The sequence below is a fragment of the Pseudomonas marginalis genome (assembly GCF_001645105.1).
In the GTDB taxonomy this organism is placed as follows: domain Bacteria; phylum Pseudomonadota; class Gammaproteobacteria; order Pseudomonadales; family Pseudomonadaceae; genus Aquipseudomonas; species Aquipseudomonas petroselini.
Window position 1 is genome coordinate 76,760 of record NZ_LKEG01000041.1, and the last position, 57,671, is coordinate 134,430.

The window sequence follows — 57,671 nt, forward strand, 5'->3', positions numbered from 1 at the left end:
GGTCTGATCCAACAGCTTGGTCGTCTGCCAGGCCGCCACGGGAGCAAGCTCCCTCGCCACAGGTCCGACGCAATACCCAGAATTGTGTAGCAGTCACCTGATGAATCGACTGACACACCGCTATCGGGAGCAAACCCCCTCCCACAAGGGTTATGGGTTGTATTCGGGATCAGGTACAGTCTACTGACACCTCGTCAGCTGTGAGTCTCTATGCCCTTCCTGGCCCGCACCCACCCCCGCCTCTCCGCCGCCGCCGTGCTCGGCCTTGCCGTGGGCCTCCTGGCGCCGGCCGACACCCTCGTCAGCAAAATCCTCATCGGCTGGAACGCCGGGGTCTGGACTTATCTGGTGCTGATGCTGTGGCTGACCCGCCGCGCCAAGGCCGAGGACGTGAAGCGCATCGCCGAGGTCGAAGATGAAAACGCCGGGCTGGTGCTGTTCACGGTGTGCATCGCGGCCATTGCCAGCCTGGCGACCATCACCTTCGAACTGGTCGGCAGCAAAGACCTGGCCACCTCCGAACGCCTGCTGCACTACGGCTTTACCGGGCTGACGGTGATCGGTTCATGGCTGCTGATCGGGGTGATTTTCAGCGTGCATTACGCCCGCCTGTATTACACCTGGGGCGGCAAGGAGCCGGCGCTGCGCTTCGCCGAAGGGCTGCTGACCCCCAACTATTGGGACTTCCTGTACTTCTCCTTCACCATTAGCGTGGCGGTGCAGACCTCGGATATAGGCGTGGCCACCCGGGGCATGCGCAAGGTGGTGCTGGGGCAATCGTTGATCGGGTTTCTGTTCAACACGGCGATCCTGGGGTTCTCGATCAATATCGCCGCCGGGCTGTTCGGTTGATGCTGCACAAACCTTCTAGACGCCCACCCGGCGCTGGGCGCTAATAACCTCACGTATTCCGCTTCGGTGAGTGATGACCGCGCACAATTGGATCGACCTGTCCCAGGACGCCGACACCGGCATCGAGACCCTGCGCGCGCATTTCGAAGGCCATGCGTATGACCCGCATTGGCACGACAGCTACCTGATCGGCGTCACCGAACAAGGCGTGCAGCAATTCAATTGCCGCCGCACCCGCCATCACAGCGTGCCCGGCCAGGTGTTCCTGGTGGAACCCGGCGAACTGCATGACGGCGATGCGCCCACCGCTGGCGGCTTCACCTACCACATGCTCTACCTCGACCCACAATGGCTGGCGCGGGAAGTAAGCGCAGTGTTCGAAGAAGCACCGCAGGGCAGCCAGCTGAGTTTCACCAGCACCTTGACCAGCGACCCGCGCCTGGCGCTGGCCACCAGCCAGGCCTTCCGGACCCTGCACAGCGGCGAACTGCGCATCGTGCGCCAGCGCGCCATGGACCAATTGCTGGAACGCCTCACCGGCCAACTCTACTGGCGCACCCGCTACCGCGAAGACCCACGTCTGCCGCTGGTGGCGCACAAGGCCCGGGAATACCTGCATGCCCATCTGCAGGTTGACGTGGGCATGGACGAACTGGCCCTGGCCTGCGGCGTCGACCGCTTCCGCCTGAGTCGCGCGTTCAAGAGCGCGTTTGGCCTGCCGCCCCATGCGTATCTGGTGCAACTGCGCCTGGCCCGCGCCCGGCACTTGCTGGCCAGGGGTGAGCAACCGGCCGATGTCGCGATTGCATTGGGTTTTGCCGACCAAAGCCACCTCGGCCGCTGGTTCGTGCGCGCCTACGGCTTGACGCCTGCCGCGTACCGCAAGCGCTGCTCAAATCTTCCAGACAGGTCACACGCCGGCTTGTGAAGATCGACGCCATCGATTGATCTTCTGGAGTCTCCCGCCATGCTGCCGTTTATGTTGTTTGCCTTTGTTGCGTCAATTACCCCTGGGCCTACCAATATCCTGGTACTGAGCAACAGCGCGCGCTATGGCTTCAAAGCCGCCCTGCCGATCATTCTGGGAGCCTGCCTGGGTGCTGCCGGGATTGTGCTGTTGGTTGGCTCGGGTGTCGGCCACTCACTGGCGCATTTGCCCAGGGTTCAAACCGCCATGCAATGGACCGGCGTGGCCTGGTTGAGCTACCTCGCCTGGCAGATTTACCGCGCGCCGCCCCAGGCCTTGCAAGCGCATTCAACCCAAAGACAGCTGGGCATGACCGGTGCCGCCAGCCTGCAACTGATCAATCCCAAGGCCTGGATGATGGCGCTTGCGGTGGTCAGTGTATTTGCGGGTAACGGTGCCGAGCGCCAGAGCCAGGTGCTGAGCCTGTCCCTGGTGTTTTTCCTGATATCGCTGCCATGTCTCGGGGCCTGGGCTGTGCTGGGTGCGGGGTCGGGCAGGTTCCTGCGTTCGCCGCGTGCGATGCAACGTTTCAACCGGTGCATGGCCCTGCTTCTGCTGGGCTCGACCTGGCTGAGTGTGCGGGTCTGAACGCAAAAAAAGGGGGAAGCCGAAGCGTCCCCCCGCTCAAATGAACGAGTGCCTTAGAAGTCGTAACGTACGCCGAAGTTGACACCCCATGGCTGGTCAATCTTCTTGCCCTGGCTGGTTTCGACGTCAGCATGCAACTTGACGCTCTCCGATACCGACATCGCCAAACCGGCTGCCAGCTCAATACGCGAACCCGACAGGTCGTTGTTGAAGCTCTGGTCGTTGATGAACACTTTGTTGCTTTGATCGAACTCATGGGCCACGGCGGTACGCAAGTAAGGCTGCAACACACCGCCGCTTTCCAGCTGGATGTTCTTGCCGGCGGTCACGCCAAGCTTGCCCACCACGGAGCTGGAGCGGTCACCCTTGGCCTGCAGGCCGTTGGTCAATTCGTAGCTCTGCGCCTGGGTGATGGTCGCCGACAACTGCCCGTACGGTTCAACGAAGAAATCGTTGTCCAGCTTGATATGGCGACCGAACTCAGCCGAGGCGCCCACGGCATTTTGCGCGTAGTTGCCTTTGGCTTTCTTGCCGTCGCTCATGGTCACGTCGTTTTCAGTGTGCAAGCGGTTGAGCTTGGCCACACCGTCGAAGTACAGCCCGCTTTCGGCGTCGAGCCAGGTGGCATAACCGCCCATGTAGTAACTGTTGACCTCACCGGTGCTGCCACGGGTCAGGCTGAGGTCCGAGGTACTGGTACCGGCCATGACACCAGCGATCCATTGCCCGTCGCCGCTCGACAACGGCGCATCGGCACCGATGGTGAAACCCTTCTGGCGCTGCGTGTAGCCCGCACCGTTCTTGTTCGCCGCCACGTCGAACTTGTTGCCGTAGCTGCGCATCCACATCCCGTTGCCCGCGCCCTCACTGAAGCGCAATTCGCCCATACGCGTACGCAGGATGCTCATCTCGCCGTACAGCACGGTTGGCGCGCTGTTGAACAGGGCCAGCACCGAGTGGGCACTGGTGCTGGTGCCCTTACGGTTGGGATCGAGGAACCAATCGGTGCCATCCTTCTGCAAGCCGTAGGCGTAAGCCCCGACATCTACCGTACCGCTGGCCAGGCTGAACTGCGCATCACCACCTTCGGTGTGGACCACTTTGATCGGCTCGCCGTCGGCCAGGTTCGAACCGCTGGCGGCCAGCATCAGGCTATGGTTGCCTTCAGCCTTGCCGTCCACATTGAGGAAGTCGGTCTGATGGGTCAGAAAGTCAGTATTCATGATGAACGTGCCGTTGCCTTCCAGGCTCTTCACGTCCAACCGGTAGAACTCATCCGGCCCGCCGAAATGCACGGCGCCGCCGCCCATCTTCAGAGCCGTGACGTTACTGTCGCCCACCAGTACCCAGTGGGATGCATCGTTCACACTCAGCTCGGCGACGTTTTTCAACTGGCCGGTCAGCCAGGCGCCATTGTTGAGCTGAGCTTTGGCAGTGCTGCCCTCTTCGACCACGATGTCACCGAACAGCTCGCTGCGGTCGACATTCAGGTTGGCGGTAGAGCCGTCGGTCACCTCCAGGAGGTTGCCGTTGCTACCGAAAAGGCTTGAGCCGTTTCGAACCTGGATGTCGGCGTTGATGCCGTCGCGGGTGACAATCGCGGCACCGTCTTTGCTCTGAACACTGGAGTTGTCCAGCACAAGGCCGCTCTCCATGAAGCCGGAGCTGCCATCGATGCCCATTTGCACACCGTACTTACCCCCCACGATCTGGCTGTTGGTGGCATTGGCCTGACCGCTGTACAGCGCCAGCCCCAAACCAGCGGCCCCTGTTGCTTCTACCTTTGAATCGATCAAGTCCAGCACGCTATAAGCGGTGACAGCAGCGCCACGTTGACTGCCAGTGATCGTGCTGCCCAAGACTTTGACAGTGGAACCTGCTGTGCTGCTGTCATTTCGACCCGCCACCAGACCGGTACCACTGTTGTGGACAATATTACTGTTGGTGATCAACACGTTGCTGTCCAGAGCACGCAGCGCAGTAGACGACGTGCTTCGAGCGATGATCTCGCTACCGTCGATACGGATATCGGAATAGTACGCCGTGATGTCCTGAGTAGAACTGCCCGGCTCAACCACCAGGGTGGCGGACTCAGCACGAATTTCCTTGGTGGTTGCACCTTTGACGGTGAGCCCGGAGCCGGGCTGTAACTCAAACCGGTCCGGGGTAAAGCCTGGCACCACGAAATCATCAGGTTTGGTGACAGGACGCGCATCAGCAGCTTGCGCCACCAGCATGAGCAACGTGACAGCGTTGACCTTCAACGCAAGACTTAAAGGAGATGGTTTGAAATTGAATACAGACGACATTTGACGTACCTCTGGGTGGCGTTCCTTTACGGAAAAATCTGACCGGTTCCAAAGTGCGTAGGAGCCTGTCAATCGAGGGGTGCCAAGGTATCCAGAGTGATTACCGTCATATGTAGGAAGAATCCTAAGTAGCCGAAGTAAAGACTGGCATCTATGCTCCAAACATTTGCCCTGCCTCAGGCAAAGTGATGCATTTTTTAGACAAAAAAATGCCCAAGAGCGGGGTCACCGCTCTTGGGCATCAGCCCTCAGACGCAACTATGGGCCGGGTACGGCAGCTCCATCACAGAAGGTTCCGTTAGAACCTGCTGAACCCGTTCTGTGGCCACGTACAAGGTGGGTCGCGTCATTTGAAGACAAAGGACCACCGGCCAGCGGAATGCTGTAGTGAAGTTTTGCCGAACCGGCAAGTCTCGTTGAAAACGTCGGCTGAATGGTTTTAAAGATCGTTGCGTAGGGCCCAAGATCTACGGTGAATCCCTGATTGATTTCAGACTGTGTCTGAATGGTCTTGGTAACCGTACCGACGGCAGCGGCTACTGGAAGAGTAGCCGCATCATCACTATAACCCTGCCAATCCAGCGTCACTACCATGCCTATCGCAAACTGAGTGCTCGGCGGAATATTTACCAGAAGATTAACCGGCGCAGTGCCTGACGGTAGGAAGCTGTTGCAATTGATGACACCAACCGGTGTGGTTCTTTGAACAACGGGTGCATCCAACTGCACAAAGTTCGCCGTTACATCCACTGTTGTAGGGTCTGCTTGTTGAATATTAGTAGTGCCTGCCGACCCGATGGTGTACCACGCCAGTTTGGTACCGTTTTTACCCGCAACGATGGCAGCCCATGGAATGTCCAGATCAATTATTTGATTGGCTGCACCATTGGTTACGAGCCTCTCAGGCGGAACAAACAGCCCGTCATAAAAGAGTCTGATCGTAAAAGGAAAGGCGTCGGGTGTAGGTGGTTTGTCCCAAAGCGTAATACGCGCAATCGCATCACGGGGGGCATGTTCGGGTCTCAACTCATTGTCAGGCCCCTCACCGCCCAATAGTAATCTCCCTTTAACAAGCACTCTGTTCAAGTCTGGGTTGATCAGACCCGGTCCGGTTGGATCAGGTCCTACCACATAAAGATCCAGGTCGGTCACAGCCGTCAGCACTGAAGGGTAATTGACCGAACGACGCTTGACCGCATAAGAAACCGTCAGCGCAAGCAAGCCTTTCGTGGCGCCGTAGAGGGCTACCAACGTTGCATAATCAACCGGAACAGGTATCGGGAATGTCGCACTCGATACGGGAAAGTCAGGCAAGGTTCGCGAGCCGATACTGGTCGTGAGCGTGACACTGAGCATATCGTCTGAGCGCAGCACGTTGTCGTATTGAGGGATGCGTGCGACCAACCCATTGAGTGCCGCCACATCCGCCCGGTTGGTCAACCCATCACCGGGAACGGCCAAATCGATGGTGGGCGCTTTAAGGTTGGACGGATTGGGAAACAGGCTCACATCGAAGTTGAAGGCGCCGGACTGCCGCGATTGATTACCCGATGCATCGACGATGACATAGCGCAAACTCTTCAGCCCGTCAGGATGGCCTTGGACAACCGACAACGGCAGAGGAAAGGAACGGTCTGCGGGAATGGGCCAAAAGGGATCCGGATTACCAACGACGGGTAGGTAGGCTTCATCCGAGTTGGCATAATAGAACAGTGCCCGATCGCCTGGGGCTTGGCCTTGGTTCGCATAGGGGGGAATGGTGAATATGGCCGATTCGTTGGGCTTGCCTTGGAAGTAATCAGAACCGACGGAGTCAGGCAGGTCAGCGGGAGGAATGGGGGCAGGGATGGTGCCGACGAAATCCTCGTAGGGTGCGTCGAGATCGACAATCAACAACTGAAAGTCAGACAGCCCACCGTTGCCAACTAGAGATTCAACTTCGTATTCAATCCTGTGAATACCTGGACCACGACGTGCACGCGCAATATTCACGGGATGCCCTGTTGCCGGAACTGAAAACACAAACTCTTGGCTGAAAGGCTCTTCGGGCTTATTTTCATCATTAGCCCACAACCAGACCTTTACGTTGTCAGGTTTAAGGGGATCGGTACTGGCGTCTCCCCATGGGGGAATGGTAAATTCCAACGTCTCTTTCAGCGCAGCTGCTCGTGTAATCAAGCCAGGAAAACCAGGCACCTGCCCCTCTAGCGTGCCATCGTCCAGTGCCAATGTTCCAGGGTTGGCCAGACGCGAATTTTTGAAGTTCTGAATGGCATCCAAAGTCTTTTTGTTCATGTTTTTCTCCAACTTCTTCACGTGGGTCGTTAATTTCAGGGTGCACACAAGCGTGCGAAGTAACATCGCAAAAACCGCTTTTTCAATGATTTAAACCTAGTTACTACATCTGTTCAGCCAACGCTGAATACTTACTTACGCGAAACGAGTGTTGCCTCACCTTCATTCGAACACGTAATAACATCACCCGCCTTGCAGTAACCTCCTACCGGGTAGTTCAGATCAACTCGAATATATTTACTCAGCGATTCACCTATGAGCACACCACCACGCCTGACCTGATACCAGGCTCGCGCCGAGCCGTAGTTTCGCATCGGCACAATTTTATCTTCATAGGGCTTGACCGTGACATTCAACCCATTTGCCAGATCATTGTAATTATTGAAGCTTTGACTTTCAGCGTATCTCGAACTTTCAATAACCGGTGGTGCCCAGTTATTACTTGAATAACCTTCCCAGAAGAACCTTACAACATCATTAAGCTCAAATTGATGACCGGGTCCTATAGACCACTCAACACCATAAAACACCTCAGGCTTAGAGCAACAGCTCAAATAAGCAGCCGCCCCTACCAATGTATGTTTCAGCACAGGCGCTGGGAAAGAAATCAGCGTACCTGTATTAACATTCACAAACGTGTTATCCGATTGCTGATCATTCACCCCATTACTGGTGGTGTAATACACCGGTAATGCCGGATTGATGACCCCCTCCATCACGGCCCAGGGAATCACAGTGGAAAACACCAACTGCCCTTCCACATCGCCTGGCTGGACGGTGTAGGTCGCAACCGGCCCAACGCCGTTCCAGAAGAACCGCAGGAGCTGGCCCGTCAGCGGGTTTTCGTAAAGCCGCACGCGGGCGCGGGCCCCTGCCGGATTGTCATCATGGTTGACGACGTTCGGGGTGTTTGAAACAAGCCCCCTCACCTCCGCCACCGGCAGATCCAGATTGAGCAATGCCGGCGCATTGGCGTGGTCCTGCCCGGCGATGGTCAGATTGACATTGACAGGTATTGCGAAGGACGGGAAAGGCGGCAGGCTGCCGCGGATAATCTCGTAGCGCACTGGCACGGTTTCCGCCGCCAACGGGTCGGTCAACGGCCCACGTAGCACCGCCCAATCAATCGGCACGTCAGTGGGGAAGCCAAAGACTTCCTGGGTCGGCGTGGCACGGCCCTTCCAGTACACGCGAACCTGATCCCCTGGCGCCCAGTCGCTGTAGCTATTAACCCTGACAAAGATGCCGGCCCTGGCATCTTCACGATTGATTAATGAATCAAAGTAACGTTCAGGCGGGAAGATTTCTGGTAAAGGTCGTGGCCCCGGCAATGGGATCAGCGCCAGCTGGAATGGCAAACCGGCACTGAGGTCACTGAAGTTGCCGGCCCTGTCAAAAATCCGATGAAAAATATAAGCAGGGCCATTGGACAGCGCGCGAAACTTATCTGCCGACAGATAGGCGATCAACGGGTCGCTACTCGACGCCAACTCATAAGTTCCATCCTCACCGGCAACCGGCGGGTTGGGCAAGTTGGACAGGTAAAAATGAATGACATCGCCGTCATTTCGGCCCGTATAAGGCGGAACGTGAAACGCGACCGGGTCGTTGTTCTGCAGATAGGCCTCACCCACTGCTGGTGAGGGAGGAACCACAAACTCAAGGTGATCCGCAGGGTTCAATAACTGCGGCTCATCCATGTCGACAGTCAGTGTTCTCTTAGGGTCCAGTACGGTGATCCCACCGAATGAATCCGTGACGGAGTAATACAATTCAACAGGACCCGATTGGGCTCGCAGTACGACCAATGGAATAAACATCACATGTTCAAGTGGCAGCGCGGGTGGCGGCGCGTTGACCGTCTTCGAATCCTGGTAAACCACGCTGCCCCCCCTGGCCCAATAAATGGTCAGGATATGAGGGGTATCCAGCGGTTCAGGCGGCGGTCCCCACTGGGGAATCCGAACGTCCAGTGGCGCGAGCATCCGCGCGGCCGGTATCAACCCGGTGGGGTCCAAGGGGTCGACGCCTGGAATGTCCATCGGATCGAGTGCCAGCACGCCGTTGGGGTTCGGTGTGTAAGCCCCAGCGCTGATGCCTGTATCGGAATTGGCCGGCATGACAACGTCCTCAACATTGCTACGAAAAAAGAACCAGCAATCGAGAAAAGGCTGGTCAACGGTTGAGGAAATTAAATACTCAATCACTTGCGCCCGATACTGTCAGAACTCACAGGTAGCATCGGCCGCTGGTCGGATTTCAATCGATGAGGCGGGAGACGTTCACGGTTTTTTCTTGACGACTTATTTCGTATGGTGTTTCCTGAAACCGGTTTCAGGCTGCTCCAGCATTCGTCTATTCCAATAAGAAAGGCCCGCCCTCGTGACCACTTTTTCCGCTGCCCAACGCAGCCGCGTGACCATGCTTGACGTCGCCGAACGCGCCGGTGTTTCCAAGGCCAGCGTGTCACGCTTTATCGGCGACGACCGCGCCCTGCTCTCGGATGCCATTGCCCTGCGCATCGAGCAGGCCATCGAACAACTCGGCTACCGCCCCAACCAGATGGCCCGTGGCCTCAAACGTGGGCGCACCCGCCTGATCGGCATGCTGGTGGCCGATATCCGCAACCCCTATTCCATTGCCGTGATGCACGGTGTCGAAACCGCTTGCCGTCAGCACGGCTACAGCCTGGTGGTGTGCAACACCGACCGTGATGACGAGCAGGAGCGCCAGCACCTGGCGGCACTGCGTTCGTACAACATCGAAGGGTTGATCGTAAACACCCTCGGTCATCACCTCGACCAATTGCTGGAACTGCAACGCGAGATGCCCCTGGTGCTGGTGGACCGCAAGGTCGAGCCGCTGCACAGCGACTTGGTGGGTCTGGATAACCCGGCGGCGGTGCGCATGGCCGTGGAGCACCTGGAGCAACAGGGTTATCGCGATGTGTTACTGGTGAGCGAAGCCACCGATGGCACCAGCTCGCGGCTGGAGCGTGTGGAAAGTTTCAAGGCCGAGATTGCCCGCCGTCCGACATTGACCGGTGCGGTGCTGGAACTGGGTGGCGAACTGGAAAATCGTCTGGAGACCTTCCTCGCGAACGCCGGCCCCAAAGCCTTGTTCTGCGCCAACGGCGTGGCGGCGCTGGCCTGCACCCGAGCGCTCAAGCACCTGGGCTGCAACCTGTTCGAGGACGTCGGCCTGATCGCCCTGGATGACCTTGATTGGTACCCGTTGGTAGGCAATGGCATCACCGCCCTCGCCCAGCCGACCGAGGCCATCGGCGCCACCGCGTTCGACTGTTTGCTCAAGCGCTTGCGCGGTGACACTGAGCCGACCCGCACCTTGGATTTCTTGCCACGACTCATCATCCGAGGCTCAACCCAACCCCCGGCTCCCATCTGTTGATTTTTCGCACAAAAATGAAACCGGTTTCAGAGGTAAACAACAATGCATAAGTACCCCGTCTCCATCAGCCTTTCCAGCTACGGCGCCGACCTTGTCCGCCAGCAGGGCCAATTGAGTTTTGTCGCGCTGCTGACGGCCGCAGGCGCCCAACGTATCGAATGGCGTGAAGAATTGCTGAGCGTCGAACACCCCCACGAACTGGCCCAGGCCGCTGCCGAGCAGGGTCTGGAGTCGGTGTTCTCATCGCCCCTGGAACTGTGGGTCGCCGGCCGCGCCCAACCGAATGCCGAGCTCGCGGCCACCCTGGATCGGGCGCAGGCGTTCGGCTCGCGCTGGTTGAAAGTCTCCCTCGGTTACTTCACCGACACCAATGACCTGGAAAGCCTGCACGCCCTGCTCAACCGCCACCCGGTCCGACTGTTGGTGGAGAACGACCAGACCTTGCACGGCGGCCGGATCGAGCCGATGCAGCGTTTCTTCACCGAAGTGGAGCGCCTCGGTTTGCCGGTCAAGATGACCTTCGATATCGGCAACTGGCAGTGGCAGGACCAGTCCGCGCTCACCGCCGCGCGCCTGCTGGGACGGCATGTGGATTACCTGCACTGCAAGGCCGTGGCGCGCCGCGCCGACGGCAAGCTGGTGGCCCTGCCGCCTGGCGCCACCGACCTGCATCTGTGGGAACAACTGCTCAAACACATGACTCAAGGTATTACCCGGGCGGTGGAATTTCCGTTGCAGGGCGATGACCTGGTCGCGGTCACCGCGCAGCAAGTTGCCGCCCTCGCCCTGCTGGGCCAACCTCGTGCGGAGAATGCGCATGTCTGAGATCGATATCCTCTCGTTCGGTGAAACCATGGCGATGTTCGTCGCCGAGCACACCGGCGACCTCGCCCAGGTCGGGCAGTTTCACAAACGCATTGCCGGGGCCGACAGCAACGTCGCCATCGGCCTGTCACGCCTGGGCTTCAACGTGGCCTGGCTGAGCCGGGTGGGCAATGACTCCCTCGGGCGTTTTGTGGTCGACACCCTGAGCAAGGAAGGCCTGGATTGCCGGCATGTGGCGGTCGACCCGTTGCACCCCACCGGCTTTCAGCTCAAATCCCGCGAAGACGCCGGAGACGATCCCCAGGTGGAGTATTTCCGCAAGGGTTCGGCGGCCAGCCACTTGTCCGTTGCCGCGATCAGTCCAGCCTTGCTGAAAGCCCGCCACCTGCACGCCACGGGCATTCCGCCGGCGTTGTCCGAGGCGACACGCGAATTGTCCGTCGAGCTCATGACGCAGATGCGCAAGGCCGGGCACAGCGTGTCATTCGACCCCAACCTGCGGCCATCGCTGTGGGCCAACCAACAGACGATGATCCGCGAAATCAACGCCCTCGCCGGCCTGGCCGACTGGGTCCTGCCGGGGCTGAGCGAAGGCCGTTTGCTCACCGGTCTCGATGACCCGGCCGACATCGCCGCGTTCTACCTCGACCAGGGCGCCGAAGCCGTGGCGATCAAGCTCGGCCCGGACGGCGCCTACTACCGCACCCAGATGGACCAAGGCTTTGTCGCCGCCGTACGCGTGGAAAACGTGGTGGACACGGTCGGCGCCGGCGACGGTTTTGCCGTGGGCATGATCAGCGCCCTGCTGGAAAACCTCAGCTTCCGCGAGGCGGTACAGCGCGGCAACTGGATCGGCAGCCGCGCCGTGCAGAGCCGCGGCGACATGGAAGGCCTGCCCAAGCGTTCAGAGTTACCCAGTCGATCCGTTGCATAACTCACACCCTGTTGCCACAACTACAACAAGCTCAGGAGCAACCCCATGGACACCGTGAAACTCGCCACCCGCCGTTGGTGGTACATCATGCCCATCGTTTTTATCACCTACAGCTTGGCGTACCTGGACCGCGCCAACTACGGCTTCGCCGCCGCCTCCGGGATGGCCGAAGACCTGATGATCACCCCCGGCATGTCGTCATTGCTGGGGGCGCTGTTCTTCCTCGGTTACTTTTTCTTCCAGGTGCCGGGGGCGATCTACGCGCAAAAGCGCAGCGTGAAAAAGCTGATTTTCGTCAGCCTGATCCTCTGGGGCGGCCTGGCCACCCTGACCGGTGTGGTCTCCAACGCCTACATGCTGATCGTGATTCGCTTCATGCTCGGCGTGGTCGAAGCCGCGGTGATGCCGGCGATGCTGGTGTACCTGTGCCACTGGTTCACGCGTGCCGAACGTTCGCGCGCCAATACCTTCCTGATCCTCGGCAACCCGGTGACCATGCTGTGGATGTCGGTGGTCTCGGGCTACCTGGTGCAGCATTTCAGCTGGCGCTGGATGTTCATCATCGAAGGCCTGCCGGCGGTGCTGTGGGCGTTTATCTGGTGGAAGCTGGCCGATGAGCGTCCAAAGGATGCCAAGTGGCTCAGTGACAGCGAAAAGCACAACCTGGAAACCGCCCTGGCCGCCGAACAGGTGGGCATCAAGGCGGTCAAGAACTACGCCGAAGCCTTCCGCTCGCCCAAGGTCATCATCCTGGCGCTGCAGTTCTTTTGCTGGAGCATCGGCGTGTATGGCTTTGTGCTGTGGCTGCCGTCGATCCTCAAGGCCGGCTTGCAGATGGACATGGTCGAGGCCGGCTGGCTGTCGGCGCTGCCTTACCTGGCGGCGGTGATCGGCATGCTGCTGGTGTCGTGGGGCTCGGACAAGCTGCAAAAACGCAAACGCTTTGTGTGGCCGCCGCTGCTGATCGCCTCCATCGCGTTCTATGCCTCTTACGCGCTCGGCGCCGAACACTTCTGGTGGTCCTACACCTTGCTGGTGATTGCCGGCGCGTGCATGTACGCGCCTTACGGGCCTTTTTTCGCGATTGTGCCGGAGATCCTGCCGGCCAACGTCGCCGGCGGCGCCATGGCGCTGATCAACAGCATGGGCGCCCTCGGGTCGTTCGGCGGTTCGTACCTGGTGGGTTACCTCAATAGCAGCACCGGCTCGCCCGGCGCTTCGTACCTGCTGATGAGCGGCGCGTTGATGCTGTCGGTGGTGCTGACGATTTTTCTCAAGCCCGGCGCCAGTGACCGCACGCCGGAGCCAAACCTGGAATTGAAGGTAAAGACCGCATGAAAAAGTCTGTCGTGTTGTACAAAAAACTCTCCGCGCCGCTGATGGCCCGCCTGCATGAACAGGCCGAGGTCACGCTGATCGAAGCGCTGGACGACACCGGCCTGGCCAAACTGCGCGATGCCCTGCCCACGGCCCAGGGCCTGCTGGGTGCCAGCCTGCGCCTGGATGCCAAATTGCTGGACCTTGCGCCCAAACTGGAGGCCGTGGCCAGCGTATCCGTGGGGGTCGACAACTACGATATCGATTACCTGACAGCGCGCGGCATCCTGCTCAGCAACACCCCGGACGTGCTCACCGAAACCACCGCCGACACCGGCTTTGCCTTGATCCTGGCCACTGCCCGCCGCGTGGTCGAACTGGCCGATATGGTGCGCGCCGGCCAGTGGAGCAAGAACATCGGCCCGGCGCATTTCGGCAGCGACGTGCACGGCAAGACCCTGGGCATCATCGGCATGGGCCGCATCGGCGAAGCCCTGGCCCAACGCGGGCATTTCGGATTTGGCATGCCGGTGATTTACCACAGCCATTCGCCCAAACCGGCGGTGGAGGCGCGTTTTGGCGCGCAGTACCGCAGCTTGAACGACGTGCTGCAACAGGCCGATTTTGTCTGCCTGACGCTGCCGCTCACCGCGCAGACCGAGAAGCTGATTGGCGCCGATGAGTTCGCGCGGATGGGCCCGGAAACGATCTTTATCAATATCTCGCGGGGCAAGGTGGTGGATGAAGCTGCGCTGGTGGAAGCGTTGCAACAGCGCACGATCCGGGCGGCGGGGTTGGATGTGTTTGAGAAGGAACCACTGGATCACGATTCGCCGTTGTTGCGCTTGAACAATGTGGTGGCCACGCCGCATATCGGCTCGGCCACCCATGAGACGCGCGAAGCGATGGCCACGTGTGCGGTGGATAATCTGTTGCAGGCGTTGGCCGGGGAAAAACCGAAGAACCTGGTCAATCCAGGGGCCTGGGAGCAGTAGCGCTGACACAACACAGAGCAAATGTGGGAGGGGGCTTGCCCCCGATGGCGGTGTATCAGTCAACCAATGTCTAGCTGACACATTGCAATCGGGGGCAAGCCCCCTCCCACATTTTGACCCTATTTCGGGTCAGATAACGAACCTGGCCACCATCGCATTCAAATCCACCGCCAGCCGCGACAGCTCATGGCTGGCCGCGCTGGTCTGGTTGGCACCCGCCGCCGACTGGGTCGCCAGGTCGCGGATGTTCACCAGGTTGCGGTCAACTTCACGGGAAACCTGCGCCTGTTCTTCCGACGCGCTGGCAATCACCAGGTTGCGTTCGTTGATCAGGCTGATGGACTGCGTGATCTGCTCCAAGGCGACGCCGGCGGCGCGGGCCATTTCCAGGGTGCCCTGGGTGCGCTGGTTGCTCTGCTGCATGGACTGCACGGCTTCACCGGTGCCGTTCTGGATACCGGCGACCATTTTCTCGATCTCCTGGGTCGACTGCGCGGTGCGATGGGCCAGGGCCCGCACTTCGTCGGCGACCACCGCAAACCCGCGCCCGGCTTCACCGGCACGTGCCGCTTCAATGGCGGCGTTGAGCGCGAGCAGGTTGGTTTGCTCGGCAATCGCGCGGATCACGTCCAGCACTTTGCCGATGTCACGGCCTTGGGTGGCCAGGCCTTCGATCATCGCCGCCGTGTTCTGCACGTCCAGGGTCATGGTCTGGATCGCGCCAACGGTTTCCATCACGCGGTCGCGGCCTTCGCGCGCAGCTTGGTTGGACTGCCCGGAGGCTTCGGAAGTCGACACCGCATTGCGTGCCACCTCCTCCACGGCCGCCGTCATTTCGTTGACCGCCGTGGCCGCCTGGTCGATTTCATTGTTCTGTTGCTGCAAGCCTTTGGAGGCCTCTTCGGTGACCGCGCTCAGCTCTTCAGCCGCAGACGCCAGCTGGGTGGCCGATCCGGCGATGTGCTGGATGGTCTGGCGCAAGTTGGCTTGCATGGTGGACAAGGCACTGAGCAACCGCGCCGGTTCGTCCTTGCCGTCGTCTTCGATGGTTTTGCTCAGGTTGCCACCGGCGATGGTTTCGGCCACTTCCACGGCTTTGCGCAGTGGGGTGACGATGCTGCGGGTGAGCAACCAGGCCAGCAACACGGTGAGCAATGCGGCGGCCACCGAGACCACGATGACGCCGGTGATGGCGCCCTGGTAACTCTGCCCGGCTTCAGCGTCGGCTTGCTTGGCATCCGCCGCATTGAGGGCGATCAGTTTGTTCAACTGCTCGCCCATCTGGTCGGTGCCGTCCTTGATCCGTGTATTGATCAAGGCGCGCATTTCATCCACCTTGCCTTGCTTGGACAGCACCAGCATATCGGCCTGGGCCTTGAGGTAGTTGTCCAGGGTGGTGACAAACGTCTTGTACAACGCCACCTCCTCCGTCCCCATAGGCAACGCCGCATAGCCGGCCTGGGCGGTTTTCACCTTGTCCGCCAGCACGCCGATGCGGGTTTCGGCTTCCTGCAGGCCGGCGGGTTCGCGGTTGACCAGTACACGGAACGACAGGATGCGCAGGCGCAATACGTTTTCCGTGATGTTGCCGAGGAAGGTCACGCTAGGCAGTTGCGTGGCGCTCATGTCCACCGAGGACTGACGGATCTGCGTCATGCGGTTGACCGCAAACACCCCCAGTAAAATCACTAATAACGCAATGAAGGCGAAACCGAGAAACGCTCGAGGGGCGATATTCAGCTGACGGAGGGACATAGGCGGGGTGCTCTCAGAAATTGTGTTTGCGAGCGTCCCTGCCGCGAAACGATCCGTCAGCGTCAACGCGCTGCCCAGACCTTGGTCACCACTGTTGTCATTGGTATGTGGGCCTATAAGCGTTATCGGCCGGGCCTTGGATTTTGCGCAGGGGGTTTATAAATATTTATTTACACTTCTGAGCATAGGCAGTTTCTGGCATCCTGCGCCTCCCTTTTCTGACCCGAGCCCGCATTTTGTCTGACGCTCAAGCCCCCCGCCCGCGCTATAAATCCGACTTGATCTACGGCCTGGAAGACCGCCCGCACTTCACCGCGGCGGTTTTTGCCGCGTTGCAGCACGTGCTGGCCAGTTTTGTCGGCATCATCACCCCCACGCTGATCGTCGGTGGCGTACTCGGCCTGGAAAGCGAAGTGCCGTACCTGGTGAGCATGGCGCTGTTTGTGTCGGGGCTCGGCACCTTCGTGCAGGCGCGCACGTTCGGTCCGATCGGCTCCGGGTTGCTGTGCCTGCAGGGCACCAGTTTTTCCTTTATCAGTGTGATTCTCAGCGCGGGCTTCATGGTCAAGGCCCGCGGCGGCGGCACCGATGAGATCCTCTCGACGATTTTCGGCATCTGCTTTTTCGCCGCCTTTATCGAAGTGGCGCTCAGCCAGTTCATCGGCAAGCTGCGCAAGCTGATCACCCCGGTGGTCACCGGCACCATCATTACCTTGATGGGCTTGTCGTTGATCAAGGTGGCGGTCACCGACATGGCCGGCGGCTTTGGCGCCAGCGACCTCGGCGCTGCGAGCAATATGGGGCTGGCGGCGCTGGTGCTGCTGACGATCGTGGTGCTCAACCGCTTCAACAACCCGTTCCTGCGCCTGGGTTCAATCGTGATTGGCCTGACGTTGGGTTTCGTCGTGGCCTGGCTGCTGGGCCGTGTGGACATGGCGGCGTTGCCGCAGGTGCCATTGATCAGCGTGCCGGTGCCGTTCAAGTACGGTTTCTCGTTCGACTGGGTGGCGTTTATCCCGGTGGCGGTGATTTTCCTGATCTCGCCCCTGGAAGCGGCCGGTGACCTGACCGCCAACTCGATGATTTCGCAGCAGCCGGTCAAGGGCCCGCTGTACATCAAGCGCATCAAGTCCGGCCTGCTGGCCGACGGCCTCAACTCGGCGATGGCCGCCACCTTCAACAGCCTGCCGATGGTGACCTTCGCCCAGAACAACGGCGTGATCCAGTTGACCGGCGTGGCCAGCCGCTACGTGGCGTACTTTATCGCCGGCCTGCTGGTGCTGCTGGGCCTGTTCCCGATGATCGGGGCGGTGTTGCAACTGATGCCCAAGCCGGTGCTGGGCGGCGCCACGTTGATCATGTTCGGCACCGTGGCCGTGGCCGGGATCAAGATCCTCGCCGAAGCCGGGCTGCACCGGCGCAATGTGCTGATCGTGGCGATCTCCCTCGGCATGGGCCTGGGTGTCGCCGCCGTGCCGGAAGTGCTGCGCGAGCTGCCCAAGGCGCTGCATAACATCTTTGAATCGCCGATCACCGTGGGCGCGTTCTGTGCAATCCTGCTGAACATTTTCCTGCCGGAAGAGTTCATAGAGCTGGAAGAAGATGAATTTGATCCGGAGTCCTCTACCCTCAAAGTCATGCAGGACCCGGACGTCACGAAATAGGAGCACTTTTAGATGCGCAAGCTCATGGTTCTATCGCTGTTGCTGCTGACCCTGAGCGCCTGCGCCCTGTTCCCCAGCCGCGACCCGGTGAGCATCAACGTGGTGGGCATCGAGCCCCTGCAAAGCCAGGACCTGGAAGTACGCTTCGCCGTGAAGCTGCGGGTGCAGAACCCCAATGAAACGGCACTCGACTACAACGGCGTGGCCCTGGACCTCGAGGTCAATGGCCGGCCGCTGGCGTCAGGCGTGAGTGATCAGAGCGGCTCCATTCCACGCTTTTCCGAGACGGTTCTGACGGTGCCGGTCAGTGTTTCGGCATTCTCCGTGTTACGTCAGACCCTGGGCCTGAGCCAGACCCAAAGCTTGAACAACCTGCCCTACGTGCTGCGAGGCAAACTGGCGGGCGGGCTGTTCGGTACGATGCGCTTCGTCGACCGTGGCACGCTGGACCTGCCGAACACCGCGACGTGGTAAAGCCGCCTGAAATCGATCTTGTAAGCGATGAAGATCAAAGGTGGGGGCAAGCCCTAATGCCAGTCAGTTAAGCGCGAATATTGTACCTGTGGCGAGGGAGCTTGCTCCCGTTGGACTGCGCAGCAGTCCCAGTCTTTCAAGTAAAGAGCTGGGGCCGCTTCGCGGCCCAACGGGAGCAAGCTCCCTCGCCACAGGTTACTTTCTCCCCTTTCAACCGCTTAACTGACTGGCATCAGGGCTCTCCCCCCCTCCCACATTTCGAACGTGTGTCAGTCAGTGATAGAGCGCACGCCCGGCTTGGCGCGCTCATCCACGATCAACTCGAACACATCCGGCCGGGCGTAGTGACCCACCACGTCATAGTCGTAGCGCGCACGCACCAGGTCGTCCGTGTTGATCTGCGCCGTCAGCAGCCCGGCTTCGCCCTGCAACGGTCCGGCGAGGATGTCGCCCATGGGGCCGATGATCACGCTGCCACCAGCGATCAACGGGCGCTCAGCCGGCCAGTTGGCGACCTCGACGCCCAACGCCTGCGGCGATGCCTGCACCTGGCACGCACTCACCACAAAACAGCGGCCTTCATGAGCGACATGGCGCATGCTCACTTGCCACATCTCGCGCTCGTCCACGGTCGGCGCGCACCAGACCTCTACGCCCTTGGCGTACATTGCCGTGCGCAGCAGCGGCATCATGTTTTCCCAGCACACCGCACCGCCGATACGCCCCACCGCCGCGTCGATCACCGGCAACGTCGAGCCATCGCCTTTGCCCCAGATCAACCGCTCGGTGCCGGTGGGCATCAGCTTGCGGTGCTTGGCCACCAAGCCACCGATGGGTTCGAAGTACAACACCGTGCAGTAGAGGGTGCTGCCGCTGCGCTCGATCACGCCGAGTACCAGGCTGGCGCCGGTACGGGCGGACAAACCGGCCAGCGCCTCGGTCTCCACGCCGGGTACGTCGATCGCGTTGGCAAAGTAGCGCGCATAGGCTTCGCGGCCTTCGGGCAGGCGATAACCCAGTTGCGTGCCGAAGCTTTCGCCTTTGGGATAGCCACCGAGCAGCGCCTCGGGCATCACCACCAATTGCGCGCCACTGCGCATTATCTCCGCCTCGTAGCCGAGGATTTGCGCCAAGGTCTCGGCCTTGCCACCCGGCAACGCGCCTATCTGTAAAGCGGCCACAGTAGAAACAGGCATCACACACACTCCGAATAATAGGGTTGCCCATTCTCCGGCCAGCCTCGATCATGAATAAAGCCCACTTCAATGCTGAATGATATGAGCAAAATGAATATCGCAAACGTTGACCTGAACCTGCTGAAGACCTTCGAGGCCCTGCACGATGAGTCCAGCGCCAGTCGCGCGGCGCTGCGCCTGGGTGTGACGCAATCGGCGATCAGTGCCGGCCTGCGGCGTTTGCGCGATGTGTATGGCGACCCGCTGTTTGTGCGCACCGGCCGGGGCCTGGCGCCGACCTTGCGCGCCAATCAGTTGAAACCGGTGATCAGCGAAGCGCTGGACCGTTGTCGGCAAAGCCTGGCGATGATCGATCCACAGACCCAGCACTATCAGGGCCGCTCCGTGGTGGTAGGGTTGTCGGATGATTTCGAGATCGCTTACGGCCGCCGACTGATGGAGGCCATCGCGCAGCGCCTGCCGAAACTGCGGGTGATTTTCCGTCAGACCCACAGCCAGATCGTCGGCAACGCCCTGCTTGATCGCAGCCTGGATATGGCGATCACGGCGGGAGGTTTTGCCGAACGCCGGCTGAGTCGGCGGGTGCTGGGAGAAGGTGATTACGCTTGCCTGGTCGACCCCAACAGCCTGGCGCCGGGCCAGCAAGGCATCAGCCTGGACGAGTTCGTGGCACGCGAGCATGTGCTGGTGTCGTCAGGCGGGTTTGTCGGGATTACCGATGAGGGGCTCGCGGCACTGGGGCTGAGCCGCCAGGTGTGTGCGTCGACCAGCCACTTTGCCGCGCTGGCATTTCTGCTCACGGGCAGCCAGGCAGTGGCGACCATTCCGGGGCATGCCGCCGAGGCCATCGCCAGCCTGACAGGCTTGCGCACACTGCCCTGCCCGCTGGCACTGCCGCGTTACCCGGTGGAACTGGGGTGGCTGACCCAGGCCCAGCTGGATCCGATGCTGCTCAAAGTGCACGAGGCGATTGTCGCCAGCTTTACTTCGCCGCCGCCATCAACTTGTTGACCTCACTGCGCACCATGTTGGAGAACTCCGGCGGCGACATGCCGTCCAGCTCCGCACGGACCCATTCGGCCCACTTGCCCTTGCGTTTGGCACGCTCGCCGAACAACCGCGCCGCCTCACCCTTGGCCTTGCCCAAGTTGGTTTGCCACAGGTCGTAGAGACGGGACTTTTCATCTTCCAGCTCGGCGCGTTCGGCGAGGGTCTTGTTGGCCAGATTGAAGCTCATGTTGAATTACCTGCTGCACAAATAGGCGACATCTTACACTGTAGGTCGAAATTTCTTGATTCGGATTGCAGCTGAAAAGGCTGCCGGGCAAAAAAACTGCAACTTTTGCCTCAGCCCGAGACTCCATTGTTCACTGCCACCTTTACCTGCAAGGAGTCACACAATGGCCCGTAAATCTGCCGCGCAAGCCGTCGAAGAACAAATCAAGGATCAAGCGTTCAGTGAGCTGACTGCACTGATCGAGGAATCGGACAAACTGCTCAAAAGCAGCGCCTCCCTGGTGGGCGAAGAAGGCGAAACCCTGCGCGAGCAGGTCGCCATCAAGCTCAAGCAAGCCCTGGACTCGGTGTCCAATGTGCGCGAGCGCAGCAAGCCTGTGGTCGATGCGACCGAAACCTACATCGGTGGCCATCCATGGCAGACCGTGGCCATTTCCGCAGGCTTTGGCCTAGTGGTCGGCCTGTTGTTGGGCCGCCGTAACTGATCCACGTTTACCCGCGAGGGTGCCGCCCGGCGCCCTCGCGATCATGTGCATCATTCCCCCGCCAATCGGTACAAGTTCGCCACGTCTTCGGCGCCAATGGCGATCCCGTTTTCATTGGATTTTTCTCGCTGGCGATGACGTCGGTCACCCGGCAGACGCTTGAGCCCCACGCCGTGCATCTGGCGCACCAATTCCTGGCTGCGTTCGGCAAAGCCCTGCCCGGCCGATTTGCTGGGATCGATCAGAATCACCAGCTGTCCGGTCCACGGCGTCTTGGCGCCTGGGTGGCCTGACCAATCAAATTCGAACGAAAAATTACCCCCGGTCAGCGCTGCAGCCAGCAGTTCGACCATCATCGACAACGCCGAGCCTTTGTGCCCGCCGAAGGGCAGCAAGGCGCCCCCCTCAAGGATGGCTTTCGGGTCTTGGGTGGGCTGGCCGAGGCTGTCCACGCCCATGCCCGGTGGCAAACGTTCGCCCTTGCGCGCGGCGATCTGCACGTCGCCGTGGGCGATTGCGCTGGTGGCCAGGTCGAACACCAGCGGTGGCCCGTCGGCACGGGGCGCAGCGAATGCAATCGGGTTGGTGCCAAACAGCGGCCGGTCGGCGCCATGCGGCACCACGCAGGTCATGCTGTTGACCACGCTGAGCGCGACAAGGCCTTCTTCGGCAAACGGTTCGACATCCGGCCAAAGGGCGGCGAAGTGATGGGAGTTTCGGATCGCCAGCACCGCAATCCCGGCGCTGCGTGCCTTGTCCACCAGCAGCGCGCGCGCGGCGTGCAGCGCCGGCTGGGCAAAACCATTGGCCGCATCGACCCGCACAAACCCACTGGCGACGTCTTCAACGATGGGCACCGCCTTGCCGTTGACCCAACCACTGTCCAGTGTCGACACATAACCGGGGATGCGGAACACCCCATGGCTATGGGCACCGTCGCGCTCGGCGTTGGCGCAGTTTTCGGCCAATACCTGGGCCACTGTTTCAGAGGTGCCGTGGCGGATAAAGATCCGCCGCAACAGCTGGGTCAACTGCGCACTGCTGAGCCGCGTGAGCGAAGGTTCTTGGTCCAAAGGCGATGCTGACATCTGTAGCTCCCGTTTAATTATTGGAATCGGCAACTGCGTACGAACAATCGGCACCCTCGATTAAACAGGGTTTCCCTCGCGGCTGTCGACCACCGCGCGCCGCGCGCACCAGACATATCTACTGCCGGGCCGCTGTACCGCGCTTTAGCCTCAAGACTCACCGGACGGGGCCGTCGCACCGTCTGAACGTCTTTAAGGAACGCCTCATGAGCCAGGTACAACCGCCTTACTTTTTTACCGAAGCCTTGCGCACAGGCTGGAAGGAACGCGAACGCGAACGGCACTTCAGCATCACCGCCAAGGACATCGGGTTTCTGCGCAACCTGTCGTTCGCCACCGACGCCACGCGACGCGCGCAAGAACCGCCAATGATCGCCCAAGCCCTCTGGCTGAACAAAAACACTCCGTCGGCGCTGGAGCTGGCGGGCAGCTTCATGATGAGTTCGACAGGCGACTACACCCCGGCGTTTCTCTATACGCCCTACGGAGGTTTGGAGAAGTTCGATAACCGTGCACGCTTGCTCGTCGAGCTGACCGAACGACTCAGGGACGCCACACAAGCGGATGACCTGTTGCAGTTCATCGCGTTGGGCACACGCGCCGGCTTGATCCTGGACAACCGCCTGGTGCTGACGTCCGAGGATATTGCACAGGATGTTTTCCAGGCGCAAAAAAAAGCCCTGGACCGCCAGCAAACGCTCAACCTGCAGGCGGTGCTCGCCGAGCTGGTTAAACTGCCCAGCCTGGAGACGATGCTTCAGGCCCTGCTCAAAAGCGTGTTTCGCCCACTCCTGCCCACGCTCGACCCCAGCCGCGCGCGGGTCAACTTTTTCAAGGTGGGGTCCACCGACGGTGAACCTCGACAATGGGTCAATTCGCTGCCGATCACCGATGCACTGCTGTTGCGCTATCGTCAGCAGGCTTGGCCCGTGGGGCAGACACGTGAGTTTTTCCATCCCCAATACACCCCCGTATCCAAAGCACTGACCCCGTGGGAAAACGGCCTGGAACAGGCGTCACGGCAGTTGTCGTCGTTCTTGCAAAACACCTTGGAGACTTTCTGGAATACCGACACGCCACACGGCACCTCGCGTCGCACATTCCTGGCACAAACGATGGCGCACAAGGCCCGGATCGATCTACTGCTCAAACGCCAGGACGCGATCATCACCCCTGAAGAAGCGGATGAACTGGCCGCCCTGTTCCTCCCTGACGGCGCTCCGCGCGCCCAAGCCAGTGGCGGGCTGCGCTGGGAGACCGTGCGGTTCTGGGAACACGCGGCGCATGGTGTCGAGTTGACCAGTTGCGTGATGATTGGCAACGCCCACACCTGGTTTTACTCGCCGCCCAAAGGGCTGCAAGTGCTGGCCGACCACGCCGACCTGATCCAGACCTTGAAGGCGATGGTGAAGGCGCCCGCCTATGAAGACGATGTCTACAACTTTATGTCCCTGGAGGAGCGCCTGCTGTTTATCGGCTTTACCGAGCCTCAGGTCACCGGCAATCTCATCGTCGGCAACGTGTTCGAACACTTGATGGAACGCATCATTGATAAGCAGGTAAACAACCTGATCTATGTGCTCGGCCAGTTCCGTCGCGAACGCGGCGATATCAACCTCTCGGCGCTGCTGGACCATGCCCTGGACGTGCGCTTCATGGTCGACGACCGGCTTCTGGCGCTGGACAGCGCACAGCGCTGGACCACTCACTCCGTATTGGCCGACCCCACGCGGCCGGTGTCGGCCGCCGCCAAGCGCGCAGAACGGCTTTACAAACAGCTGATTGATATCCCAAAGGCACTGGAAGACCTGATGAAGCCATTGCCCTCGGTCATGGACCCGCTGATCGATAACTTGAGACAGCGTGAGCGCCAACAGCTCGATCCGGCACGGGTATTCATCAATCGCTACGCTGACAGCGCCGACCAGCGTGCCGTGGCGTTGCCTCTGGAAAGCCAAAGCCTGGAGGATCACTTCATCGGCCGCCTGGCCGAAGGTCTCGGACCGGTTCCCGAGACCCGTCATTACGGCGTTTATCAGCCACGCAACGGCAAGCATGCCGAGAAACTGTCCAACCTGGACGTCAAGGCCCTCAATCGGATGGTCGAGGGCGTGCTGACTCATTTTAAACACCAGGACATCGGCGATATTCCCCGTGCACGCCTTGAAAGCCTGTTGCCGCTGATGGGCGACATGATGTCCAAGGCGATATTGAGCCAGGCGCACCTGCGGCGCCTGAACAAGAGCTTGGACGCCAGGGACGAGTCGATCATCCAGGCCGTTTTTGACAGCGATACCCCCGACCGCCGTCGACGGGAGGACCTCCAAGGGTTCATCCCGGATGTCTACTGCGTCACCGTCGAACGTGAAGGGCAAAGCCTGCGCCACCGCTTGGCCAATTGCCTGATGCTCACCGAACGCGGCGGCCTGGACCACCATCACTCGGGCCGCGCGATTCTCTGGACCCCGGCGTGGGGCCTGGAAAGCTTCGCGTCCCCGTCGCTGGCGAAAGAACAACTCAAGGCGCGGCTGGAAGATCCCGACGCACGCCTGGCGCTCCTGGAAAACCTTGACCCGCGCCAACGCCTGCCCCATGCCAGATATACCTTGGGGGCGTTCTGGCTGATCACCGAGCCCATCAGTGAAAACCGCCAGCAGTCGTGGATCGACCACTACATCGCACAAAGGGCGCATTGGCTGGCACAGAAGCCGACCGGCAAGGCATTCTTGAATCGTTTAGCCGTGCTTCCCGCGTCGCCCTTGGAGGGCGCGGCGCAGCTCGCGCATTATTTTGTCGCGCAACGCTCGCTGCCGGCCTGGTTGGGCATGGCGCCGCCTGATGAGCAACGCCACCATGCTGAGTTGCTGGAACAATACCGACGCAACACCCTGGATGAGAAAGACTACCTGTATGAGCTGTTCTCGTTGCGCCAGCATGTCCACGACACGCTCAGCGACATGCTGGTGGACTACACCCTTTACCCCGAAGACGTGTTTATAACGCCAACACTTGCGTTGGGTGGGCAGCGGCAGAACCTCGTCGATTACGCCCTGGCGCACATCAATGAGCAGGCGAGTTCCTTCACCGTGGAATCGGGCGCCAAGACCCTGACCGAATCGACTGTCCGCCAACTCCTCGCGAACTTGAAAATTGCCAAAAACGGCCAGGACTACCTCAAGGAAAAACTGGAAACCGACCAACCGGGCGCCCAGGCGCGTGAGCGGCGTTTCGTCCAGCAATTGCCGTGGCAGCTGTTGCAACACGCCCATGCGCTGAAACTGCAGGAGCAGTTATCGGACGCCGGCTACACCCTGATTCGCCAGGTATTCGACATGCCGGACGCCATCGCGCGAGCCGCCGTCGACGGTGCCACGGCGAGTATTCGCCCCCTTGAAATGATTGCGACACCTCGCGCCAGCATCGCCAAGGCGCTGGGCCTTTATCTGATCAGTGCCGGCACCACAGGCCCGTTGATTCTCTATGCGCCGTACTACCCCAGCCACTGTTTCAAGGAGTTCGAGAGCACGGCGCAGTTTCTCAACCAACTGAATGTACCCGGCAGGCTGCAAGACTGGATCGTTGCCCACCTGCTGGGTGCGCACAAGGCCACGTATAAAAACCTGCTGGCGGGTACCAAAGGTGCGACATCGGAAATCACCTTGGCCAATCAGCCGATCAAGGGCCACGCCATCAAACAGCTGTACCAGGACAACCGGCAGGTGATGGGACGCATGCTTGAGCATCAGCTTGACCCTGATGGCCAAGACTTCTGGGACACCATCAAGCACCTGTTGAGCAGCGGCGTGCAGCGCGCGGCAAGGTTCTTACCGGGCAAACTGCAGCTACCCTTGCTGATCTGGCAGAGCTACACCCTGTTCAAGGACTCGGCCGAGGCCCTGCAACAGCACCATTGGCAGGATGCACTGCGCTCGTTCATCTTCGGTGTTGCGCGAATGGCGACGGTGGAGCAATTAGTGCGCACGCCGGTGCCCAAGGCGCAACCGCCGGTGTTCAACGAGGTGGATGAACGCGACCTGAAAACCCCTGCAGCCCCGATCGCGCCAACCCTCACGGACATCGACGTGACAGACCCCAGGCGTACGCGCCTGCAATCCTACGAAGTCAACGATGTAGCCTTGGCGGACTTGCACATACAGCCGAAAACCGGGCTTTACGCCACCTCCGATGGCAAAGCGCTCTACGGCGCAGTGGAAGGTAAGGTCTACCCGATCAAACACGCCAAGCGACTGCGAATAGCCGGCAAAGCCCCCGGCAGCGACGGCCCCCTGGTGTCCAGTACCCGTCTGCAGCGTCTGGTCCTGGAACCGCACAATCACAGGCTGCAATACGGCAAGGCGCTCTCGCGGTTGGGGAATAGCTACGTGACCCGCTCTAGCGCCAAGATGTTCTTGAACATCGAAGCGACGGGTATGGAACAGATTCGCCGGCTGTATCCCACCAAGGCCATGCAAATCATCGAAGCGCTGGATCTGGCGCGTTTCTATGCGTTCAACGCCATGCACAACCTGGTGCAACTCAAGCAGCTGACACCCGGTACCCGCCTGGAGGGGTTCCTGAGGCAATTGTTCGACGCCGACAACATCGACGAAAGCATGCTGAAAAAAATGAGAAAAGTTCTGATACCGGTGTGCAAAGCCTTGGTGGACCCCAGCCTTGATCTGTTGAACAACTCACGGTTCGTGGTGGGCACCGGCAGTGATCCCACTGAAGGCGTGATAGCGTTCGTCATCGCCAAAGACCAGAGCAAGCAAGTGTTTTTCACCGAACGGTTTTTTGATCAACAACTGCACCAATACACCCACCTATTGACCGAACCGTTCGACATTGACGGCCATGCACGAGCGGCCACGCTGATTCACGAGTTCGCCCATCTCTACACGCCCGCCCACGATATCAGCACGGCTGAATCACGCCGGCCGTTCTCGGACCTGATCGAAATCTTGACCGTGACCGGCAGGCTCGCCCGCGACAGTTTGCAGCAGATACAGCGCGAAGCCTTGTCATTGGCCACCCCGCGTCACCAGCTGTTCTCACGCTGGAACGATTTCTCGGGCATGTGGGAGAGCTTCGACTCTATGGACTCCGATGATCCCATCTTTAAAGCCGTCCAAAAGTCCACGGGCAGTACGACTGTGGAAGATGCGCGCGACGCGTTTCTGGACAGCACATCACCGGACGCACGCATTGACACGATTCTGTGCAACGCCGACTCCATCGCTCGTCTTATCTGCGAGATGGGACGCCATCTCGACCCTATACCGACGACACCTTGAACCTAGGAGACTGGACACGCCAATTAATGAGAATGAGTGCTATATGGCAGGTTTCAACCGCTGTATCGCCTAAATTCGTTCAACATTGATGTGCAATCGCCATGACCGCTGTTCTCGTCACGGGCCCGTGAAGTTAGAATGACGGAAATCAGGATGGGTCAATGCGCGAACAGTCTCTATCAGAAGCCGAATATGACGCGATCACCGATGCCGCTGCGCATTGGTGCATGCGCATGCACGCCGTTGACTGCACGGAGGGCGAACGTCAGGCGTTTACCCAATGGCACGATGCCCATCCGCTGCATGCCTTTGAATATGCGGCGATGCTCGAAATCTGGGACGTCGCCGACCACCTGCCACGCCACGAACCTGCGCCAGTAGTGGTGCCCTTCAAGCCCCGCAGCCGGGCGCGTACCTACGCAGTGGCAGCGGCGATTTGCCTGGTCGCCCTGCCCCTCGCCGCTTTTACCGGCTGGGAAGCTGGGTGGTTGCCCAGTTCCTATGAGCGCTTCGACGCCACCACGGGTTTACGCCAGGTCACCCTGGGCGATGGCAGCCAGGTGGAACTCAACCTTGGCACCGAGCTGGTCTACAGCAACTACAAGGACCAGCGCCGGGTCACGCTGAACAAGGGCGAGGCGTTCTTCAAGGTCAGCCATGACAACGCCCACCCGTTTATCGTGCGCGCCGGCAATGGCCAGGTACGCGTCACGGGTACCCAGTTCAACGTGTGGAAATACGAAGAACAAGTACGGGTGATGCTGCTCGAAGGCTCGGTACAAATCGCCAGCGACGCGGTACACGGCAGCGTGCCCCTCACGCCCGGCATGCAGGCCAGCTATCAGCAGGGTGACGCCACGCCTCGCGTGCAGCCGATCAACCCGGACGACACCGCACTGGCCTGGCGCCAGGGCAAGCTGATCCTCGACAACCTGGCCCTGGCCGATGCGTTGCCGCTGATCAATCGTTACCTGAGCAAACCGGTGATGCTGGCCGACGCCAGCACCGGGGCGATCCGCATCGGCGGCATCTACAACATCAACGAGGTCAACAACCTCGTGCCCTCCCTGCCCAAGGTGCTGCCGGTCTACCTGACCCAGAACCAGGACGGCAACCCCGTACTCAATTCCATCCCGCGTAAAGCCCCTAAAGGCTGAGTCTTCGCCCTCCGGCGTAGGCTTGCGCGCGCCCGACGTGTCCGTTTTTTTTACACCTCCCTGCCCTGAACCGCCCACGGTGAGCGCGTTCATCGTTTTGTCATGCGCGGTGTTTCAACGCTGATACAGGGAGGTGAAGCGGTTGTGCAGTGGCTGGGTAGCCTGGGCTTTAAGGGTCGCTGTCTCACGGCTGATACAGTGCGGCCATCATTTTGCCTCGCATTTATCGCAACCCATTGAATAACCGAGACAAATAAAAAGCGGCACGGCTTCTGCTCTCTCCCTTACAACGCTGTTTAGGGTCAGCGTGAAGAATAAGGAATGCCGCCGTGATCACACTCACTCAAGGTTCGATGAACGTACTGCTGGTCAGCTGTGTACTCAGCGCCAGCATCAGTCTTCCGACCCTGGCAGCTGACGGCGTGATCGTGACCGGCCGCGACGTACAAGGGCACATGTACGGACGACCTTCATTCGGTAAAGACCCCTACCCCACCACCGCCAACGCCAATCCAAGCCACGAGATCCTTGGTTCCACGCGTGAGCTCAGTGACATGGACATCGGTGGCATCGCCAGTGGCGCGGGCATTACCCGCGCCATCCTGCCCAACGGAAACATTCCGGGCCTGAACAACACCCAAAACAGTGTCTCCACACTCGGTTCCGGCTCAGCCGCCGGTCACGGTGCCGGCGCTTCCGTGGGTGGGCAGATCAGCGATTCGATCCAGCGTGGCATGGCGCCCTTGAACAACATCGGCAGCATGATGGGGGGCAAATAATGAACCGTTCCCTGCTCCTTCTGGCCCTGCTGGGCAGTGCCTCGGCGATGGCCGACAACACCGCGGTGATCAACAACAGCGGCCAAGCCTACAACGGCAACGTGATGATCAACCAGGCGGCGGGCAACCAGCAGCAAACCGCCAACAACCGCGCCGTCGCACTTGGTGGCCAGGGCACCACCCGCAATATCCAGAACATGAACGGCAAGGTCGACCCCTCTCTGGCCGCCAAGGCAGCGATCGAGGGCACCTCTTTTACCAATGGCAACGGCATGTTGGGCATCAACCAGTCAGCCGGGGCCAATAACCAATCAGTCAATGCCGTGCGGATCAGCATCAACCCTGGCCCGCAAGCCATAGACGACAGCGTCCTGTTGCAACAGAACACGACGACGCTGGCAACCGACTCAGGGCTCACCCCCACCACTGGCAGCCGCCAGGTCGTGACAAGCGACCTGGCCTTCACAGGCAGCCGAGGAGTGATTCAGGTGAACCAGAGTGCTGGGGTGGGGAACCGAGTGGCTAACACCCTGGGCATCACTATCAAGTAACAGCTTGGTAGCACTGGCTAGACCGTACCAACACTTAACCAACTAATTAGAAGCAAGGAGAAACACCATGAAACCTCAAATGGCCCTGAAACCAATGGTTTTCGCTCTCGCCGCCCTGATGGCTGCTGCTGCTCAAGCAGGTGGTGGCTGGCACCCTGCGCCTCAACCAACCGGTGTGGTTGCCTCCGTGGTCACGGATGTACAAAACAGTGTCGGCAACAAGTTTGACGACACCAAAACCGAAAACAACGCCTCTGCCGATGGCTCGGTGACCGGCAATAGCGGTAACGTCGGTGTGAACGTTCAAGCCGGCAGCGGCAACCAAGCCGACAACTCTGGCGCGATTTCCAGCGCCAAAGGCGACTTCGCCACCGTATTTGCCGTGGTCGATGTGAATCAAAACAGCGGGCTGAACAACTTCGTCAACAAAGGCACGCAAAACAACGCCTCCCTGGACAACTCGGCTAACGGTAACTCCGGCAACCTGGGCTACAACGGCCAGGCCGGTCAAGGCAACCAAGGCAAAAACAACCTGGCGATCACCACGGCTGATGGCAAAAACATCGCAGCGGCCGCCAACACCGAGCAAAACTCGCTCGCCAACAACTACCTCAACACCGCTGCTACCAGCCACGGTTATGGCCGTGGCAGCAAACCTCAGTACGTGTCCAACAACTCCAGCCTCGACAACTCGGTTAACCGCAACTCCGGCAACGTGGGTGTGAACCTGCAATCCGGTGCCGGCAACCAAGGCAGCAACAGCCTGTCGATCGGCCAGGGTTGCAGCGCCTGCGCCAGCGGCGTGCGCTTCTGATCCAACGGGGCCTTGGCAACAAGGCCCTTTTTTACTCCCTGTTTTTTATATCAGTAGCCAGCAGGTCACACGATCATGCGCCTCGCGACCCTCACCCTCCTGATGTTGCTCACCGGCCCTACATGGGCAGGCACCATGGCGATCTCCGCCATGCCTGGCGGTGCAGTCATCTACAAGAAGGTCGAGAGTATCCGTGAGCGCCGGTTCGCCAACCTGGTGGAACAGAAAACCGATTTCAGCTGCGGTGCTGCGGCACTCGCCACCATTCTGCGCCAGGGCTATTGGCTGGACGTAGACGAAGACCACGTCATCAAAGGCATGCTGGTCAATGCGGACCAGGACCTGGTACGCACCCAGGGCTTTTCCATGCTGGACATGAAACGCTACCTCGAAAGCATCGGCATGCGTGCCCGGGGCTACAAGATCGGTCCAGACACCCTGGTGACCGTGAAGATCCCTGTGGTGGTGCTGCTGGAAATTCGTGGCTACAAGCACTTCGTGGTGTTGCAGCGCGCGGACAAGGACTGGGTCTATATCGGCGACCCCGTGCTGGGCCATAAGCGCTATTCACACGACGACTTCGTCAAGGGCTGGAATGGCATCGTTTTCGCCGTGCTGGGTGAAGGCTACGACAAGGCCAATGCCTTGCTCGACCCGCCCACGCCACTGACCGCCAAGAACCAGTTGAATGAGTTCAGGCCCGTAGGCGATGCCGAGCTGATGGATTTCGGTTTCATCCAGAGCGACTTCTTCTAAAGAAGCGCAATAAGGGGCAGGACGCTCCAGGAGCGAAAGATGAACACTTCCCGTTGGCTGACGGTCTTGTGTCTGGCAGCCTCAATGCCCGCTTATGCTTCATCAGGGTTCAAACCGATCGAACTCAAGGATTCGGAAATGGCCGAGCTGCGCGGCCGCTACGTGATGCCGGGGCGGATCATCAGCTTCGGTATTGTCATGAGCAGCACCTGGACCAATGCCGTGGGTGACACCATCACCGGCAAAGCCAGCATGCAAGTCGATTCATCGACCATTACCCCTCAGTTTTATGTGCAGACCACCGGCTCGGCAGGCACCGGTACGAACCAGAATACCGGCACCGGCAACGTCACCGGAGGCGCAGGCCTGGGCACTGGCACCGGCGTGACGCAAAGCGTGCGCACCGCCGGCGACGGCAACACGGCGTACAACAATGTCGGTATCAACGTCACTGAAAACGGCTTTGCGCCTTCCAATATTGTGCAATCGGGGCATGTCTTGGTGGCCGGCGGTACGGTAACCGGCGACAGCGCGGCGGGCCGCGTAAGCGTATCGGCCAACAATGGCGGCTTGCAGATGGCGATCCAGGCCAACCATAACCAAGGCAATAGCCTCCAGCAGATTGGCGGCGGGCAAGTGCTGCAAGGCACGGTGTTGACCGGTAATACCAACTTCGTCAACAACATGACCCAGCTCAACGTGGTAATGGGCAATAACGGACTGAACAACCCGGCGTTGAACTGCAATTTGGATCAACTTAAAGGCCTACGCACTCTCGGTTATTGAACTACGCTGACCCTCGACACTTTCGCATTAGAAAAGGACGGCTTATTTCATGCATCGATCGTTATCGTTACGCGCGGTGGTCTGTTTAAGTACGCTCTTGCCAGCATCCATGCTGTATGCCGCGCCAGACGCCGATATCGAGACCCTCAAACAAGAACTCCTGGAACTCAAGCAGCGGTACGACGTGCAGCAAAAAGCCCTGGCGGTATTGGAGCAAAGGGTACGCCAGGTTGAGGATCAACCGGCGACACCGGCGCCCAAGCGCCTGGCGAAATCCCCGGCGGACTTCCAGAAGGCCAGCGGTGCAACCGTCGCCGGTACCGGCGCTGCGGCCGCCTCGGGTGGTGCGGGCGGCGGCGGCAGTTCCTATGGTCAGTCCCTCAAGGACGATTCGGCGCCTGCGCAAAGCGTCAGTAACCTCTATAACGAGGCCAGCGGCTTTTTCGGCAATGGCAAGTTCAGCTTTGAAACCGGTGTCTCTTATGCGCGTTACGACGCCCGCCAGTTGACGCTTAACGGCTTCCTGGCGCTGGACTCGATCTTCCTCGGCAATATCAACCTGGACCGGATCAAGTCGGACAACTGGACCCTTGACCTGACCGGTCGCTATAACCTCGATAACCGCTGGCAGTTTGATGTGAACGTACCGGTGATCTACCGCGAATCGACCTACCAGTCGGGCGGTGCCGGTAACAATGGCAACGCCACATCGGAAGAGTCGGTGACCCGCGACCCGACCATCGGCGACGTCAACTTCGGCGTGGCATACAAATTCCTGGATGAAACCCCCACCCTGCCGGATGCGGTGGTGTCGGTACGCGTCAAGGCGCCAACCGGTAAAGAACCCTTTGGCATCAAGCTGGTCAGGTCTACCGCCAACGACAACCTGTACGTCCCGGAAAACCTGCCTACGGGTAACGGTGTCTGGTCGATTACTCCGGGCATATCCCTGGTCAAGACGTTCGACCCGGCCGTGCTGTTTGGTTCGCTGTCCTACACCCACAACTTCGAAGAGTCATTCGATGACATCAGCAGTGACGTCAACCAGAAAGTCGGCGGCAAGGTCAGCCTTGGCGACAGCTTCCAGGTCGGCATGGGCGTTGCCTTCGCGTTGAACGAAAAGATGAGTATGTCGTTCTCAGTCTCCGACCTGATACAGCGCAAGAGCAAGCTCAAACCTAATGGCGGGGATTGGCAGTCGGTGGTGTCCAGCGACGCCAACGCCGGCTACTTCAACGTAGGGATGACGATTGCCGCATCGGACAACCTGACGATTGTGCCGAACCTGGCGATCGGGATGACGGATGATGCGCCGGACTTTACGTTCAGCCTGAAGTTTCCGTATTACTTTTGATTGAGGAGGGGCTGCTTCGCCGCCCAACGCGGGCGGTGCGACAAGCCCGTTTACCACAACAAAGGAAAAGCCCCGCAACGATAAGGGTCGTTGCGGGGCTTTTCGGTTTACCCGCCCTAGCGGATCTGGTGTTTGTGCAGCAACCGGTAGAACGTGGGCCGGGACACCCCCAGCACGCGGGCGGCGACACTCAGGTTGTCACTGTGCCGGTTGAGCACATCGCACAGTGCCTGGCGTTCGGCGCGGTGCTTGTAGTCTTCCAGTGTAGCCATGGGCGGCGAAATTGCCTGCCGGCCCTGCAATCCCAGATCAACGGCTTCGATTTGGCGCCCTTCGGCCAGTACCAGGCCGCGGCGCACGCGGTTGGCCAGCTCGCGGACATTGCCCGGCCAGGCGTGCTCGCCCATGGCGATCAGGGCGTCGTCACTGAAGCTGCGGGGGCGGCGGCCGGTTTCCTGGCTGTAGAACCGTGAAAAGTGGTTGGCCAACATCGCGACGTCGCCATGGCGTTCGCGTAATGGCGCGGTGACCACTTGCAAGACGTTGAGGCGGTAATACAAGTCTTCGCGGAAGGTGCCCTTCTCCACTGCGGCTTCGAGATCGACGTGAGTCGCCGCCAGTACGCGCACATCCACGGGAATCGGTTGGCTGCCGCCCACGCGTTCGATCTGTTTTTCCTGCAGAAACCGCAACAGATTGGCTTGCAGTTCCATCGGCAGATCGCCGATTTCATCGAGAAACAGCGTGCCGCCGTTCGCGGCTTCAATACGTCCGACCTTGCGCTGATGGGCACCGGTGAACGCACCCTTTTCATGCCCAAACAGTTCGGATTGGATCAAGTGTTCCGGGATCGCCCCGCAGTTGATCGCCACAAACGGTTTGGCGTGGCGCTGGGATTGACGATGCAGGGTCTTGGCCACCAGCTCTTTGCCGGTGCCGCTGTCGCCACGGATCAACACCGGGGATTCAGTGGGCGCCAGCTTGGAGAGCAATTTGCGCAGTTCGCGGATCGGCCGACTGTCCCCCAACAGTTCATGCTCGGGTTCATCCACCGGCGTCTGGCCCTTGCCCCGTAAGCGTGCCATGCCGAACGCGCGCCCCAGCGTCACCTGTACGCGGGCGACGTCGAAGGGCAAAGTATGGAAGTCAAAAAACCATTCGCAGACGAAGTCACCGACGTTCTGCAGGCGCAACACGTCCTGGCTGAGTACGGCGATCCATTCCGTGCCGCTGCGGCCGATCAGCTCCTTGACCGCTTCCGGACGCTCCAGATGGTACGGTTGCAGGCGCAACAGGCCGACATCACAGGATCGGTCACCCACCGCTTCCAACGTACAGCTGTCGACGGCCCACCCCGCCGTCCGCAAACCGGGCAACAGACCGTGGCAGTCGTCACAGGGGTCAACCACTAGCAATCGACGTTGAACGGGGGGTCCACCCATGACTGTTCCTTGGCGTCAAAATTGTTAAAGTTATTTAGAAACAACAGTTTGTGACGTCTGCTGCTAACCCTAGCAAGGTCTTGACGCGGGGCTTGTACCGTTTCGCTATAAGTCTGGGCAAAAAGCCACTTTCGCGCGTTTACGCCAAAAAAGTTAGGCACTGCCAGAACTTTCATTCAGCTTTCAAAACAGCCGCTTACATGACGTCCATCACTAAAAGTTGAAAATAGTTGCTCTAACATGTGACCCGTACCCCGCCATCGTGCATCAGTACAAGTAACCCGCCGCACGGTCAGCCCAACCGCCGGCACTCACTTGAATGGGCAATGAGAGAGAACCCACATGAACGCCCCGCTCCGCATCAACGAAGCTCTTTTGATCGCAGACCGTGCTTTCCAACCCTTTCAGTGCGTGGCCTGGCACGATGGCAACGGCGCCCTGAGCCTGAGCGTCATCGACCGTACCAATAACCGTATCGGCAGCAAACAACTGTCGTCGAGTGCCTATACCGACCCGGCGCAACTGGAAAACTTGCTGTTGCAAGCGCGTGCCGAACTCGACAAAGATGGCCACCAGTTGCAGTCCTGGGTAATGCCAAAGTAAGTCGACCGTGTAACTTGCGCGCCATGTGTTAACGGCGCGCAAGTTCAGAGTTAGAACACGCGTCGCTTAGGGTGCCGCGAGAATAAACCGTTCGATTGCTTCGGCGGCGCCATCTTCGATGTTGCTGCCCGTCACCACACTGGCCTGGCGCTTGACGGTTTCTTCCGCCTGCCCCATGGCAATCGACAACCCGGCCACCTGAAACATCGCCGGGTCATTGCCACCATCGCCAATCGCCGCCGTTTGCTCCATGGGCACCCCCAGGTGCGCCGCTAAGGTCTTCAAGGCCTCGCCCTTGTTGGCCAGCATCGCGGTCACGTCCAAGTACACCGGTTGCGAACGCGACACCTGGGCCAGCCCCTGCACCTTGGGTTGCAATCGCGCTTCCAGCTCCACCAATAATTGCGTGTTGTGACTCGCGGCGACGATCTTGTCGACCCGGTCCAGGTAGGGCTCGAAACTCTCCACCACCACCGGCCCATAGCCCAGGCCATTCGCCTCGCGTGGCTCCATCGGCCCTGGCGGGTCACGGCGCAGCCAGTCGCCATCGGCAAACACCCACACTTCCACCTCCGGCTCCGCTGAAAACAGCGCCAGGGTAACCAGCGCCGCTTCCGCCGGCAGATGATGGGCAACCAGGATGCTGCCATCCGGGTTGATCAAGGTGCCGCCATTGAAGCCCGCCACCGGCACATCGATCCCAAAGGTTTCGATCAGGTGCAGCATGGCCTTGGGCGGGCGCCCGCTGGCCAGGCTGAACAACACTCCGGCTTCGCGCAAGGCGCGCACCGCGTCGGCGGTGCGTTGGCTGAGGCTATGATCGGGATGCAGCAAGGTGCCGTCCACGTCACTGAGGATAAAACGGATGGGATGAATCGCTGCGTCACTCATCCGAGGCTGTGCCAGCTGCGGCCATCACGCTCCAGCAAGGCGTCGGCGGCGGCCGGGCCGTCCTCACCCGCCTTGTAGGCCTGGATCCCGTCATCTTCCTTCCACGCATCGAGGAATGGCTGCACCGCACGCCAGCCGTTCTCGATGTTGTCGGCGCGCTGGAACAAGGTCTGGTCGCCGGTCATGCAGTCGTAGATCAGGGTTTCGTACCCGGTAGACGGTTGCATCTCGAAGAAGTCCTTATAGGCAAAGCCCAACTGGATATTGGCCATGTCCAGGGTCGGCCCCGGCTTTTTCGCCAGCAGGTCGAACCACATGCCCTCATTCGGTTGGATCTGGATCTTCAAGTAGGTGGGCTTGAGCTCATCGACCTCGGTGTCACGAAACTGCGCATACGGCGCGGGCTTGAAGCAGATGACGATTTCGGTGTCGCGCACGCTCATGCGCTTGCCGGTGCGCAGGTAGAACGGCACGCCGACCCAACGCCAGTTGTCGATCATCACCTTGAGGGCGACGAAGGTCTCGGTGCTGCTGTCAGGCGCCACGTTGGCTTCTTCGCGATAGCCCGGCAATTGTTTACCGCCAATTTCGCCGGCGGTGTACTGCCCGCGTACCGAGTTGGCCCGCGCATCCTCCAGGGACCAAGGGCGTACGGCGCCAATCACCTTGGCTTTCTCGCCGCGCACGGCGTCGGCGCCAAAGGCTGCAGGCGGCTCCATGGCCACCATCGCCAGCAGTTGGAACAGGTGATTGGGCACCATATCGCGCAACGTGCCGGTTTTTTCGAAGAAATTGCCACGCGTTTCTACGCCGACGGTTTCGGCGGCGGTGATTTGCACGTGGTCAATGTAATGGTTGTTCCAGAACGCTTCGAACAGCACGTTGGAGAAACGGCTGATCAGGATGTTCTGCACCGTTTCCTTGCCCAGGTAATGGTCGATGCGATAGATCTGCTTCTCGCTCATCACCTTGAGCAGGCTGGCGTTCAGCGCTTCGGCGGTGGCTAGGTCGGAGCCGAAGGGCTTCTCGATGACCACGCGACGGAAACTGTCGTCGGTCTCCGTCAGCAGGCCGGCACTGCCCAGGCGCTGCACCACGTCGCTGAAGAAGCGCGGTGCGGTTGCCAGGTAGAACACCGCGTTGCCGGTGCCGCTGTCGGCGATCTTCTTGCCGATGTCGGCGTAAGTGCTGTCGTCGAGGAAATCGCCCTCGACGTAGCTGATGCCCTTGGCCAATTGCGCCCACAGTTGTGGGTCGAGAGCGTTATCCGCGTTGCCCTTGACCTTGCTCGCGGCCTCGGTACGAATGAAGTCCTCGAGTTTCTTGGCGAAATCGGCATCGCTGATGGCGTTGTGATCAACGCCGACAATGCGCAAGCCATCGGCCAGCAGCCCATCCCGACTGAGGTTGTACAACGCCGGCATCAGCAGGCGCTTTACAAGGTCACCATGGGCACCAAACAGAAACAGGGTGGTGGGCGGAGCGGGTTCGGCCTTGAGTTTCTTGCCGTTGGCGGTCATTTTTTGGAAGTCTCCACGTGACCACCAAAGCCGAAGCGCATGGCAGAGAGCATTTTGTCACCGTAGGTGCTTTGCTGGCGCGAGCGGAAGCGTGCGAACAAGGAGGTGGACAACACCGGTACCGGCACGGCTTGTTCCATGGCGGCTTCGATGGTCCAGCGGCCTTCGCCACTGTCGGCAACCGACCCGGAATAGCCCTCCAGTTTCGGGTCGGTGGCGAGGGCGTCGGCGGTCAGGTCCAGCAACCAGGACGACACCACACTGCCACGGCGCCAGACTTCGGCGATATCGGCGACGTTGAGGTCGAAGCGCTGGTCTTCCGGCAGGTTTTCCGAGTTCTTGGTCTTGAGGATGTCAAAACCTTCGGCAAACGCCTGCATCATCCCGTACTCGATGCCGTTGTGGATCATCTTGACGAAGTGACCGGAGCCCGCAGGGCCGGCGTGGATATAGCCCTGCTCGGCACGCGGGTCGGCGCTGGCGGAACGGTCCTTGGTGCGCGGAATGTTGCCCAGGCCCGGCGCCAGGCTCTTGAAGATCGGATCAAGGCGCTGCACGGTCTGGGCGTCGCCACCGATCATCATGCAATAGCCACGCTCCAGGCCCCACACGCCGCCGGACGTGCCGACATCGACGTAGTGCAGGCCTTTTTCAGCCAGGGCCTTGGCCCGGCGAACGTCGTCCTTATAGTTGCTGTTACCGCCGTCGATGATTGCATCACCGTCTTCGAGCAGCGTACTCAATTCATTGATGGTGTCTTCAGTGGGCGCGCCTGCCGGCAACATCACCCACACGGTGCGCGGCTTCTGCAGCCCGGTCACCAGCGCCTTGAGGTCGGCAACGCCGGTGGCGCCCTCTTCACTCAGGCCTTTTACAAATGCTTCGTTACGGTCGTAAACAACGGTGGTATGCCCATTGAGCATCAGGCGCCGTGCAATATTCCCGCCCATGCGGCCTAGTCCGATAATCCCCAGTTGCATGTGCTGATGCTCCTAACTACTAAAAAATGTGTGACATAGTTTATAGCGCAATGAGGCTAATGAGGGTTAGTCCAGAGCGGATCCGTGTAGTTTCATGACAAAAAAGTAGCCATCATTTCACCATCACGGTGATAAAAGTCACAGGACCGTGAAAAATAAAAAAGTTCCCTTGTTACAAAAAAGAATTCAGAATTGCTTCCGACTGATGCCGAGAACCTCGAATCAAGCGTTCTGGCACCGCGATCTACCGGCTATTTGCGAGGTAAGCAATGAGCACAGCACAGATGACCCGCCCGCCACAGACCCTCTACGTCAACATCCGTCGTGATGAGTTGCGTCAGTTGAAGGACGAACGCGATCAACTGCAGCAGGAAGTCCTGCGCCTGCGTTCGCACATCATCCAAGCCCAGCTGGACCAGCCTTCCAGCGCCCAGCCTGCACTCTGCTAAGCCTCGTCACCACTTTGTAAGATAACGGCTACATAAATCTCACAAAGTTTTCACATGCCCCTCCCGATACTCCCGCCCGAAGGGCCACCCCATGCAAGGGTGGCCTCTGTTGCGTGCGCCCCTGCGCGTCAACTGAAAAATTATCGGGTTGGAGCGCTGGATGGCGATGTTCAAACGCAGCACCACGTCTGCGAAAGGCTTTGATTGGGCCGGTTTTGGCTGGTTGTTTCTGTTTTTCTGGTACTTCTCGGGTATTACCCAACTGCTGATCCAACTGACCGGCACCTCCGGTTTCAGTGGCTTTCGCCAAGCTTTTTTCATGAGTGCGCTGTGGCTGGCGCCGATGCTGCTGTTCCCTCGCCGTACGCGCCTGCTCGCCGCCTTGATCGGTGTGGTGCTATGGGCGTGCTCCATGGCCAGCCTGGGTTATTTCTTCATCTACCAGCAGGAATTCTCCCAAAGCGTCATCTTCATCATGTTCGAGTCGAACATCTCTGAAGCCGGCGAATACGCCACCCAGTATTTTGCCTGGTGGATCGTGCTGGCGTTCATTGCCCACACCGCCTTCGCCGTATTCCTGTGGACGCGCCTGCGCCCGGTCTACCTGCCTCGCGGCCAGTCGATGCTGGCAGCTGCAGCGATTGTTGTGGCGGTGGTGGGTTATCCGCTGGTCAAGCAGATCGCCACCAGTGACAACATGGAACAGGCCATCGATCGCTTTGAAACCCGTATCGAACCCGCCGTGCCGTGGCAGATGATCGTGGCATACCGTCGCTACACCGAACAGCTGGACAACATGCAAGGCATGCTCACCAGCGCCAGCCAGATCCCGCCCTTGAAGAACCTCAAGGACAGCATGGCCGGCCAGCCGTCCACGTTGGTGCTGGTGATCGGCGAGTCCACCAACCGTCAGCGTATGAGCCTCTATGGCTACCCGCGCAACACCACGCCCGAGCTGGACAAGCTGCGCGACCAACTGGCCGTGTTCAATAATGTCATCACCCCGCGCCCCTACACCATCGAAGCGCTGCAACAGGTGCTGACCTTCGCCGACGAAGAAAACCCGGACCTGTACCTCAAGACCCCGTCGATTGTCAGCGTGATGAAGCAGGCCGGCTACAAGACCTACTGGATCACCAACCAGCAGACCATGACCAAGCGCAACACCATGCTCACGACGTTCTCGGAACAGGCCGACGAGCAGGTGTACCTGAACAACAACCGCAACCAAAACGCCCGCCAATACGACGGTGACGTGCTCGCGCCCTTCTCCAAGGCCCTGGCCGACCCTGCCGAGCGCAAGTTCATCGTGGTGCACTTGCTGGGCACTCACATGAGCTACCAGTACCGCTACCCGCCGACCTTCGATAAGTTCACCGACCGCCAGGGCGTGCCGGATGGCGTCAGTGATGCACAGTTGCCGACCTACAACAGCTACGACAATGCCGTGCTGTACAACGACTTTGTGGTGTCGAGCCTGATCAAGGACTACGCCAAGACCGACCCCAACGGCTTCCTGCTGTACCTGTCGGACCATGGTGAAGACGTCTTCGACTCCGCCGGCCACAGCACCCTGGGCCGCAACGAAGGCAAGCCGACAGCGCCGATGTACACCATCCCGTTCATGGCCTACGCCTCACCGAAATGGCGCGAAACCCACGACTGGAGTTTCGCCGGCGACCTGCAACGCCCGTACAGCAGTTCGCAGTTGATTCATACCTGGGCCGACCTGGCCGGGCTGAGTTTCGATGAATGGGACCGCAGCAAGAGCCTGGTCAGCGACAGCTTCAAGCCACGCCCCTTGTTGATCGGCAACCCCTACGAGCGCCAGCAGAAAGGCTTGATCGACTTCAGCTTGATCAAACCGAAAAAGGCCACCACCGAGGTGGTACTCCAAGCACCGCTGTAACAGAAAGATAACAATCATTCTCGTTTAAGCCTAAAGTTCCACGCCTCCTTTCGTCTTTGAGCCAAGGCCTTCTCTTACTGAGAAGGCTGCAAAGACGACAAGGAGTCTTCCGCGATGTTTGCGCCCTTTACCCGTTCCATGACCTTTACCCTCGGCCTCTTCAGCGTGGTGGTGAGCCCGGACCTGCTGGCTGAAACCAACCCCGAAAGCTACACCCTCAAAGACAACACCCTCGAACTCGGTGCCACGCGCATCAGTGCCGATGGCCTCGGGGCTACCACCGAGCACACCGGGGCCTACACCACCGGTTCGATGAGCACCGCCACCCGCCTGAACCTGTCCGTCAAGGAAACCCCGCAGTCCATCTCGGTGATCACTCGCCAGCAAATGGATGACTTCAACCTCAACACCTTGACCGAAGTGCTGCGCCAGACCACGGGCATCAACGTCCAGCACAACGACTCCGACCGTGTGTCCTACTCGTCCCGTGGCTATGGCATCAACAACTTCCAGATTGACGGGATGCTCAACACCTTCGGCTACATGAAGTCGGATTCCGATACCATCATTTACGACCGCATCGAGGTGGTTCGCGGTGCCACGGGCTTGACCACCGGCGCCGGCGACCCGTCGGCCACGGTGAACATGGTGCGCAAGCGCCCCACCGCCCAGTGGCAGGCCAAAACCGGCATCAGCGGTGGCAGCCATGACAACTACTACAGCTACGTGGATGTCGGCGGCCCCCTGGCATACGACGGCAAGCTGCGCGGGCGCACGGTGCTGGCCTACCGCGACAGCCAGTCGTTCCGCGACAACTACGGGCTGCAGCGAGCAGTCGGCTACGGCATTCTCGAAGGCGACCTGTCAGACGATACTGTGCTGGCCGTGGGGTTTGATTACCAGAACAAACAGGTCCAAGGCACTTCCTGGGGCACCGTGCCTTACTGGAACAGCCAGGGTGGCAAGGCCGGGCTCTCACGCTCCACCAATATGGCGGCGCACTGGAGTTCCTGGCCACTGACGGACAAGACCACCTTCGCCACCCTCGACCATCGCCTGGGCGGCGACTGGCATGTGAAGGCCGCCTACACCCATCGACAAAGCGACACGGATGGCAAGGTGTACTACGGCGGTGCGGGGTTCCCCAACGCTGACCGCAGCGGCATGACGGCATGGGCAAGCCATATGCTCGGCACCTCGAGAATGGAGGCGGTTGATCTCAACCTCGCCGGCAGCTACGCGTTGCTGGGTCGAGAGCATGAACTGATGATGGGCTATGGCGAGGCCACGCAACGCGACGTCTCCCCCTTCATGCGCAGCAGCCTGCCTGCCAGCTACTACAGCATCGAAGACTGGAAACACATGGGCGGGATCGGCAAGTTTGCCGACACCGTCACTGACCTCAAGGGCGAGCACAGCAGCAAGCAGCAGAAGGCCGGCTACCTGGCCACGCGCCTGAGCCTGACCGAACGCTTGCATGCGGTACTGGGCAGCCGCTACGGCAGTTGGGAACTGGTCAGCGCTGCGCCTGCCTATAACGCCGACAACCAACTGACCGCCGCCAACAAGACCCGCCAGACCCACAACGATATGTGGACGCCCTATGCCGGGCTGCTCTACGACATCACCCCGCAATACACCGTTTACGCGAGCTACACCGACATCTTCAAGCCGCAAAGCCTAAAGGACGCCAGCAAGAAATACCTAGAGCCCGTGGTGGGCAGCAACTATGAGGTGGGGATCAAGGGCAGTCTGCTGGAGGAGCGACTGAACGTGGCGGCTGCGTATTTCTGGAGCACACAGGACAACGTCGCGGAGCGGGATGATTCGGTACCGCCGAACCCGACCACAGGCGAGGAGTACTACAAGTCCGGCGGTAAAGGTAACAAGGTGAATGGCTTCGAGCTGGAGGTGGCCGGCGAGGTGATGCCGGACTGGAACCTGACGGCAGGCTATACCTATACCCACTCGGTGAATGGCTCCGACAAGCGCAACAACACCGGCCAGCCGCTGAACCTGCTGAAGGTGTCCAGCGCCTATCGGCTACCGGGCTCATGGCGCAACCTGACGGTCGGCGGCGCCGTGAGCTGGCAGAGCGAAATCTACGATTTCAGCAACAGGCCGACAGGCGCTCGGGACGGTGACGGAAACCGGATCACCACGCGGGCGAAAATCACCCAGCAGGCCTACTCCGTGGTCAACCTGATGTCGCGCTACCAGTTTGACGAACATGTTTCGGCGTCGGTCAACGTCAACAATCTATTTGATAAAAAATATTACGAGCGCGTCGGTTTCTATAACGGCGTGTATTGGGGTGACCCACGTTCGATCACCTTGGCACTGGATTGGAAGCTGTAAGATTTTTTAACCAGGAGTTAACGAAATTGTTAACTTCTGGTTTTTTTCGCGTTAATTCCTACTTAATAAATCGACTCCACACTCGCCCCATGAATCTGATCAAGGACAGAGCGGATACCGATCACTTTTAATGGGAACACTGCCATGAAACTCTCCACCTTGATGCTTGCCACCCTGATGACCCTGACCTCTGCCGCGGCCTTTGCCGAAGGCGGTTCGGAGCGTTCGAAGGCGTTCTACAACGACTTCGCGTTCATGCAGCAAAAGACCCACGGCACCGCTGAACAAACCGCGCAGGCCGATGGAAAAAACATGAAGAAAGAGGCGACCGATAAATCCACCGCCGAGCAACAACCGAATACTTGATTCAACTGCGAATTTGATTTAACCGCACTGCCCTTTACCATTCCGCTCCTATGGCTAAGGTGAACTTGGCGCCATTTAATGGCGCCTTTTTTTTGCCACTTATTGATTAAAGCGGTTTGTTCCAGAACAACATGCGCCCATGGGCCGGATCAAATTTCGAGTCATCAAAGCCGAACTTGCGATACGCCGCTTGAGCCACATCATTGCCTTCAAGCACTTCGAGGGTGATCTTGCAGCAGCCACGCTGCCGGGCGATTTCCTCGACCTTCTGCAGCATTTTCTGGCTCAACCCCAAACCACGAAAAGCCCCCATCACCACCACGTCGTGAACGTTAACCAGCGGGCGACACGCAAACGTGGAGAAACCTTCAAAGCAGTTCACCAGCCCCGCCGGCTCACCCCCCACAAACGCCAGCACGCTGAACGCATGGGGGCGCTTGGCCAGTTCACCCGGCAGTTGCTCCAGCAGGTCGGCGGGCAGGCTGTGGCCTCCGCCCATCGGGTCTTCGGCGTAATGGTTGAGCACATGGCCAATCGCTTCGGCATGCACGGGGTTGGTGTAACTGGCTTGCAGCACCAGGATATCTGGGGTGTCCATTTCCATCCTCGATCACGATTACAAGGGAATCGCTCCCTGTGAGGGGCACGATTGTAAGCGTGGAGCAGGAGGCAGATGAAGGAGATTAACTACAAATATGCGCATGAAAGCGCGAAGGTTGACCCTTCGAAAATTCGCAATCAGCTGATTCCGAGGTTTTTTCGCACAGACGTCAGCCAAAGCGCTGCAATTGCATTTCTTGCAGACGGCTCAGTGTCCTGCGAAACGGGAATTCCAGATAGCCCTCGGTATAGAGGCTCTCCAAAGGCACCTGCGCCTCGATAAATAACGGCACTTTGCGGTCGTAGCACTCGTCCACCAGGGCGATAAACCGACGTACGCTGTCATCGTGCACCGACAACGCCGGCAATTCGCGATCACCGGCCACCACACGCAGGGCACCGTCTTCGGTGCCGCGTGCAATCCGGCCCGGGCGTTTCTGCGCGCTGAGGTTGGGCACTTCGCCCAGCAGGATCGCCTTGAAGCGATCGCACAACAGCATGAAATCCATTGCGGCCAGGGGCTGTTCGCACAGGTCGGCGTAGCGGCACCAGAGCACCGTGGCGCCGGACCGCACGGCGACGATGGAACGATGCCCCACGACAACCGGCCCGCTGTGGGTGGGCTGGCCTTCGGCCAACTGCTCGAACACGCCCGCCAGCGCCTCGGGCTGATTGACCCAGTAGCGCTGAATACCCGCGCCCGGGTGCAACCGGTGATCCTCCCCGCCGTCCACCGTGACCACTTGCATGTGCTGCTTTATCGCTGCAATTCCCGGCAAAAAACGCTCTCGGTTGAAGCCGTCGGCATACAACTGATCGGGCGGTTGGTTCGACGTGCAGACCATCACCACGCCCTCCTCGAACATCACCTGGAACAGGCGCCCGAGGATGATCGCGTCACCAATGTCATTGACGAACAGTTCATCGAAACACAACACCCGTACTGCCTGGCTCAGTTCCCGCGCCAGGGCCTGCAAGGGGTCGTGAGTACCGGTCAGTTGGAACAAGCGCTGATGCACCCACCCCATGAAGTGATGAAAATGCTGGCGGCGCGCGGGCACCCGCAGGCTTTGGTAGAACTGATCCATCAACCAGGTCTTGCCACGCCCGACCGGCCCCCACAGGTACACACCGGCAATCGGCGCCTGGCCGTGGTGCAGGGCATGGTGGCAGGCTTGCAGGGCATCCACCGCCTGGCGCTGGGCGTCGTCGGCAACGAAACCCGGTTGAGCAATGGCGTGTTGGTAGGCAGCGAGGGGCGAGTCGAAAGTCATGCCCGCCAGTATGACCTACAGGGAAATATCCAGCCGTGAAATCTTGCCCTGCGCATTCAACCGAAAGGTGTAGCGCAGCTCCAATGGGCTGCCGGGGAAATTGCCGGACACCACATTGCTGACCAACACCTTGCCGGTACGGTGTTGCACCTTGAGCACTTCGACCCGTGGTTGGTAACGACGCCCGGTGTCTTCCATCCAGCGCGCAATGGCGGCGGTGCCAACACGGTGCTGGCCCTCATCGAACACGTTGGCATCCTCGGCAAAACACTCGGCGACAGCCGAGGTGTCACGGGTATTGGCCGCCGCGAGATAGGCCGCGATGGCCGGCGCCAACTCAGGGATAGACATGGCACAGCTCCTTTCCAGATGATTTGTGCGGCCATGCTAAGCCAGGGTTGTGTCAGTTTTTGTCAGGAGTAAACGGCGCGGACTCACTCTGCTCCATCAACTTGCGCCAGGCCCGCAGCCAGTCACTGCGGCGCCCCGGATAACGCTCACCGCACGCTTCGGCATTCGCCACACGGTCGGTACGAAAGGTGCGATAGGCGCCGCGTAACTCGCACCAGGCCACGATCACCCGCACCTCATTCAAGAACCCCAGGGCCAGTGGCCAGATCAGGCGTTGGCTTTGGGTCTGGCTGGCGTCCGCGTAATCGATGTGCAACTTGGCCTGGTGGCGGATGGCATCGCGAAATACATTCAGGGGCACACGGTTTTCCGGGTAGCCGAACCCTGGCGGACCGGGCAGCAGCGTCGGGTTGCGCAAGGCTTCCTGGGCGGCCGGGTCAAGCACATCGGCGATTTTTGCCAGGGCATTGGCGGCGGCGCGGCTGAGCACGTCATCGCCGCGTTGGTCCACATAACGCAAGCCGAGCACGATGGCTTCGGTTTCCTCGGCGTTCAACATCAAGGGCGGCAGAAACAAGCCGCTGCGCAGCACATACCCTACCCCCGCCTCGCCAAAAATCGGTGCACCCAAGGCCGTCAGCTCAGCAATATCGCGGTACAGCGTACGCTCGGACACCTCCAACTGCGCCGCCAGCACGGCAGCGGTCACCGGACGTTTCTTACCCCGCAGGGCCTGGAGCAAAGTCAGAAGACGAGTGGTACGCGACACAGGAATGCCTGCCGAAAAAGGAAACGTGCCGCAGCTTAGCAGAGCCCCCTGTCAGAAAACGTCAGCAGTAAAAAAGCCCCTTGACCGCCTACATTGCAGGCTGGGGTCAGGGTCAGGGTCTGCGAAAATAAAACACCCTGCGAAAGCGCAGCCTTCGCAGGGTGTGGGGGTGACCCTCTCATTAAACGGCCTGGTGAACAGGCCGTTTTTTATTCAACACTGCCGCTTACGCAAGGCTCTTGCTGACCACCTCAAACACATCACTCGACAACTCGCCGGACGCCAGAATGCGCTCCAGTTCCGCCTTCATCAGCGCCTGACGCGCGCTGTCGTATTTGCGCCAGCGGGTCAGCGGCGCCAACTGGCGCGAGGCGATTTGCGGATTGAAGCTGTTCAACTGGATCACCAGGTCCGCCAGGAAGCGGTAGCCCGAGCCATCCGCCGCATGGAAGTTGATCAGGTTCTGCCCGGCAAATGCGCCGATCAATGCGCGCACCTTGTTCGGGTTCTTCAGGGTGAACGCCGGGTGCTCCATCAACGCCTTGACGCGCTCCAGCCCACCCGGCAACGTGCTGCCGGCCTGCACGCTGAACCACTGGTCCATGACCAATGGGTTGTCCTTGAAGTTTTCGGCAAACACCGCCAATGCCTGGGCCTTCTGCGCTTCGAACGGCGAATTCACCAACACCGCCAGCGCGGTCAGGCGCTCGGTCATGTTGTCGCTGGTGTCGAACTGTTCCAGTGTCGCCGCCAACACGTCCGGCTTGCCGCTGAGCATCAGGTAAGACAACGCGATGTTCTGCAAGGCGCGCCGGGCAAAGTGCTCAGCCGCCGCCACGTACGGCGTTTGCTTGGACAGCGCGCGATTGGCCTGGTAACGCAACCACAGCGGTTCATGCAGGTTGTCCGCCAGTTGCTTGCGGGCAAACTCACGGGCCGCATGGATGGCGTCCACATCCGCCACTTCGCTGATTTCAGTCAGGTAGGCTTCACCCGGCAGCGACAGCATTTCCGCCACCATCGCCTGGTCCAGACGCTCGTCGCTCAGCACACTGCGCAACGCAGTGATCAAGCGCTGATCCATCTTCAAGGCCTGGCCTTGTTGATGCTGGGCAACCAGTTCCTGCAACACCTGTACCGACAACTGCTGGCCGGCATCCCAGCGGTTGAAACCGTCGCTGTCGTGCTGCATCAGGAACATCAGTTGGTCACGGCTGTACGGGAAGCTCAGCTTCACCGGCGCCGAGAAACCGCGCAGCAGCGAAGGCAACGGCTGCTCCGGGATATCAACGAAGGTGAAGGTCTGCTCGGCCTCGGTCACCGAAATCACCCGTGAGGTGGCACCCGCAGTCGCCTCGCCGGCCAGGCGCAAGGCAATACCTGCGCCCTGACCGTCCAGCAAGCCCAGCTCCACCGGGATCACGAACGGCAGTTTTTCCACCTTGTCCGTGGTTTCCGGGCAGCTCTGGCGAAAGGTCAGGCTGTAGGTCTTGGCCGCGGCGTCGTAAGACTCGCTCACCGCCAGGCGCGGCGTACCGGCCTGGCTGTACCAGCGCTTGAACTGGCTCAGGTCGGCGCCGTTCGCGTCTTCCATGGCCTTGATGAAGTCGTCGCAGGTCACGGCCTGGCCGTCATGGCGTTCAAAGTACAGGTCGCTGCCTTTGCGGAAGCCTTCGGCGCCGAGCAAGGTGTGGATCATGCCGACCACTTCCGAGCCCTTTTCGTACACCGTCAGGGTGTAGAAGTTGGAGATCTCGATAAAGCTGTCCGGGCGCACCGCGTGGGCCATCGGGCCGGCGTCTTCGGCGAACTGGTGGGTACGCAGGTACGCCACATCCTGGATACGCTTGACCGTGGCCGAGTTCATGTCGGCCGAGAAGCCCGAATCACGGAACACGGTGAAGCCTTCCTTGAGCGACAGCTGGAACCAGTCGCGACAGGTCACGCGGTTGCCCGACCAGTTGTGGAAGTATTCGTGGGCAACGATCGCCTCGACCCGCTGGTGCGCGGCGTCGGTGGCGGTTTCGGCGCGGGCCAGCACGGCGCTGGAGTTGAAGATGTTGAGGCCCTTGTTCTCCATGGCGCCCATGTTGAAGTCGTTCACGGCGACGATCATGAAGATGTCGAGGTCGTACTCGCGGCCATAGGTTTCTTCGTCCCAGCGCATCGATTTCTTGAGGCTGGTCATCGCGTGCTGGCACTTGTCGATGTTTTCCGGCTCGACGTAGATGCGCAGCGCCACTTCACGGTCCGTCATGGTGGTGAAGGTGTCTTCGACACACCACAGGTCACCGGCCACCAGCGCGAACAGGTAGGCAGGCTTCTTGAACGGGTCTTCCCAGGTCGCCCAATGACGGCCGTCTTCGCCGGGACCGCTGGCGATCGGGTTGCCGTTGGACAGCAGGATCGGGTAGCGATGTTGCTCGGCGATCACCGTGGTGGTGAACGTGCTCATCACGTCCGGGCGGTCGAGGTAGTAGGTGATCTTGCGGAAGCCTTCGGCCTCGCACTGGGTGCAGAACATGCTGCCGGATTTGTACAGGCCTTCCAGGGCCGTGTTGGTTTCCGGGTGGATTTTTACCGTGGTATCGAGGGTAAAAGTCTCGCTCTTGGGATGCACCGTCAGGTGACTGTCGGTCAGTTGATAATCATCGGCCGTCAGTTCCTGATCGGCCAGGTTGACACTCAACAGCTCCAGTTGCTGGCCGTCCAGCACCAGCGGCGGCAAACCGGCACCGCGCTCAGGGTTGCGGCGCATCACCAGTTGCGCGTGGACCAGGCTGTGGTCCTCGAACAACTCGAAGGTCAGGTGCGTCTCGTCGATCAGGTAGTCCGGCGCCTGATAGTCCTTCAGGTAAATCATCTTCGGTTGTTCGGTGCGCATGGGTGGCATCCTTCTACTGATGCACGGCGAGCTGGTAGGCCGTGTACTTACGAATATTGATAACGCCGGTGTCGAAGATCAGGTATTGGCCCTTGATCCCCAGCAGCGTGCCTTCGGCTATCGGGTTCTTGTCCAGGTTGAAGCTGACGATCTTGGTCGGGTACTGCTCGACCGGATAACGGATTTCGATCGGTTCAATGTCGGCAATCGTTTGGATGGCCTGCAAGCCAAAGCGTTCCTGCAGACTCACCAGGCCTTCGGCGCAGGAGGCGAACAGATCGTCACGCACCTGCTTGAGGTCGACCGATTGCGCATCGCCCTTGAGCAGTGCACGCCAGTTGGTCTTGTCGGCCACCTGGCTGCGGAACAGGTCCTCGACGAAGCCCGATTGCTGGCGGGTGGCCACGCGCATGATCGGCAACGCCTGGCTCGCCCCCTGGTCCAGCCAGCGCGTCGGCAACTGGGTGGCGCGGGTAATGCCGACCTTGATCCCCGACGAATTCGCCAGGTACACCACATGGTCGGTCATGCAGAATTTTTCGCCCCAGCCTGGATCGCGGCAGGTGCCGGCGTCGTAATGGCAACGCTCGGGGCTCATGATGCACAGGTCACACTGGGCCAGCTTGGTCATGCACGGGTAGCAATAGCCCTGGCTGAAGCTGGTCTTGGTCTTGCGGCCGCAATGGCTGCAATGAATGGCGCCGAGGTATTCCAGGCGCACGTGAGTGCCGATCAACGGGTTGACCGGCACCTCCGTATCGCCGAGGCGAAACGCGTATTGAACGGTCGGCTCACCGAGTTGCACCGACATCTTGCTGACTGCACCGCGACCAATTTCAATCAATGGATCGCATCCGACTTGAACAGGATGTTCGGCACGGTGGTCGATTTCGACTGGCATTCCTGCGGGCCCATGTAACCGGTGCGCTGCTCTTCCGGCAGGTTCTGGAGTTCCCAGGCGATCATCGCCTGCAACGACAGCTCGCGCTGCTCGGCGGTGAGCTTGCGGCCATCGGACCACTTGCCGATTTCCACGGCGAGCTTGAGGCTCTCGTAGATGTCCGGGGTGATGTTTTCGATCATTTCAGCAAAAGATGACATGTGAACAGCCTCTGAGGTTCAGCGAGTACAGGGTTGACGGGCCCGGCCCGTCAGAATTCCTTGGAGAGCTTGACCTGTACAAGCTCTTTGTCCAGCAAGCGCCGGAAGATCTGCGGCGCCGCGAAGGTGTAGGCGGCAAACGCCAGCCACAGCCAGTTGACCATCTCCGCCACTTGCGGATAGCCCTGGTCCGTCAGCGTAATCACTACGACACGGTAGACCACGAACATGCACAGCAGCAGGATGATGGCGCGGGTGGCGCTGCGCTCGTTCATCCAGCTATTGAAACGCCACCAGGTGCCGAGGAACACATTGCTGCGTGCCTTGACTGCCGTGAGCAGGTGCAGCGCGGCGACGTTGGTAGCGTTCTCCTGCAAGGCCCAGATCGCGTGGTCGCGGGCGCCATTGATGTCCCCTTCACGCAACAACAGGTGACCGAGCACCACCACCGCTGCCGCATTCGCCGGGTCAGCCTGCAAGGCCTGGCGGGCGAACTGGTACGCCTGGTCCCACTGGCTGCTAGCACGGTGGAACTGCGCCAGGGCCACCAGGTTGGCGGGGTCGTCGGGGCCCAGTTGCAAGGCTTTTTCCAGCGGCTCGCGGCTCTGCGCCAGGCGTCCGGTAAGCTGGTACAACTCGGCCTGGCAACGGTAATACGCCGGGTTCAGCGGTTCCATGTCCAGCAGTTGGCTCACGTGTTCCTGGGCCAGCTTGAACTTGCGCAAGGCAATCGCTACTTGCGCGGCGGCATAGTGGGACAGCGGCAGCTGCGCGTCGGCGGCCAGGGCCAGTTGCACTTCGCGCTTGGCGGCATGCACGCGGCGCATGTTCATCAAGCAGATCGCCAGCAAGGCATGCGCCTCGGCGGAATGCGGATCGCTGGCCAGCAGTTGGCGCAGTGCGTCGATGGCGCCGTCATTGTGGTCAGCCTGCAGGCGCTGGTAGGCCAGTTGCAGCAGATAGTCGGTATTCATCAGCTCACCACCAGGTACCACAGGGTGTACGGCAGCCATTTGACGACCATGCCTTTGAGCACGAAGCCACCAATCAACGCCAAGGGAAAACCAAAGCGGCTCAGCTCGCCGCCGTAGTACTGGTAAATCTCGATGGTCGCGTTTTGCTGCATATACAGCAGGTAACCCAGGGTGAGTTTCCACACCACCAGCACCAGCAACGCGTATTGGATTTGCGCCTGGGTTTGCAGATAACCGGCACCCACCAGTTGCAGCAATACAAAACCGATCACGAGGCTGCCCAGCAGTGCCACGCCGGCCAGCACCCATTCGCGCACCCGGGTCGGGCTGCCGACGGCGATGGAGTTGAACACAAACCACGGCAAGCCCAGCCAGGCACCGCCCAGCATCAGGCCCAGCAGCGGCCAGAACGGCGAGACCGCCCACTTGGCCAAGGCGCCGGGGCGCGGTTCATCTTCGATGCGATACCCACCGTACTGCGCCATCAGCGACCCTTCCCGTGTTTGTCGAGGAAGGCGAGCACTTCGTCGTACTGGTTGCCTTCATTGGCATACCGCGCGTAGTTACGCGCCGTGGTCAGCCATTCCAGGGTGGTGGCGCGCACTTCTTTCAAGGCGTGCTTGAAATGCCGATCACAGATCGACTGCTCGGCGCCACTCTCGATGGACGCTTCAATGGCCTCGTCGGCAGCGGTTTCCACCAGCTCGCTGAGGTCGGCGCCGGAGAAGCCCGAGGTGTTCTTGGCCAGGAAGGCAAAGTCGATGTCGTCGGCCATGGGGCGGCCTTTCATCATCGCCTTGAGCATCGCCTCCCGCGCCGGGCGATCCGGTGGCGGCACAAACAGTACGCGGTCAAACCGGCCGGGGCGGCGGAATGCCGAGTCGACCGACCACGGCACGTTGGTCGCGGCAAGGATCAGTACGCCGTGGTTGTCATTGGTAAAACCGTCCATCTCGGAGAGGAACTGGCTCACCAGCTTGGACGAGGTCGACTCGCGGGTATTGGCGCGTTTGCCACCGAGCGCTTCAACCTCGTCGAAAAACATCACCGCCGGCGCCTGGGCCCGCGCCTGCTCGAACAGCGCGTGCAACTTGCGTTCGGACTCGCCGATGTACATATCCAGCACATCGGAAATCGCCACGTTGAAAAACGTCGCCTTGCATTCCCCCGCCGTCGCGCGGGCCAGCATGGTCTTGCCGCAGCCCGGCGGGCCGTACAGCAGCACCCCGCCGCCGACTTTCTTGCGAAAGCGCTGGAACAGGCCCGGTTTCTGGTACGGCAGGATGATCTTTTTATGGATGGTCTTTTTCAGCTCATCCAGACCGCCGATATCATCGAAGGTCAGGGTTTCGTTTTCCGGCACCAGCAGGCGCACGACTTCGCTCTGGTCGGTGTCGTCATTGGAGATCACGCGCAGCCGCGGGCGGCCCTCGGCGCCTGGGAAGTCCACCACCGAAACATTCAGGCGGCGCCACAGTGCCATGTCTTCCAGGGCGGGGTTGGCGTCCACCGCTGCGCGGTATTCCACCTGGGCTTCCTTGAGGCGCTCCAGTGCCGCCAAGGCACGGGCCTTGAGCAGGCGCGCAGCGGGGTCTGCACCTTCGATCAAGGGCAACGCCTTCTGCGCTTGCCCATCGGCCAGCAACAGTTGCGCCGCCGCCAGCTTCAAGGCTGCGGCCTCTGGCCATTGCTCAAGGTCGGCCGGCAACAGCTTCAACCCGCGCGCGTGTTCGCCACGCTCAAGGCTGGCGCCCAGCAACAGGGTCAGCAGTGCGACGTTGCCGGGGGCAGCGGACAGCGCGGCCTCCAGCTGGTCGAACGTCGAATCATCCATGGAGGTTCCTCAAAAGTGCGGTTGCGGTGCGCAGGAGGCTCATGTGAGCACCTCCGGCCGCTCGACATCGACCCACACGAACTTGCGCGGGTCGAGACGGGTTTCCTGGTCCAGGCGGTACGCCACCAGCTTGCCGTACAGCACCGCGCTGTAGTCCAGGCAGGCCAGGTTGTCGCGGATCGGCGCCGGCTTGCCGCTGCGCCAGTAATGCCCGACGAACAGCAAGGGCTCGTCGACGCCATAGCGCAGCAGGGAATTCTTTTCGGTGGACGACAACGGCGTACGCGCCACCGGCTCCGGCAAGGCGTCGGGCTGGAACACGATGTCGCCATAGGTTTTCGGGTCGTCTTCCCAGAACTTGGTGCGGAAGAACGAACGCGTCAGACCGTCGCCACCGGTCAGCGTGAGGCCATCCGGCAGGCGCATATCGGTGCCGCGCAGCAGGCGGTCGAAGGCGTTGCAGGCAAAACTGCCCGGCACGGCGGCGGCCTGCAGGAAGTGCTGGTCGATGCAGCCGTCGGGGAAGGTCGCGCGCAGCGGCTGGATAAAGCCCTCGTCCCAGCACGCGTGCACCACGCGGAAACGCCCGGCGTCGACAAACAGCGGCATGTCATAGAACCAGCCGAGGAAGTCGTGCCAATCGTCCGGGTGGTGTTCGAACTGGGTCAGGGTTTCCTGGATCAACCGCGCATGCCGTGGGCTGTGCTCGCGCACAAACTGCTTGCCACTGCCTGGCGGCGCCGGTGTGCTCCAACCCAAGGCGTTGAATTCGTGGTTGCCCATGATGCACAGCGCCTGGCCGGCCTCAGCCATGTCGTGGACGATATGCAGCGCCTCGCGGATGCGTGGGCCACGGTCGATGATATCGCCGAGGAACACCGCCATGCGCGACGGATGGCGCCAGGTGCCGCCCTGCTTGTGGTAGCCCAGCCGGTCGAGCAAATGCTCAAGGGTATGGGCGCAACCGTGCACGTCACCAATCAGGTCGTAGCTACGCGCGGGATCGAGCATCAGTCGCCTCCACCCCCCAAGCGGCTGCCCCAGCCCAGCTTGGTGCGGCACACTTCGTAATAGTTGTGGTCCAGCGGATGGATCAACCGCAACTTCTGTGCCTTCTTGCTCACGGTGATGGTGTCACCGGGGGCGCAGGTAAAATGGTTCTGCCCGTCGCAGGAGACTTGCGGGTAGATCTGCATGTCTTTGGACACCACGATTTTCAGCTCACTGTTCCCGTCGACCACAATCGGCCGGCTCGACAACATATGGGGATACATCGGCACGATCACAATGGCATCCAGCTTGGGATGCATGATCGGGCCACCCGCCGAGAGCGCGTAGGCCGTAGAGCCGGTGGGCGTGGCGACGATCAGGCCGTCGGCCTTCTGGCTGCACACGAACTGGCCGTCGATATACAGCTCGAACTCGATCATCCGCGTCGATTTGCCGGGGTGCAGCACCACGTCATTCAAGGCGTCGCCCTGGCCGATGGCCTCGCCGTGACGGCGCACTTCAGCTTGCAGCAGGAAGCGGTTCTCCACCAGGTAATGGCCGTCGAGCACCTTGGCCACTTCGACTTCCAGCTCATCCGGGCGGATGTCGGTGAGGAAACCCAGGCTGCCCCGGTTGATCCCCAGCACCGGCACATTGTGCCGCGCCAGCGCGCGAGCGGCGCCCAACAGGCTGCCGTCGCCGCCGACCACGATGACCATGTCGCAGACTTCACCGAGCATCTTGCGCGACGAGGTCTGCAGGCCGTGGCCCGGCAGGATTTCAGCGATGGTGTCTTCAAGGATCACATGCAGGTGGCGTTCCAGCAGGAATTTTTTCAGCCGGCGGACGGTGTCCAGCACCTGGGTACTGCCCAGGCGACCGATAATTCCGATATTGCGAAATTGCTCCATGGGGCTCCTGCGGGATGTGGGGTGCGGCGAAAAAAGAACGATTATGGGCGAAAGGCCGCGTCAGGCAAAATCCTTTGTCGCCGTGAAGCCTTGATGACAATGGTTCTCGGCCCCCTGCACCCTCGTTAAAAGGCTATGCTCGGACCATGACTGTGTTCCCGGATCTGCACAACCTGCCCCGCCAGCTGCGCCACCCCGAAGTGCGCGACCTGGCGTGGGTGATGCTTGCCCCGCCGATGCTCGCACAGACGCCGTGGCCGCAGCGCCACCCGCTGACCGGCAGCGACTGGGTGCAAGCGCCGCATCGGCTCGAACACTGGCTGCGACAATTGGACCAGGACAGCAGCGCCCTGCAGCAATGGCTGAACCTGTCACGCACCCGGCGCCTGGGCCTGTATTACGAACGCCTGTGGCAGTTCGCCGTGCACCATGCGCCGGGCGTGGAACTGTTGGCGGCCAACCTGCCGATCCGCCGCGCCGGGCATACCCTCGGCGAGCTGGACATGCTGCTGCGCGACCGTGATGGCGTGCATCACCTGGAACTGGCGATCAAACTCTATCTCGGGCCGCAAGACGGCAACGGCCAGGACGCCGCGCAATGGCTGGGTCCGGGCTGCCATGACCGACTGGACCGCAAGCTCGCGCATCTGGCCCAGCATCAACTGCCGATTTCAGCGCGGGCGGAAAGCCGTGAGGCGCTGGAAGCGCTGGACATCCAACAATTCGACGCGCACTTGTGGCTGGGCGGTTATCTGCTGTATCCCTGGCCTGGCCAAGCCCAGGCGCCCGTTGGCGCCCATCCCCAGCATTTGCGTGGGCGTTGGCTACATCAGCGTGATTGGCAGGCATTTGTCAGCGCCAGCGCACCGGGCTACTGGCAACCCCTGCCCCGGCATGCGTGGTTGGCGCCGGCGCATTACGCGGCGGATGAGGTGTGGAGTGAAGCGCGGATGCAGGGCTGGCTGGCCGACCTGGACCCGATGGCACCGGCGCAGTTGCTGGTGCGGCTGGTGCAGGTGGGTGAGGATTGGGAGGAAGCTGAGCGGTTATTCCTGGTGGCGGATCTTTGGCCGAATGTGCCGGGGGCTGGCTGAGTTTTTGTAGTGAGTTTCAGGGCCTCATCGGGGGCAAGCCCCCTCCCACAGGTGAGCACATTTCTTCTGTGGGAGGCGGCTTGCACCCCGATAGCGGTTGCCCAGGCACTACAGCTGATCGATATGCCGATACTCCAACTGCAACCTGATCGCCAACTCCCGAGCCCGACCCAACCTGATCGGCCCGCGCTCGATATCCACCAACAACCCCGGACACGCCAGCAGCGACAACCCGTTAATATCCTTGAGTCGCCCGTCAGTAATCACCAGCAAGCGCTGCCGCTCAGCCGGATATCGCTTGCGCCGTACCGCCAGCCATTCCCCGGCTTCGGTCAATGCCGCCAGCAATGGCGTGCCACCGCCCGCCCCCAACTGCTCCAGCCAGCCCGCCAAGCCCTTGGCTGCTTTCAATCCCTGTACCTGCCACTTCGGCACTGGCCCGCTCGCGGTCAACAACGCCATCCGTGCCCGTTGGCGGTAAGCGTCATCAAA

At 60.3% G+C, this 57,671-nt stretch carries 50 protein-coding genes (1 of these 50 cut by a window edge); 26 read left to right on the plus strand and 24 right to left on the minus strand.

Annotated elements, in window-relative coordinates; all coding sequences use genetic code 11:
* The first annotated feature begins 210 nt into the window (after positions 1 to 210).
* From AO064_RS14925 to AO064_RS14935, 3 genes are all read left to right on the plus strand, one after another.
* Complete coding sequence (locus tag AO064_RS14925; protein ID WP_064053820.1) at positions 211 to 852, plus strand: DUF1345 domain-containing protein; 642 nt, start codon at positions 211 to 213, stop codon at positions 850 to 852.
* A 73-nt stretch (positions 853 to 925) separates the two neighbouring features.
* Positions 926 to 1,780: an AraC family transcriptional regulator gene (locus AO064_RS14930; RefSeq protein WP_064053821.1), complete on the plus strand. Its 855-nt coding sequence runs from the start codon at positions 926 to 928 to the stop codon at positions 1,778 to 1,780.
* Positions 1,781 to 1,819: 39 nt separating this feature from the next.
* Entirely contained in the window at positions 1,820 to 2,407 is a 588-nt protein-coding gene (locus AO064_RS14935) for a LysE family translocator (RefSeq protein WP_064053822.1), read from the plus strand.
* Positions 2,408 to 2,460: 53 nt separating this feature from the next.
* Here AO064_RS14935 and AO064_RS14940 read toward each other — a convergent pair whose 3' ends face one another.
* The 3 genes from AO064_RS14940 to AO064_RS14950 form a co-directional block, all read right to left on the minus strand.
* Positions 2,461 to 4,716 carry an autotransporter outer membrane beta-barrel domain-containing protein gene (locus AO064_RS14940; RefSeq protein ID WP_064053823.1) on the minus strand — a complete coding sequence of 752 codons (2,256 nt, stop codon included), beginning with the start codon at positions 4,714 to 4,716 and terminating at the stop codon, positions 2,461 to 2,463.
* A 258-nt stretch (positions 4,717 to 4,974) separates the two neighbouring features.
* Positions 4,975 to 7,011: a hypothetical protein gene (locus tag AO064_RS14945; RefSeq protein ID WP_064053933.1), complete on the minus strand. Its 2,037-nt coding sequence runs from the start codon at positions 7,009 to 7,011 to the stop codon at positions 4,975 to 4,977.
* A 131-nt stretch (positions 7,012 to 7,142) separates the two neighbouring features.
* The gene (locus tag AO064_RS14950; protein ID WP_064053824.1) at positions 7,143 to 9,131 is read right to left on the minus strand and encodes a hypothetical protein; all 1,989 of its coding nucleotides are present in this window, start codon (positions 9,129 to 9,131) and stop codon (positions 7,143 to 7,145) included.
* Between the two features lie 262 nt (positions 9,132 to 9,393).
* On the opposite strand from AO064_RS14950, the gene AO064_RS14955 reads away from it, so the two are divergent.
* From AO064_RS14955 to AO064_RS14975, 5 genes are read left to right on the plus strand one after another with little or no spacing between them, the layout of a single operon-like run.
* Positions 9,394 to 10,419, plus strand: coding sequence for a LacI family DNA-binding transcriptional regulator (locus AO064_RS14955; RefSeq protein ID WP_064053825.1), 1,026 nt, complete (start codon positions 9,394 to 9,396; stop codon positions 10,417 to 10,419).
* 42 nt (positions 10,420 to 10,461) lie between these two features.
* Positions 10,462 to 11,244, plus strand: coding sequence for a sugar phosphate isomerase/epimerase family protein (locus tag AO064_RS14960; RefSeq protein WP_064053826.1), 783 nt, complete (start codon positions 10,462 to 10,464; stop codon positions 11,242 to 11,244).
* Positions 11,237 to 12,178, plus strand: coding sequence for a sugar kinase (locus AO064_RS14965; RefSeq protein ID WP_064053827.1), 942 nt, complete (start codon positions 11,237 to 11,239; stop codon positions 12,176 to 12,178). The genes AO064_RS14960 and AO064_RS14965 overlap by 8 nt, the downstream gene beginning before the upstream one ends.
* 45 nt (positions 12,179 to 12,223) lie before the next feature.
* Positions 12,224 to 13,516: an MFS transporter gene (locus AO064_RS14970; protein WP_064053828.1), complete on the plus strand. Its 1,293-nt coding sequence runs from the start codon at positions 12,224 to 12,226 to the stop codon at positions 13,514 to 13,516.
* Positions 13,513 to 14,490 carry an NAD(P)-dependent oxidoreductase gene (locus AO064_RS14975; protein ID WP_064053829.1) on the plus strand — a complete coding sequence of 326 codons (978 nt, stop codon included), beginning with the start codon at positions 13,513 to 13,515 and terminating at the stop codon, positions 14,488 to 14,490. Before AO064_RS14970 ends, AO064_RS14975 begins: the two co-directional genes overlap by 4 nt.
* Before the next feature lie 129 nt (positions 14,491 to 14,619).
* On the opposite strand, the gene AO064_RS14980 is transcribed toward AO064_RS14975, so the two are convergent.
* A complete protein-coding gene (locus tag AO064_RS14980) occupies positions 14,620 to 16,245 on the minus strand; it encodes a methyl-accepting chemotaxis protein (RefSeq protein ID WP_064053830.1) in 1,626 nt (541 codons plus the stop codon).
* A gap of 236 nt (positions 16,246 to 16,481) precedes the next feature.
* On the opposite strand from AO064_RS14980, the gene AO064_RS14985 reads away from it, so the two are divergent.
* On the plus strand, positions 16,482 to 17,909 hold the full coding sequence (locus tag AO064_RS14985) for a nucleobase:cation symporter-2 family protein (RefSeq protein WP_012723898.1): 1,428 nt from the start codon (positions 16,482 to 16,484) through the stop codon (positions 17,907 to 17,909).
* 12 nt (positions 17,910 to 17,921) lie between these two features.
* Positions 17,922 to 18,383 (plus strand): LEA/WHy family protein, encoded by a 462-nt coding sequence (locus AO064_RS14990; RefSeq protein WP_064053831.1) that lies wholly within the window; start codon positions 17,922 to 17,924, stop codon positions 18,381 to 18,383.
* Between the two features lie 269 nt (positions 18,384 to 18,652).
* Here the strand turns inward: AO064_RS14990 and AO064_RS14995 are convergent, their stop codons facing one another.
* Positions 18,653 to 19,579: a carbon-nitrogen hydrolase family protein gene (locus AO064_RS14995; RefSeq protein ID WP_064053832.1), complete on the minus strand. Its 927-nt coding sequence runs from the start codon at positions 19,577 to 19,579 to the stop codon at positions 18,653 to 18,655.
* 90 nt (positions 19,580 to 19,669) lie between these two features.
* On the opposite strand from AO064_RS14995, the gene AO064_RS15000 reads away from it, so the two are divergent.
* Positions 19,670 to 20,590, plus strand: a complete 921-nt coding sequence (locus tag AO064_RS15000; protein ID WP_064053934.1) for a LysR family transcriptional regulator — start codon at positions 19,670 to 19,672, stop codon at positions 20,588 to 20,590.
* On the opposite strand, the gene AO064_RS15005 is transcribed toward AO064_RS15000, so the two are convergent.
* Positions 20,562 to 20,816 (minus strand): hypothetical protein, encoded by a 255-nt coding sequence (locus AO064_RS15005; RefSeq protein WP_003190904.1) that lies wholly within the window; start codon positions 20,814 to 20,816, stop codon positions 20,562 to 20,564. The two genes, AO064_RS15000 and AO064_RS15005, sit on opposite strands and share 29 nt — an antisense overlap.
* Before the next feature lie 163 nt (positions 20,817 to 20,979).
* Here AO064_RS15005 and AO064_RS15010 point away from each other — a divergent pair, with 163 nt between their 5' ends.
* Positions 20,980 to 21,300, plus strand: a complete 321-nt coding sequence (locus tag AO064_RS15010) for an ElaB/YgaM/YqjD family protein (RefSeq protein WP_010172915.1) — start codon at positions 20,980 to 20,982, stop codon at positions 21,298 to 21,300.
* A 50-nt stretch (positions 21,301 to 21,350) separates the two neighbouring features.
* Here AO064_RS15010 and AO064_RS15015 read toward each other — a convergent pair whose 3' ends face one another.
* A complete protein-coding gene (locus AO064_RS15015) occupies positions 21,351 to 22,388 on the minus strand; it encodes an Ldh family oxidoreductase (RefSeq protein ID WP_064053833.1) in 1,038 nt (345 codons plus the stop codon).
* A gap of 206 nt (positions 22,389 to 22,594) precedes the next feature.
* Here AO064_RS15015 and AO064_RS15020 point away from each other — a divergent pair, with 206 nt between their 5' ends.
* From AO064_RS15020 to AO064_RS15055, 8 genes are all read left to right on the plus strand, one after another.
* Positions 22,595 to 27,682: a dermonecrotic toxin domain-containing protein gene (locus AO064_RS15020; RefSeq protein ID WP_064053834.1), complete on the plus strand. Its 5,088-nt coding sequence runs from the start codon at positions 22,595 to 22,597 to the stop codon at positions 27,680 to 27,682.
* A 161-nt stretch (positions 27,683 to 27,843) separates the two neighbouring features.
* Positions 27,844 to 28,839, plus strand: coding sequence for a FecR family protein (locus AO064_RS15025; RefSeq protein WP_064053835.1), 996 nt, complete (start codon positions 27,844 to 27,846; stop codon positions 28,837 to 28,839).
* A gap of 329 nt (positions 28,840 to 29,168) precedes the next feature.
* A complete protein-coding gene (locus AO064_RS15030) occupies positions 29,169 to 29,618 on the plus strand; it encodes a hypothetical protein (RefSeq protein WP_064053836.1) in 450 nt (149 codons plus the stop codon).
* Positions 29,618 to 30,169: a hypothetical protein gene (locus AO064_RS15035; RefSeq protein ID WP_064053837.1), complete on the plus strand. Its 552-nt coding sequence runs from the start codon at positions 29,618 to 29,620 to the stop codon at positions 30,167 to 30,169. The genes AO064_RS15030 and AO064_RS15035 overlap by 1 nt, the downstream gene beginning before the upstream one ends.
* A 67-nt stretch (positions 30,170 to 30,236) precedes the next feature.
* Positions 30,237 to 30,983 (plus strand): hypothetical protein, encoded by a 747-nt coding sequence (locus tag AO064_RS15040; RefSeq protein WP_064053838.1) that lies wholly within the window; start codon positions 30,237 to 30,239, stop codon positions 30,981 to 30,983.
* 75 nt (positions 30,984 to 31,058) lie between these two features.
* Positions 31,059 to 31,739: a C39 family peptidase gene (locus AO064_RS15045; RefSeq protein WP_012723888.1), complete on the plus strand. Its 681-nt coding sequence runs from the start codon at positions 31,059 to 31,061 to the stop codon at positions 31,737 to 31,739.
* 39 nt (positions 31,740 to 31,778) lie between these two features.
* Positions 31,779 to 32,525 (plus strand): hypothetical protein, encoded by a 747-nt coding sequence (locus tag AO064_RS15050; protein ID WP_064053839.1) that lies wholly within the window; start codon positions 31,779 to 31,781, stop codon positions 32,523 to 32,525.
* Positions 32,526 to 32,574: 49 nt separating this feature from the next.
* Positions 32,575 to 33,879, plus strand: coding sequence for a hypothetical protein (locus tag AO064_RS15055; RefSeq protein WP_064053840.1), 1,305 nt, complete (start codon positions 32,575 to 32,577; stop codon positions 33,877 to 33,879).
* A gap of 116 nt (positions 33,880 to 33,995) precedes the next feature.
* On the opposite strand, the gene AO064_RS15060 is transcribed toward AO064_RS15055, so the two are convergent.
* Positions 33,996 to 35,321, minus strand: coding sequence for a sigma-54 dependent transcriptional regulator (locus AO064_RS15060; RefSeq protein ID WP_012723885.1), 1,326 nt, complete (start codon positions 35,319 to 35,321; stop codon positions 33,996 to 33,998).
* Between the two features lie 342 nt (positions 35,322 to 35,663).
* On the opposite strand from AO064_RS15060, the gene AO064_RS15065 reads away from it, so the two are divergent.
* On the plus strand, positions 35,664 to 35,924 hold the full coding sequence (locus tag AO064_RS15065; protein ID WP_012723884.1) for a hypothetical protein: 261 nt from the start codon (positions 35,664 to 35,666) through the stop codon (positions 35,922 to 35,924).
* A gap of 66 nt (positions 35,925 to 35,990) precedes the next feature.
* On the opposite strand, the gene AO064_RS15070 is transcribed toward AO064_RS15065, so the two are convergent.
* From AO064_RS15070 to gnd, 3 genes are read right to left on the minus strand one after another with little or no spacing between them, the layout of a single operon-like run.
* On the minus strand, positions 35,991 to 36,815 hold the full coding sequence (locus tag AO064_RS15070) for a Cof-type HAD-IIB family hydrolase (RefSeq protein WP_064053841.1): 825 nt from the start codon (positions 36,813 to 36,815) through the stop codon (positions 35,991 to 35,993).
* Complete coding sequence (zwf, locus tag AO064_RS15075; protein ID WP_064053842.1) at positions 36,812 to 38,335, minus strand: glucose-6-phosphate dehydrogenase; 1,524 nt, start codon at positions 38,333 to 38,335, stop codon at positions 36,812 to 36,814. The genes AO064_RS15070 and zwf overlap by 4 nt, the downstream gene beginning before the upstream one ends.
* Entirely contained in the window at positions 38,332 to 39,315 is a 984-nt protein-coding gene (gnd, locus tag AO064_RS15080; protein ID WP_012723881.1) for a phosphogluconate dehydrogenase (NAD(+)-dependent, decarboxylating), read from the minus strand. The genes zwf and gnd overlap by 4 nt, the downstream gene beginning before the upstream one ends.
* Positions 39,316 to 39,584: 269 nt before the next feature.
* Between gnd and AO064_RS30705 the strand changes: the two genes are divergently transcribed.
* The 4 genes from AO064_RS30705 (at position 39,585) to AO064_RS15095 (ending at position 44,397) form a co-directional block, all read left to right on the plus strand.
* Entirely contained in the window at positions 39,585 to 39,764 is a 180-nt protein-coding gene (locus AO064_RS30705; RefSeq protein ID WP_012723880.1) for a DUF6026 family protein, read from the plus strand.
* A gap of 160 nt (positions 39,765 to 39,924) precedes the next feature.
* On the plus strand, positions 39,925 to 41,673 hold the full coding sequence (locus AO064_RS15085) for a phosphoethanolamine transferase CptA (protein WP_043205255.1): 1,749 nt from the start codon (positions 39,925 to 39,927) through the stop codon (positions 41,671 to 41,673).
* Positions 41,674 to 41,787: 114 nt separating this feature from the next.
* Complete coding sequence (locus AO064_RS15090) at positions 41,788 to 44,031, plus strand: TonB-dependent siderophore receptor (protein WP_064053843.1); 2,244 nt, start codon at positions 41,788 to 41,790, stop codon at positions 44,029 to 44,031.
* Between the two features lie 144 nt (positions 44,032 to 44,175).
* Positions 44,176 to 44,397: a hypothetical protein gene (locus tag AO064_RS15095; protein ID WP_064053844.1), complete on the plus strand. Its 222-nt coding sequence runs from the start codon at positions 44,176 to 44,178 to the stop codon at positions 44,395 to 44,397.
* A gap of 106 nt (positions 44,398 to 44,503) precedes the next feature.
* Here AO064_RS15095 and AO064_RS15100 read toward each other — a convergent pair whose 3' ends face one another.
* The 12 genes from AO064_RS15100 to AO064_RS15155 all read right to left on the minus strand — a co-directional run bounded on the left by AO064_RS15100 (position 44,504) and on the right by AO064_RS15155 (position 56,085).
* The gene (locus AO064_RS15100; protein WP_012723876.1) at positions 44,504 to 44,995 is read right to left on the minus strand and encodes a GNAT family N-acetyltransferase; all 492 of its coding nucleotides are present in this window, start codon (positions 44,993 to 44,995) and stop codon (positions 44,504 to 44,506) included.
* A 172-nt stretch (positions 44,996 to 45,167) separates the two neighbouring features.
* A complete protein-coding gene (gene zapE, locus AO064_RS15105; protein WP_012723875.1) occupies positions 45,168 to 46,271 on the minus strand; it encodes a cell division protein ZapE in 1,104 nt (367 codons plus the stop codon).
* Positions 46,272 to 46,286: 15 nt separating this feature from the next.
* The gene (locus AO064_RS15110) at positions 46,287 to 46,622 is read right to left on the minus strand and encodes a nuclear transport factor 2 family protein (RefSeq protein ID WP_012723874.1); all 336 of its coding nucleotides are present in this window, start codon (positions 46,620 to 46,622) and stop codon (positions 46,287 to 46,289) included.
* A gap of 52 nt (positions 46,623 to 46,674) precedes the next feature.
* Positions 46,675 to 47,391: a helix-turn-helix transcriptional regulator gene (locus tag AO064_RS15115; protein WP_064053845.1), complete on the minus strand. Its 717-nt coding sequence runs from the start codon at positions 47,389 to 47,391 to the stop codon at positions 46,675 to 46,677.
* Between the two features lie 226 nt (positions 47,392 to 47,617).
* Positions 47,618 to 50,275, minus strand: coding sequence for an aminopeptidase N (gene pepN, locus AO064_RS15120; RefSeq protein WP_064053846.1), 2,658 nt, complete (start codon positions 50,273 to 50,275; stop codon positions 47,618 to 47,620).
* A 13-nt stretch (positions 50,276 to 50,288) separates the two neighbouring features.
* The gene (locus AO064_RS15125) at positions 50,289 to 51,119 is read right to left on the minus strand and encodes a DUF2797 domain-containing protein (RefSeq protein WP_012723871.1); all 831 of its coding nucleotides are present in this window, start codon (positions 51,117 to 51,119) and stop codon (positions 50,289 to 50,291) included.
* The gene (locus AO064_RS15130; RefSeq protein WP_012723870.1) at positions 51,116 to 51,376 is read right to left on the minus strand and encodes a YeaC family protein; all 261 of its coding nucleotides are present in this window, start codon (positions 51,374 to 51,376) and stop codon (positions 51,116 to 51,118) included. The genes AO064_RS15125 and AO064_RS15130 overlap by 4 nt, the downstream gene beginning before the upstream one ends.
* Before the next feature lie 50 nt (positions 51,377 to 51,426).
* A complete protein-coding gene (locus AO064_RS15135) occupies positions 51,427 to 52,350 on the minus strand; it encodes a tetratricopeptide repeat protein (protein WP_064053847.1) in 924 nt (307 codons plus the stop codon).
* Complete coding sequence (locus AO064_RS15140) at positions 52,350 to 52,835, minus strand: hypothetical protein (RefSeq protein ID WP_012723868.1); 486 nt, start codon at positions 52,833 to 52,835, stop codon at positions 52,350 to 52,352. The genes AO064_RS15135 and AO064_RS15140 overlap by 1 nt, the downstream gene beginning before the upstream one ends.
* Positions 52,835 to 54,184, minus strand: a complete 1,350-nt coding sequence (locus tag AO064_RS15145; protein WP_012723867.1) for an ATP-binding protein — start codon at positions 54,182 to 54,184, stop codon at positions 52,835 to 52,837. Before AO064_RS15145 ends, AO064_RS15140 begins: the two co-directional genes overlap by 1 nt.
* A gap of 39 nt (positions 54,185 to 54,223) precedes the next feature.
* Positions 54,224 to 55,198: a metallophosphoesterase gene (locus AO064_RS15150; RefSeq protein ID WP_375232514.1), complete on the minus strand. Its 975-nt coding sequence runs from the start codon at positions 55,196 to 55,198 to the stop codon at positions 54,224 to 54,226.
* A complete protein-coding gene (locus AO064_RS15155; RefSeq protein WP_003217892.1) occupies positions 55,195 to 56,085 on the minus strand; it encodes an NAD(+) kinase in 891 nt (296 codons plus the stop codon). Before AO064_RS15155 ends, AO064_RS15150 begins: the two co-directional genes overlap by 4 nt.
* Positions 56,086 to 56,231: 146 nt before the next feature.
* Here AO064_RS15155 and AO064_RS15160 point away from each other — a divergent pair, with 146 nt between their 5' ends.
* On the plus strand, positions 56,232 to 57,179 hold the full coding sequence (locus tag AO064_RS15160; protein ID WP_064053848.1) for a DUF1853 family protein: 948 nt from the start codon (positions 56,232 to 56,234) through the stop codon (positions 57,177 to 57,179).
* A 108-nt stretch (positions 57,180 to 57,287) separates the two neighbouring features.
* Here the strand turns inward: AO064_RS15160 and AO064_RS15165 are convergent, their stop codons facing one another.
* On the minus strand, positions 57,288 to 57,671 hold the 3' portion of the coding sequence (locus AO064_RS15165) for a vWA domain-containing protein (protein WP_064053849.1). Its footprint extends 219 nt past the window's final position; only the last 384 of its 603 coding nucleotides appear in the window; the start codon falls outside the window, past its right edge; the stop codon is at positions 57,288 to 57,290.

Coding starts and splice junctions, on each gene's coding strand:
- AO064_RS15060 (WP_012723885.1), bottom strand. CDS start 35,321: ATGGGTGGACCCCCCGTTCAACGTCGATTGCTAGTGGTTGACCCCTGT.
- AO064_RS15160 (WP_064053848.1), top strand. CDS start 56,232: ATGACTGTGTTCCCGGATCTGCACAACCTGCCCCGCCAGCTGCGCCAC.
- AO064_RS15040 (WP_064053838.1), top strand. CDS start 30,237: ATGAAACCTCAAATGGCCCTGAAACCAATGGTTTTCGCTCTCGCCGCC.
- AO064_RS15045 (WP_012723888.1), top strand. CDS start 31,059: ATGCGCCTCGCGACCCTCACCCTCCTGATGTTGCTCACCGGCCCTACA.
- AO064_RS15085 (WP_043205255.1), top strand. CDS start 39,925: ATGGCGATGTTCAAACGCAGCACCACGTCTGCGAAAGGCTTTGATTGG.
- AO064_RS14960 (WP_064053826.1), top strand. CDS start 10,462: ATGCATAAGTACCCCGTCTCCATCAGCCTTTCCAGCTACGGCGCCGAC.
- AO064_RS14945 (WP_064053933.1), bottom strand. CDS start 7,011: ATGAACAAAAAGACTTTGGATGCCATTCAGAACTTCAAAAATTCGCGT.
- AO064_RS15110 (WP_012723874.1), bottom strand. CDS start 46,622: ATGTCTATCCCTGAGTTGGCGCCGGCCATCGCGGCCTATCTCGCGGCG.
- AO064_RS15065 (WP_012723884.1), top strand. CDS start 35,664: ATGAACGCCCCGCTCCGCATCAACGAAGCTCTTTTGATCGCAGACCGT.
- AO064_RS15090 (WP_064053843.1), top strand. CDS start 41,788: ATGTTTGCGCCCTTTACCCGTTCCATGACCTTTACCCTCGGCCTCTTC.
- AO064_RS15025 (WP_064053835.1), top strand. CDS start 27,844: ATGCGCGAACAGTCTCTATCAGAAGCCGAATATGACGCGATCACCGAT.
- AO064_RS14925 (WP_064053820.1), top strand. CDS start 211: ATGCCCTTCCTGGCCCGCACCCACCCCCGCCTCTCCGCCGCCGCCGTG.
- AO064_RS15140 (WP_012723868.1), bottom strand. CDS start 52,835: ATGGCGCAGTACGGTGGGTATCGCATCGAAGATGAACCGCGCCCCGGC.
- AO064_RS15005 (WP_003190904.1), bottom strand. CDS start 20,816: ATGAGCTTCAATCTGGCCAACAAGACCCTCGCCGAACGCGCCGAGCTG.
- AO064_RS14990 (WP_064053831.1), top strand. CDS start 17,922: ATGCGCAAGCTCATGGTTCTATCGCTGTTGCTGCTGACCCTGAGCGCC.
- AO064_RS15070 (WP_064053841.1), bottom strand. CDS start 36,815: ATGAGTGACGCAGCGATTCATCCCATCCGTTTTATCCTCAGTGACGTG.
- AO064_RS15000 (WP_064053934.1), top strand. CDS start 19,670: ATGAATATCGCAAACGTTGACCTGAACCTGCTGAAGACCTTCGAGGCC.
- AO064_RS14980 (WP_064053830.1), bottom strand. CDS start 16,245: ATGTCCCTCCGTCAGCTGAATATCGCCCCTCGAGCGTTTCTCGGTTTC.
- AO064_RS15015 (WP_064053833.1), bottom strand. CDS start 22,388: ATGTCAGCATCGCCTTTGGACCAAGAACCTTCGCTCACGCGGCTCAGC.
- AO064_RS15055 (WP_064053840.1), top strand. CDS start 32,575: ATGCATCGATCGTTATCGTTACGCGCGGTGGTCTGTTTAAGTACGCTC.
- AO064_RS14965 (WP_064053827.1), top strand. CDS start 11,237: ATGTCTGAGATCGATATCCTCTCGTTCGGTGAAACCATGGCGATGTTC.
- AO064_RS14940 (WP_064053823.1), bottom strand. CDS start 4,716: ATGTCGTCTGTATTCAATTTCAAACCATCTCCTTTAAGTCTTGCGTTG.
- AO064_RS14950 (WP_064053824.1), bottom strand. CDS start 9,131: ATGCCGGCCAATTCCGATACAGGCATCAGCGCTGGGGCTTACACACCG.
- AO064_RS14995 (WP_064053832.1), bottom strand. CDS start 19,579: ATGCCTGTTTCTACTGTGGCCGCTTTACAGATAGGCGCGTTGCCGGGT.
- AO064_RS14930 (WP_064053821.1), top strand. CDS start 926: ATGACCGCGCACAATTGGATCGACCTGTCCCAGGACGCCGACACCGGC.
- AO064_RS15100 (WP_012723876.1), bottom strand. CDS start 44,995: ATGGACACCCCAGATATCCTGGTGCTGCAAGCCAGTTACACCAACCCC.
- AO064_RS15135 (WP_064053847.1), bottom strand. CDS start 52,350: ATGAATACCGACTATCTGCTGCAACTGGCCTACCAGCGCCTGCAGGCT.
- AO064_RS15010 (WP_010172915.1), top strand. CDS start 20,980: ATGGCCCGTAAATCTGCCGCGCAAGCCGTCGAAGAACAAATCAAGGAT.
- AO064_RS30705 (WP_012723880.1), top strand. CDS start 39,585: ATGAGCACAGCACAGATGACCCGCCCGCCACAGACCCTCTACGTCAAC.
- AO064_RS14970 (WP_064053828.1), top strand. CDS start 12,224: ATGGACACCGTGAAACTCGCCACCCGCCGTTGGTGGTACATCATGCCC.
- AO064_RS14975 (WP_064053829.1), top strand. CDS start 13,513: ATGAAAAAGTCTGTCGTGTTGTACAAAAAACTCTCCGCGCCGCTGATG.
- AO064_RS15035 (WP_064053837.1), top strand. CDS start 29,618: ATGAACCGTTCCCTGCTCCTTCTGGCCCTGCTGGGCAGTGCCTCGGCG.
- AO064_RS15130 (WP_012723870.1), bottom strand. CDS start 51,376: ATGTCATCTTTTGCTGAAATGATCGAAAACATCACCCCGGACATCTAC.
- AO064_RS15095 (WP_064053844.1), top strand. CDS start 44,176: ATGAAACTCTCCACCTTGATGCTTGCCACCCTGATGACCCTGACCTCT.
- AO064_RS14935 (WP_064053822.1), top strand. CDS start 1,820: ATGCTGCCGTTTATGTTGTTTGCCTTTGTTGCGTCAATTACCCCTGGG.
- zwf (WP_064053842.1), bottom strand. CDS start 38,335: ATGACCGCCAACGGCAAGAAACTCAAGGCCGAACCCGCTCCGCCCACC.
- pepN (WP_064053846.1), bottom strand. CDS start 50,275: ATGCGCACCGAACAACCGAAGATGATTTACCTGAAGGACTATCAGGCG.
- zapE (WP_012723875.1), bottom strand. CDS start 46,271: ATGACTTTCGACTCGCCCCTCGCTGCCTACCAACACGCCATTGCTCAA.
- AO064_RS15145 (WP_012723867.1), bottom strand. CDS start 54,184: ATGGATGATTCGACGTTCGACCAGCTGGAGGCCGCGCTGTCCGCTGCC.
- AO064_RS15050 (WP_064053839.1), top strand. CDS start 31,779: ATGAACACTTCCCGTTGGCTGACGGTCTTGTGTCTGGCAGCCTCAATG.
- AO064_RS15020 (WP_064053834.1), top strand. CDS start 22,595: ATGAGCCAGGTACAACCGCCTTACTTTTTTACCGAAGCCTTGCGCACA.
- gnd (WP_012723881.1), bottom strand. CDS start 39,315: ATGCAACTGGGGATTATCGGACTAGGCCGCATGGGCGGGAATATTGCA.
- AO064_RS15155 (WP_003217892.1), bottom strand. CDS start 56,085: ATGGAGCAATTTCGCAATATCGGAATTATCGGTCGCCTGGGCAGTACC.